Genomic DNA, 56,596 nt, shown 5'->3' on the forward strand with positions numbered 1-56,596 from the left:
CTGCGCGTTCCAGGCCGGCAGCTTCCAACCGCAGCTGGCCTACAGCCTCGCCAACGGCGTGGCACCCCCGCAGGACCAGCCGTCGACCCCGGCGTCGAGCTCGAGCAGCCCGCCGTCGAGCAGCAGTTCGTCGCCCAACACCCCGCCCGGTGCCTGCGCGGCGACCTACCGGATCGACAGCCAGTGGAACACCGGCTTCGGCGCGACCGTGACCGTGCGGGCCGGCACCTCGGCCATCAACGGCTGGACCGTGCGGTGGACGTTCGCCAACGGCCAGACGATCAGCCAGATCTGGAACGGCACCGACACGCCGAACGGCGCCTCGCACTCGGTACGCAACGTGTCGCACAACGGCTCGTTGGGCGCCGGCGCGTCCACGTCGTTCGGTTTCAACGGGACGTGGAGCGGCACCAACTCGGTGCCGACGCTGACCTGCACCACCCCGTGACGACCGCCTGACACCAGCGGGCGGGTGCCGACGCGGCGCCCGCCCGCTGCCGCATCGGCGGAATCCTTCGCGAAGCGTCAGCAGGACGCCTTCGCGAAGCGGCGGAACGCCTCCAGCGTCATCGGCACCTCGCGGTCGTACGACTCGGGCCTGGACCACACCTCGCCGGCGGGCAGCGAGCGGAGGTCGCCCATCGTGAACGTCACTCCGGAGTCGCGGCCCTCACTGGGCCCGCTGTAGTCGACGGAGACCCGGTAGCTGCGCTCGTCACTCGGCGCCGGTGGACCCGGACGGCTGGGGGCCGCTCTCGTACAGGTCGAGCCCGGTCAGCCGGTCCCTACCCGAGCACAGGTGGACGACGACCGTCGGCCTGCCGTCGCGGAGAAGGACGGCGCTGTTGACCCGCTTGGGCGGCGAGCATCCGACCAGGGCGGCGGCGCAGACCCGGAGCAGAACCGGCACGGCGCCCCGCACGGACCGGCGGCGGAGGACGAACACGGGGCCACGGTAGACGGTGCCGGCCGCGTGCGACTGTCACCGATCGGCCAGACACGTCGCACTGGGTCGTGCCGGTGGGCCGCATCGACCAGTTGGACACAGCTGGCGCCCATTCCAGTCCCCCGTCGGGATGGTCGCCACGGGGTTGACGGCGCGTTTATCTGGTGACCAGCATGGTTTCGGCGTCGGTGAAGGTGTACGGCTCCCAGGCGCCATTCTCGTTCGCGGCGACCGGTTCGATCTGAACCGTGAGGTCGCCGAGGTCGGCGGCTGGGACGGTAGACGACTCGAACATGGTGACGCTGCCCCCAGGAGCGATGCGGGTGGCCTCTTCACTGGTCTGCAGCTGTTCGTCGGGGTTCTTGGTGGAGTAGCCGGCCTCGGCTTCGCCCCGGACGCGGTTCGGCCCGGACAACACAGTGAGGTACCGGCTGTAAGGCTCAAGGGGAACCGCTTCGCTGCTGGTGTTTCGGAACGTCCACGTGACTCGGACGATCGCCCGGTCGGCGGGCAAGTCGGAGGCGAGTCGTCTTGGCATCTGTTCGACCTTGTCGAGGGTCAGCGTGATGCCGTCCGGGAAGGTGACGGAGCGACCCTCGGCGCTGGCGGCCGAGCCCTCAGTCGCTACGGGTGAGGCCGAGGTAGCGTCTTCGCCTGACGGGTCTCCGGAGGACCCAGCGTCCTCCCCCGGCGTCAGCGTGAACTCCACTCCCTGGTCGGCGCAGGCGGACTGCAGGCCGGTGACGTGGGTCGCCATCGGTCCGAGAAACGCCAACGCGCCCATTTCCTCGCCCTCGGGAAGTTGCTGGATCTGCCAGATGACGTCGACCAGTTTGGTGCCGTGATCGCGGATGTCGTCGTGACGCGAGTCTGCGAACTGCTTGCGGATGGCGCGGTACTCAGTCTCCGTGATCTCTTTGCCCTCGGTTCCGTCTTGCGGTCCAACCTGACCATCCCTGATCGCCTTGCAGGCGGCAACACCCGGGTCCTCGCGGACGAACCGGTAGTAGGCCAACGCGCCACTCGCGAGCAGGACCGCAGCAACGATCAGTGCAGCAGCAAGGACGAGTGAACGGCGCTGTCTCCACCCGGGGCGGACGGACGGGCGGTCAAGATCGTTGGGAGCGCCAGGGTCGGGGGCGCCGGGAGTGAACCCCTGTGACTGCCGTTCCTCAACTGGATCCGGGACCGGGGATGAAGGTGTATCGGTCACGACATGCTCCGTGGAAAGTCCGAGGACGCGGGCAGATTGGTGACACCGCGTTGCGCGTCGCACATCATCCCGCACACGTCAGCGACGTTGCTTGACGTTGACCGAAACATTGACCAATCGGCCACGACGTACAGCGGCATGGTTGCGCTGTATCGACCGGCGGGGGCTCAACCGACCCGGCCGGGCGAGATCGCAGCCCGATCGCTGCACACCTCGTAAGCGACAGTGCCGATCTGGGTCACCGCGCGGCACCCCGTGCACACCCAGGTCCCCCGGCACCAACGCGACGGCGGCAGATCCCACCGGGCCACCGGCGACTCGCAGGCGTCACGATGCATGCCGGGATCCTGCCACCGGGCATGCGGGAACGCCGGATCAACGAGCACCCTCAGCGGCGGGTCCGGATGCTGTTTGGTCATGCGATCGGCGGAATCGTCAACCAGGTGCAACCGGTCTGTGTGGTCTGGCGGCAGGAGCACGGGACCCACAGCAGCCGGCTCGCGATTGACACCCGCTCCCCGACGCGCACCGCGCCGCACGTAATGTCGGTCGCGGCCCGACCAAGCAGGAGACACCATGACCGACCTGGCCACCTGGCTACGCGCCCAACTCGCCGACGACCAGGAACCCGGCCCCATCGCAGCCGCGCACCGCGCGATTCTGGACCTGCACCGCGACGACGGGCTCGGCTGGTGCACCTCCTGCGGCGCAATGACCCTCGACGACCACGACCGCGCCCCGGTAGAAACCCCGTGCGACACGCTACGCGCGCTGGCCTCGGCCTACGCCGACCGGCACGGCTACAACCCGGGGTGGGCGCTGTAGCCATTCGCCAGGCCCGGACGAAATCCAAGGTTGACTCCATCTGCCCCATTACCCTCGACCGCGCGACGTGATCCCCAGGCTCTCCAATGCCGACTCCGTCGCACTCCACGACCAGCCGCGTGACAATCCAACGCGCGACCGGATCGGCTACGCTGCCGACATGGTCAGCGGCCCTCACGACGTTCGGCATGTCGCCGTCGCCTCCGGTCGTTGCATACCTCGCCTCGCCGAATGCTCGACGCACGCGCGCCGATGATCTAGACATCGCGCTTTCAGAAACCCGCGCCGTCGAGCCCAGGGGCAGTAGCTCAACGGTCAGAGCAACGTCCTTATAAGACGTCGGTCGCAGGTTCAAGTCCCGTCTGCCCCACCCATCGACACGTCCAGCACGGTCCGTGCAACACGATCAGCTCGGCGATCGCAGCCCGGCCAGACCAGCGCGCCGGCTCTCATCGACTCCGTATTGAGTCGGCGGGATCTCACCCCGCAGGACGGCCGCCACCGCGTGGGGGAACGGCATACCTCTCCATGAGCGCTGGTAGCCCTCGTCTCCGTGCCTTTCGAAGACGGCCTCGGCCATGTTGGTGGCCGCCCGGACCACGGCTTGCACCGACACGCGCTGTGTCGTCGTCGACGACCCACGTCAACCGGGCCCAGCCGGGACCGATCAGTTTCCACTTCATGTCGAACTGTGCGACGTTCACTCCGCTGAAGGTAAACGCCGACCACCGGCTCAACCGGTCCCGGACGATCGACGACCCGCCTGTCCGGAGAATCGTCTGCCTGGTCGCCGGGTCCGGGTACAGTTCGATCATGGGCACGGTCACTGACGCGTGGGCAGACATCGAGCGTTGGCTGGCCAGACACGCGCCCCGCAGCGCCGCTCTCCTCGCCGGGCCGGCCGACGCCGCCGCGATCGCCGCTGCCGAAGCCCGGCTGGGACTGGCGTTTCCGCCCGAACTCGTCGAGTCGCTGTCACGCCACAACGGCCTGACGCAATGGGACAACCTGTTCCCCGGCCACCCGCCACTGTCGGTCGACGGGATCGTCGAGCACTACGAGATGTGCCTCGAGATCGACGAGGACGAGGGCGACTACCACGACACCCTCGACGAGGGCGAGGAGCCGTGGTGGCACGAGCTCTGGCTCCCGTTCTCCCAGATCGACGGTGACTCGCAGATCTTCGACCTGCGCCCCGGCCCGGGCCACGGCCGCCTCGGCACCGCCGTCCACGACAACAGCGGCGATTTCACCCACGCGTGGCCGAGCCTCGGCGCCTACCTGGCCGACACGGCTGGCGCCCTCCTACGCGGTGGCGGCGCCGACGGCAACTCCAACGATGGCCGCCGCTACTGGGTCCCGTACCTCACACCGGAGAGCACCCTGTGGTGGTCGAGCGCCGGCGAGACCCACCTCAACGGCAAACCGTTGCGGCCCGCCCCGGTCGAGGTGTCGACCTGCTGCTTCCGGTCGGTGTGAGCGGATACAGGTCAGGGCAGTTCGGTGTCCGCGTGGGCGGCGAGGTCGTGGCTGGCGGTCTCCGCCGCAGATGAATGACACTCCGAGTGCCGACAATCTCCACATGTCCGACCATGGCTGTATGGCGCGGCGGCCGGCATACGTGAGTCAGCAGACAATGACGTCAGAGCAGGGACTTCTGGCATTGGCGGGACGGCGAGAGGCCCTGCCATTGCGCGAAGCGGTGACGCTCTTCAGGGATCTTGTGTCAGCTGACATGGACTGGGCGGATTCCCGCAAGTCGTACTTCAGGCGCCGGGCGACATGGTCGAAGACCCTGTCGCTCACGCTGACTGCCCTGTCGACTGTGGTTCTGGGCATCCAGCAGATCCCATTCAACGCGACCATAGCCTTGCCGATGGTCGCGGCTGTCACTCTCCTCGGCTCCTTGGAGTTGTTCCACAACTGGCGGTCGAGGTGGATTCTGATGGAGGAAACACGCTATCGCCTGAATCGCCTACGCGACGAGATCGACTACCACCTGGTTGCGACAGCCGCCGACGAGACCACACGCGAGAACTTCGATCAGTTCTTCGCCGACCAACAGCAGATCTGGGCCGATGTCAGCAGGCAATGGGTGGAGTTCCGCCGGATCGGGGATTCGTTCCAGCCCGGCATCCCGGCGTCGCCGCCGACCGCTCGTTGAACGTCGGCGCGCGGTCGCGCCCGGCGGAGCGGCCGTCGCGGCATGGCCCTGTGCGCCGTCTCGTTCACCGCGGCGCACAGGGCCATGTCACGGGCTATCGGGTGACGGGAATGCTCACCGTGTAGGTCCTCGGCAGGTACCGGTCGGTGCCGTCGAAGGTGAACGTCCAGGTGTTCTCGCCGGTCGCCCGCGGGCGGTTGCGGAACCCGAACGAGCCGTCGGCCGCGGTGGTGACGTCGGGCAGGGTCACGGTGCCGCGGCGGTCGGTGCGGGTCACGTGGACGGTCTGGCCGCCCACCGGTTCGCCCTTCTCGGTCTTGAGGGTGCCGGCGAAGACGACGGGCTTGCCGACCTCACCGCCCGAGGTGGGTGAGGTGAATTCGAAGTCGGTGGCGACCGGGGACGTGTCCGGGGGCGCGTCGATGGTGGTCAGGTTCATCGCCGAGTTGCTCAGGCTCTTGGTGGCCAGGTAGAGCCGGTTCGCCGCGCCGATCGCGAGTCCGCGGTGGGCGGGTTCGAGACCGAACTGGCGGTAGACCACCCAGTCCGGGGTGTACCTGCCCGGAGAGAAGAACGCCAGTCCACGGTCGTCGGAGTACGTGGCGATCCGACCGTCGGGCTCGACGGTCAGCGAGATCGTGGACCCGGGCGCGCCGTAGCTCCCAACCTCGGTGAGGTCGGCCGTGGAGTAGGCGGCGAGCTTGGTGGTGAACTGGTACGGCCCGGGCGTCGCCGCGATCACGGTGGAGCCGTCGGCGGTCACCGCGAACTCCGACACGCTCTTGATCAGCTCCTCGACCGCGGTGCGCCGCACCGCGGTCGCGCCGGTGACGTCGTAGCTGATCAAGCGGTTCGGGTAGACGCCCTCGACCATCGCGAACAGCAGCGGGTCGTCGGCCGAGCCGCTTTCGAGCCGTGGCGCGAAGGTGAGGTAGTCACCCTGGCCGAGGACGGGCGGCGCCGCCGGGTCGGCCAGGTCGAACGAGCCGAGGTGACCGGAGGACGAGCCGCGGCAGCCGTAGCTGAACCAGAGCTTGCCGCCGGCCAGGGCGACGTCGTACGGGCAGGTACCGGTGCCGAGTTCGAGCCGGCCGCGTTCGGTGCCCGTGGCCGTGTCGATGACGCTGATCGCGTCCGCCCGGGACAGCGCCGCGTAGATGGTGCCGCCGTCGGAGCTGAGGGTGAGCCCGGTCGCCCCCGCCTGACCGGGAATCGTGCCGACGATGACTCCGTCGAGGTCGGCGATCTGGATGGTGTCGTGGTCGGCACCGCCGGAGAGGAAGATCCGGTCGCTCTTCACCATGTCGGAGAAGCCGGTGTCGAGCACGGTGACGGAGTTGACGACGACGAGCTCCTGCTCGGCGGCGACCGCCGGCTGGGGTCCGGCGGCCACGAGGGCCAGTCCGGCTACGCCCGCGACGAGAATTGTGGACAGACGACGCATACTACTCCTTTGCCTGATGACAAACGTCCACAAGTGTGAATGCTGGAAACGTTCCCCGCTGCCCCGTCGACGCAAGGAATGGGTGAACATGAATGTTGACCACGAGCAGGCCCGGGGGTCGTTCCTCGACGGGCTCGACACGTTCACGACGTGCGTGCAGACCCTGAGCGACCTCGATCTGATGGCGGCCAGCCGATGCACGGGCTGGACCGCCGGCGACGTGGTCGTCCACGTCCACCTCGGGCTGCAGGAGATGCTGCTCGGTCTGGTCACCCTCACCGACGAGAATCCCGACACCGACGCCGCCTCGTACTGGCAGGCCCCGCTACCCACGACCGACGACGATGCCGACGAACTGGACGGCATGTGGTTCGTCCGGCTGCTGGGTGCGTCCTACCGGCGACCGTCCAACGCGGTGCGGCACATGCTGCCGGCCGTGGCCGGTATCCGCGCCGCCGCGGCTCGGTTGGCGCCCGGCGCCGTGCGGTTCCAGGGCCACGTCCTGTCCACCGGTGACTTCCTCGCCACGTGGGCCGTCGAACTGGCCGTCCACCACCTCGACCTCGGGCGCGAGTTGACGCTGGCGCCTCCCGGCTGAGTCGCCACAGCGGTCACGACTCGGTGTCGACTCGTTCAGCCTGGCGGTTACGACCATCCGCCGATGACCGGTACCGCCGTGCCGTCGGCGGTTTCGCCGTACACCGCGGCGCCGGGTGGTTCGCCGAGCTTGCCGTTGGCGTCCATCGGTATCCGCAACTCCGCCGGACTGAACGCGGCGACCCGCGCGGCCACCGTCCGTTGCTCGGTGCCGATCCGTACGTGGAGCCGGGCGATCTCTGGCCCACCGATCACGACCAGGGCGTACGGCCCGTCTCCGTTCGGCCCACTGGTCCAGCCGGCGGCGAGGATCGGCGCGGGCAGCCGGCCACCGGTGTCGAACGAGCGCGTCGACGACGGCCGGCGGCCCTGGGCCAGCAGTGCGCCACCGGTACCGGCGCCGATCGCGACCGCCGGTGTGCGTCCCGGATCGAGAACCACCGCGGTGAGCCGGCCGACGTGGGGCAGGTCGCCGCGCCAGAGCAGGTCGGCGGGCGCCCGGTCCGCGGCTATCTGCGAATACGGTGCCCGGGCGTAGCGGTCGCGTTCGGCCGTCGCGGCGAGCAGAGCCCGGGCGACCCGCCGGGCCCCGTCGTCGTCGGCCAGTTCCGCCCGCAGGGCGTCGGTGACGACCAGCTCGAACGCGGCGTCCCTGCGTAGCAGCCACACCGACCCGGTGACCACGACGAGCGCCTCGCCGCGCACCGCGAGCACGCCGTCGGTCACCCGTTCCTCCCGGACCCCGGTGCCGACGACCCGGACGGTGGCGTCGCGGAGCACGTCGGTGAGCAGCCATCCGTCGTCGTCGAGCCGGAGCGGCTGGTTGCTCCAGCTGTTCGCGACACCCCGCTTGATCGGTTCCGGCTCACCGACGACGGCGCCGCGCCCGGCCGCCGCTTCCTGGTAGCGCACCACGTATCCGGCCGAGTACAGCAGCACGAGCGGGCCGCCGGCCCGGTCGCCCGCCCACAGCGCGGCGAACCGCCAGCGTGGCTCGTCGGCGTCGCGATGAGGGCTTTCCGCGGGTGCCGGAAAGGAACGGTCTTCCTGAGCCTTGTGCAGCCAGGCCCGCGCCGCCCGCTCGAGCAGCGCCCTGTCGCCCAGGGCCGCACCGGCGCCCCGGAACGGCGGATCACCGGCGAACCGCGGCTCCGGCCCGGAGATCACGGCGCCCTCGCTGACCGTGACCGAGAACGCGGCCGGGTCGTCCCCGTCCCGGATGACCAGGACGACGATCACCCCGACGGCCAGCACCGCGGCCGCCGCCGTCACGGCCCACCACCGTGGCCCGATCCTGCGCCACCAACTCTCCGTCATGGCGGCGATCGTATCGACGCGCGTCCAAATGATCCGGAGCCGTCACCACCACCACGCTGCCGTGTCCGCCCGGCGAAAGCCGGACGGCCGGCGGGTCCGCGATCGTCAACGCCGGCCGCGCAGGGCGGCCTCCAGCCGCTGGACATGGTCGTCGGTGATCCGGCCGTTGTCGTCGAGCGCCTCCCGCACGACGCCCTGGAACACCTGGCTGAAGGCCACGTAGTTCGTGGTCATGGGACGGGGACGGGCCGCCTCGATCGACTCGAGGAGCGTCTGCGCGTACGGATAGCGCTCCTGCACCCGCGCGTCGAGGTAGACGATCCGCCGGGTGGCGGCGAGCCCGCCGCGTTCGAAGAGGATCTGCTGGCTGCGTTCGCTGGTGAGGTACTCGATGAGTGCGCGGGCGGCACGCGGCCGGGCCGACCGGCTCGACACCGCGAGGTTCTGGCCACCCAGCACACTCGGCCCGCCCGGCAGCGGCGTGACCGCGAACGGGACCCGCGGCGCCGGCGCCCCCTCCGGCGTCAGCAGGCGGTACGCGACCGGCCAGTTGCGCATGAACGCCGCCCGGCCCTCGGCGAAGGCATCGGTGCTGCCGCGTTCGTCGAATCCGCGCGACCCGGGAAGGATCAACGGCAGGTTGCCCGGCTCGGCCAGTCCGGCGGCGAGCCACCGCAGTCCGGCGGCGGCCTCCTCCGACTTGATGACGATCCGGTTGTCCCGGCTCACCACGTCACCACCGGCGGCCCAGATGGCTTCGAGCGCGTTGACCGTCAGCCCCTCGTAGGCCCGCAACTGGCTGACGTACCCGGCCTCGACGCCGCGGCGCTCCGCCACCGGCCGCTGCCGGACCTGGTCGATGGCGGCGCGGACACCGGTCAGGCTGCCCGGCGGCTCCAGCCCCAGGTCGGTGCGGTGGTAGAGCAGGGCCGCGTCGGTGTTGAACGGCAACGCCCACAACTTGCCGTTCCACTCACACGTCAGCAACGGCTTCTCCAGGAAGCCGGAGCGGTCGACCGGGCCGCCCGGGAAGGGGACGATGTACCTGGCCGCGGCGAACTCGGCGGTCCACGTCACGTCCAGGTTGTAGATGTCGACGCGGTTGGCGGTGGCCTGGGCGTACTCGACCATGGCGGCGTGGGCGTCGTCGGCCCGCGCGGGCAGCGACACGATGCGCGCCTGCTGCCGGTGGGTCGCGTTCCACTGGGCGACCAGGATCTCGCGTTGCTTGTCGTCGCTCTCGTCGAGGCCGCTCAGAATGATCAGCGGATCGTCGGTCGGCGGCTCGAGGCCGTCCGGACGGTCGGGCAGGAGAGCCGGCACGAGGACGGCGACCAGAGCGCCGACGACCACACCGGTCAGGACGCCGGACCGGAAGCGGTGGCGTCGTGCCCACTCCCAGACGGCGGTCGCGAATCGGCGCACCATCGACGATCCCTTCCCTTCCACGGCGGTGCTCTCAGCCTCGCCACAACTCCCGAAGGACACCCAGCAGCACGTCACCGACGGCGCCCGGCAGCGCCTCCACGCAGCGGCCACCGGTGCTCGCCGGAAGCGCCCGGAGGCTGCGGGCCGAGCAGCTCGCCTCACCGATGGCGACGACCCAGATCTGGGCCCGCTGGCCGCTGACCGCCTCGGTGTACCGCTCGGCCGTCAACCGGCTCGCGTTGTCGTCCTCGCCGTCGGTCACGATCACCACGGCGGTGATCCGTTTGTCGTCGGTCGGGCCGACCTCCGTCGCGCCGGTGACGGCCGCGGCGAACAGCGGCGTGCGACCGCCGACGGCGACGGCGTTCAGCGCGGCCGCGGCGGCCGCGTCCCGGCGTTGACCGCCGACAAGGGTGTCCCGCGGCCCGATGTCGACCAGTCGGCGTACCCCGCTGGGGTCGTCGCCCTGGAACACCGAGACCCCGACCTCGTCGTCCGGGCCCATGAAGCGCGTCCCGTCGACGGCGGCCCGCGTCGCGGCGTCCCATCGGCGGAGCCCCGCGCTGCGGGTTCCCATCGACCCGGAGCCGTCGAGCATGAGCAGGACCCGGCCCGCGCGCATCGCGTTGCGGTACGCGGTGAGGATGCGCCCCCGGACGGCATCGTCCGGCTCCACCCGGCTGAACGGCGCACCCGGCAGCGCGCCGTGATCGGTGGTCAGCGCGCCGCCACCGGCGAAACCGGGTGGCCGCAGGCCGATCTCGGCCAGCGCCCGCCGCCCCTCGGCCGCGGCCAACCAGGCGCCGAACCGCTGGGCCGCGGCCAGCTGCGCCGGTGACCGGGCCGGCCAGTCCAGGCGCACGAACGGGTGGTCGAGCACGGCGGTGCTCGCCGGGTACGACAGGCGCAGACGGGTGTCGAAGCGTGGCCGCGTCGCGCCGCACGCCGGACCGATCGGGTCGCCCCGGTTGAAACGGACGGCCACCTGCTCCGGCAGCAGCAGGGCGACAGTGGAGCGTGTCTCGTCGTAGTGGCACAGCAGCGTGGGAACGTCGGCTCCGGCCGGGAACCGGGCCTCGGTGCGGGCCCGGTCGAGTTTCTCCTCCACCGCCGGTCCGGCGCCGGGATCCGCCGCGTAGATCGGGCTCCGGGCCAGTTCTCCGGTGACCGACGCGGTCGGTTCCGGCACCACCACCCGGCGGCCGACGTCGTCGGCGCCGCGGAGCAGGTCGGTCAGCGTCGCGCCGGTGAGCGGCAGGTGCTCCGTGGCACCCGTCGTGTCCAGGCCGCGTTCCGGCGTGGCCACCACGATCGGGGACGTGGCCAGGTGGCGTATCTCCGCGACCGGAGCGGTGCCGCGGACAGTCTCCACGTGCACCGACGAGTCGGGGAGCCACACGTCGGGACTCGGCCCGACCGCCGCCCGCGCCTCGTCGGTCCACCGGGCGCGCAGCAGTGCGGCCGCCTGCTGCTCCGGTGCGGCGGTGACGTGCACCCGCGCGACCGGGCAGCCGTAGTCGCGCTCGGCGGCCCGCTCGTACGCGTCACGCAGCCGCAGCACCGGGTCGTAGCTGTCCGGGGTGGTCAGTACCGAGATCTGCGCCGGCGGCGGACAGCCGGTGAGCGTCACCCGGGCGGCACCGGCGGCCTGCAGCGCGCCGCCGGCGAACACCAGCGCGAGGACCAGCGGCAGCGCCAGGCTCAGCGACCGGCGCCAGAAGTGCGGGTACCGGCCGGGAGCCACGAGCCGCCGGGTCATGCGGCGCGCGACGGGCCACCGCCCGACACCCCGGCGGTCCCACGGCACGGTCGCGGTCACCCACCGGGCGATCCGGGTGGCGGCCCGCGTACGGATCCCCCGGTCGAGCCGGACGGCGAGAGCGGCGGCCACGACGACGAGCAGCGCCCAGCGCCACGGTGCCGACGGCAGCCACCCGCGGAGACCGGCGGGGGTCCAGGCCAGCGCGCCGTCGGCGATCGCGGCGACGACCGGTCCGGCCGCCACGGCACCGGCCAGTGCCGCCACCCAGCCGCCCCGGGAGCGACGGGCGGCGGCGTGCACCAGCTTCGTCGGAACCACCGGGCCGCCGGTGTGCGCCGCGTTCGGCGCGAGCACCAGTTCGTCGACGCGGCCCTTGCGGACGAACTCCGGGAGCGGGAAGTTGCCGCCGCCGAGCCGCCGGCGCAGGTACTCGACGGCCGAGTCGAGGGTGATCGGGTCGGGGCCGCCGGGGTCGCCCTCGTTCAGCAGGGTGATCAGCTCTCCGCTGAAGGCGGTGTGACGCGCACCCGACGGCGCGAACGCGAAGTCGTCGCGACCGGCGGCCGCGAGCACCGCCCAGCCGGCGATGTCGACCGACGGCTTCTGGTCGGCCGGAGCAAGCACGTCGACCGCGCGGCCCGAGTAGCAGCAGTCGAGGATCGCGAGGCGCACGGGCGCGCGGCTGTTCTGCAGGTACCGCCGGATCTGGGCGAACGGCTGGGAGGTGTGCTCCCACTCGACCTCGGTCTCCCGGGTGGCCAGGTACAGCTCGCCGCGGTCGTTCACCACGCCGTGTCCGACGTAGTAGAACACCAGGGGACCGGCGGCGGCGCGTACCGCTTTGGCGACCGCGCTCGCGAACTCCGACGGGTTGGCCGGCTCGACCACGGTGACGTTCTCCGGATCGACACCGCACCGCGTCACCAGCGCCCACCGCAGGTCTTCCAGTGTGGTGCCCACGGCCGGCACCGTGCGCAGGCCGGAGGTGCGCGGGTGGTCGCCGGTCCCGATCAGCAGGACGGTCGCGTCGCCCAGATCGCCCGGCCCGGCCGACACGTTCACTGCGTCTCCGTGGGCTCCATCGGCTCTGTGCGCTCTGCTGATTCCAACCCGCGGACGATCCGGTCGACCTCACCACGAAGCTCGTCGGCGCCGAGGCGGCGGACACGCTGGGCGGTGAGTTCGACACTGGTGCCGTCGGCCCGGCTGATCGTCAGGCTGATGTCGGTGTGCCGACTGCGGATCCAGGAGATCAACGCCGGCACCACGGCCGCCGCCAGCGGGGCGGCCACCACCAGTGCGTCGGTGAGCGGGCCCAGCGCGTCGGCCGGTGCCGCGGCCGCCCGCAGGTCGACCCGGCCGCGCAACTCGTCGTGCCCGGCCAGCCAACCGCGGATGGACCTGAGGTCGTCGCCCGACCTGGACGTGGGATCGACGATCGTCACCAACAATTCGTCAGTCACCGCCGACACGTTAGCATGACGCACCGCATCCACGCGTTTACATGTTTCGACGATCGACGCGCCTTCACCGGCCGGCGCATGCTTACGGCTTCCGGGCCACCCCGCCGAGCATGGTGTAGTAGCTGACGTACTTCTCGACCGGGGGCTCGGTGTCGGGTCGCCATTCCTCCACCGGTACCAGCCCGGGTTCGAGCATCTCGAAGTCGCCGAAGTACGCCTCGAGCTCGCTGCGACTGCGCCAGCGACCGGTACCCAGGGTCTCGTTGAACACCCGCTCGGCTTCGTGCACCTTCTCCGAGATCAGCGGGTGTTCCTCGCCCGGGTCCCAGAAGTGGATGATCGCGAGGTAGCTGCCCGACGGCAGCGCCGCCCGCAGGGTGGCGGCGATCCCGCCCGGATCCGCGTCGTCGTGCAGGTGGTGCAGGACCGACAGCAGCAGCAGGCCGATCGGCTCGGCGAAGTTCAGGCGGTCGCGCACCACCGGATGTTCCAGGATCGCCTCGGGCGATCGGAGGTCCGCCTCGATGACCGTGGTGTTCGGGCTGTTCGCGAGCAGCGCCCGGCCGTGCACCAGCACCATCGGGTCGTTGTCCACGTAGACGACCCGGCACGCCGGATCCACGTCCTGCGCGACCTGGTGCACGTTGGTGTCGGTGGGCAGGCCCGAGCCGATGTCGAGGAACTGGCGGACGCCGGCGTCGGCGGCCATGTGGTGTACCGCCCGGCGGAGGAACGAGCGACAGGCCCGGCCCGCCTCCCGAGCGTCCGGAATGATGGTCAGCGCCTGTTCCGCGGCCATCCGATCGACCGCGAAGTGGTCCTTGCCGCCGATGAAATAGTCGTAAACCCGGGCAACGTTAGGCTTCGTGATGTCGATGCCTCGGCGCGCCGCCACGTCCTCGGACACTCCGCAACCCTCCCTGATGGATTCGGCGCATCGACGGACGCAGTCCGTCGCCGCCCCGTGAACTTACCGGTAAACCGGAGGTGTTCGTCGCCCGGTCTTCGGTCGGGACGCCACGGCCGACCGGGCAGCCGGACCCGGAGATCCCGCGACCCGAGGGCTGCCAACCACACACTCGGCGCTCCCACCACGGACTCGTTCCACCGGCTCGTGGCGGGCGACATCCGGCCAGGACGTCGCTGATCAGGTTCGTGTCAGGAGTCCGACACGGGAGGTCACGTTCATCCGCACGCACCGGGTGACGCTGCCGTCCAGGCACAGCACGGAGCTGCTGCCGTTTCTCAGCCATGCGCCGTCCGCTGACGCCGCGGCACGGGCTGCTGGATGTCCGGTCGCGCGCGAGGATGGTCAGATGCGGATCCATCACCTCAACTGCGGCACGATGCGTCCGATCGGCGGCCGGTTGATCAGTGGCGGCGGGCCGGCCCGGTTGGTTGCCCACTGCCTGCTGATAGAAGCCGACGGGGGGCTGGTCCTGGTCGACACCGGCTTCGGGCTCAGCGCTCTCGCCGATCCGGTTGCGGCCGTCGGTGGCATGTTCGTGCGGACCGCCCGGCCGGTGCTCGACGCGGCGGAGGCGGCCGTCACCCAGGTTCGGACGCTCGGGTACGACCCGGCCGACGTACGCCACGTTCTGGTGACCCATCTCGACCCCGACCACGCCGGTGGCCTGCCGGACTTCCCCGACGCCGAGGTTCATGTGCACGTCGCGGAGCATCGGGCGGCTCTGGCCCGGCGGGGCATGGCCGACCGCAACCGGTACCGCCCAAGCCTATGGGACCACGAGCTGCGCTGGTCGTTGCACGACGTCGACGGCGGGGAGGACTGGTTCGGCTTCCCCTCCGTGCGACCCCTGGACGAGTCGTGGCCGCCGATCCGCCTGGTGCGCCTGGCCGGACACACTGCCGGACACGTCGGGGTGGCGGTGCCGACGGACGCCGGGACATGGCTGCTGCACGCGGGTGACGCGTACTTCCACCGGGTCACGATCGACGGAACCGCCCGCCCCCCGCTGGGGATCCGGCTGGAAGAAGCGAGTACCCAGACCGACCGCGCGGCCAGGCTCACCACCGTGGCCAAGCTGCGGGCGGCCCGCCAGGCGGGTATCGAGGTGTTCTGCTCCCACGACCCCGTCGAGTACGAGCGGCAGGCGAGCACTCGCGTCGAGCCACCGCCGACGGATTGATCGCAGCGCGGCTGATCCGTGCACCTGCTCTGACAGGCACGTCTGCGTCAGGCTCCGGTGCGATGCAGGCGCTCCCCCAACGTGGTGGCCAGCGCCTTGCTGAGGATCTGGTAGGCGGGATCGCGGGCGAGCCACAACAACTTGTGCCGCCGTCCGTCGAGCGTCCGCAGTCGTAGACCATGCGTGGTGAGACCTCGAACCAGGCGTGCGTGCGCGATGTCCGAGAAAGCGATGACCTTGTTGGTCGGGTGCTCGGCCAGCAGTCCCTCCAGATCGAACGCGGCAACGTCAGCGCGTTCCAGTGGCTCGGCCACCGTCGGCCCCAGTCCGTGCGCCCGCGTCGCCTGGAGGCTGAGCCGACGGCGGATCAGCCCTGTCGACGTCAGCCACAGCTCTCCGTGAGTCCAGTCCAGCCACCCGGTCGTGCAACTGCGGGTCACACACTCAGCCACGTTCATGATCCACCAGAGTACGAGATCGTTCGCGGTCACCACTGCCGACGTCTCGAAGATCGCCTTCGCTCGCTCGGCGACCCTCGTCCGATCGCGGCCTGCGCCCACCACGTCCTCCGAGCCGTGAGCGTCGCGCGGCCACGCGCGGCGCCCCGAACCGAATGCGGCAGATGTGTGCGCCTGGTTCCGAGTCTCAGGAGATCCGGCAGTACAGCGCACCCCGGGTTCGTACCGCCTTGACGGCAAGGCTCGCCACCTCGACGACGATCTCGGCGGCGAGTTCGTCGTCGATCGTCTCGCCTTCGTCGGCCCGCAACTCGGCCCATCGCCTGGCAGCGGCGGGAAGCGTCTCGGCGTCGGCAGCGGCCAGCGCCGTCACGAGGTCCCCAGACGCGGCCACGACGAGCGGACGGTCGTTGCCACCGGCGATGATCTCGGAACCGTCGGCGGCGATGAGTTCGTCGAGGTCGCGGTTGGTCAGGACGCTCTCCCACTCGTCAAGCGTGGACAACACATCGAAGTTACCGAAGGTCACGGAGTCGGCTTCGGCGCCGGGCCTGGATTCGGCCGTACCGGCCGCCTCGGCGTGATCAGCGGCAACGAAGAACGTGATGATCGAACTCACGGTGCGAGTATCGCGCACGGCACGCGGTCCGCGCAGCAGTACCGACAACAGCAGTCCCGGCAGCTACTCAGCGGCGATCGGCCACCGCCTATCTGGCCCCGACACCGCAGTATCGGCATGGACCTCCCGCCGCCAGATCCTTGCCCACTGCTCGTGCGCCTTCGGCGTGTTCCACCGTGCGCGAGGGCCGTGCGGGTGGATCCCGCAGACCGGGCAGACACGGCCGCCACGATGTCGGCGAGTGCCGCAGGCCAGGCATTCGGTGTTCGCGTCGACGCCGGCGGCGTGTGCGTCGAGTACCCGGCGCACCACGACGGCCAGTGACTCGGTCGGATGCCGCTCAGGATCAGGGCAGTATGCGATCGCGCTCCAACCCCAGGAGTTCCACGGCGCTGCGGTCAGCGGCGCTCGCAGCCCAGCGGCCTTCTCCCGACGACGGCGTTGCGCGTATGCCCCGGCCAGAACGCATTCCCGCAACGCGTACAGCCGCCGCCGCAACGGCAGTCCAACCGCCAGATCAGCACGAGCGCGCCCCGTGGCTACGCATCCTTGCGCGCGATCCCAGGTTGGCCGGGCCTCGCGACGAGGCGACTGCTACGTCACCGGCGCACGATGAGGTAGACGCCCGATACGACGAGCACCAGCACCGAGACCGCGCCGAGAACTATCCCCGCCGCGTAGTCCAGTTCGGGAATGCGGGGCACGTACTCCGGATGGTTCTTTCGGTACCGATCGCGTTGCCGTGCCGTGCGGCCACGCCATCTACGCCCTTTTCGGATGAAGTAGGCCGACACTGACAGCCCGAAAAGACCGAAAAGCAGGCCACCTATCGGGTTGTCCTCGATCGTGATATCCGTCGCCTCGACCCTGTCGTTCAGACGGTCGAGTACGGTCACGCCCTGACGATACCGTCTCGAGACCTGCGCTGAAAGCGCACGCCGACCGCTGACGTGTTGCTCTGCGGTCATCGCGAGGTGGTCGATCTGATTCTGATCAACGGACTGCCGGGCTCCGGCAAGATGGCTGACGTCGTTCCCGCCGTGCCCGGGTCGGCTCTGGGAATGGCCGCCAGCGACATGATGTGGAACCTGGCAGCGGCCATGTCCGGAACCGTCATCCTGGAAACATGGTGGTTCAGACCAAGAGACCTGCCTTTCGTCGAAGCCGGCCTGCGACGGTGCGACCCGACGAGCGTCATCGAGGCCTGGTGCGACGTGCCGCCCCACGTCGCGAAGAGTCGGTACGGAGCCCGGCACCGGCACCGCATCCACGACGATCAAGGCAAACTCGCCGACGCCTGGCCGCGGTGGGAGACCGAGGCAGAGCCACTCGGCGTCGGCCCTGTCGTGCGGGTGGACACCAGCACTCCGGTGAACCTCGCCGACGTCTCGAAACAGATCGCGAACGCCAGGAGGTAGGCCGAGAGAACGCAGCACCCCCGATCGGCGGCAGATCAGGGCGCCAGGATCAATGATCCATCGCGCTTCAGTGACCGTCGCGGTGTACCACTCCGCGTCGCCGACCGTCCAAGGCCGAAGCACCACGTCGCCGCGCCCATCCAACCGCTCCACCCGCGCAGTACTCCATCCCGTAGGCTCGCGCCGCTCACCCGCCGACTCGCCACCTCCGCACGGCCGCGGTGCATGGGGCAGATCCGCTCAGCGCGGCAGAACAGTACGCGCAGGAATCCTCGCTCACCCGGGTCCCTCTCCCACCGGCACGGTCTGCCCTGCTGGTGGCGCGCCGGGATGCAGCTCACCGATCACCGATCGGTGAGCTGTCATCCGTCGTAATTCGTCGTCTTCGGCGTGTTGGACTCCGGAGCGAGACCGAGTGCAAACGACATGACCTCGCCGGACGGTTGTTCGCACCAGGCACTCCCGCGTCGATCCGCAGCCCGGACGGTTGGCCGCCGTCCTGCGCCGTGGCCGCCAGCGTCTCGTGTGTGCTGAAGTGGCAGGCGCTGGCGTCGAACCAGCCCACGACGAACCGTCGCTTCTCTTCCAGGGTTTGGATCGCCCAGTACAGATTCCCCTCCAACCCGTCGAGGGTGCGGGCAGCATGCGGCGGGTAACTCATCCTGCTCGCCAACGCCATGGTCGACTGCCGGCTGACCGGCCTCACCTGCCAGCACTTCGGGTCAGGATCTTCTCCGTATCCGGCGTTCTGCGCGTACAGGTTCTCGGTGGCGTCACGTGCGAGGCAAAGAAGACAGCGCTCATACGTCACCTGTCCGACGTGGTCTACAAGCAGATGCTCCGCGACACCCGACGCGCCGCCGGCGGGAGCGACCCTGCAATCCAGAGCGGACGGTTCGATCCCAACAGCCGCCACTTCGGACAAGTCACAACCCGGACCCGCCACCACGAAGCCCGGAACAACCCGGCCAAGGCCCCTTGAACCAGACGGCCTGACCAGGCGGTAAAGATCACCCGACAACCTCGATCAGGACGGCTCAAGCGGAAGCGGGAACGCCTTCGAGGACGATGACGGGGAATACCCGGTTGGTGTTCTGCTCGTAGGGGGAGGTGCCGTCGGAGACGGTGCGGTAGAGCCGGTCGCGTTCCTCGCCTACCACGACGACGGCCCGGGCGCGGTAGGAGTTGCCGCCGAGTTCGACCGTCACCGCTGGGTTGGCTCGCAGGTTGTGGAACCAGGCGGGATGCCTGGGCGCACCGGCCTTGGACGCGACGACGAACACGCGGCCTGTGTCGTCGGCCCGGAAGCCGAGTGGCACGGTCGCTTGCCGTCCCGTCCGCGCCCCGGTCGTGGTCAGCAGCAGGATCGGGAACGGCGGGTCGCTGACCACGCCGTGATTGGCACGGAACTCGTTGATGACGCCTTCGTTGTAGGTCCGGAACTGCTCGTCAGATGGCACCGTAGGCATGGCGTCTCCTCAATTCTCGAGGGCGGCTGGCTCCTGCTCAAGGCTTTGGTGTGAAGGCCTCCGTCAGTTTCGGGTCGCCGAAGAGGGTGATCGCAACGATCCCTTCCTGTGCGACGGTCAGTACCGCCACGCCGAAGGGCTTGCCGCGGAACCACACCGCCGCGGCCGGCTGGCCGTTCGCCTCGGTCGCGACCATCCGCCACTCCCCCGGGGTGCCCATTGACGGCGTCGCGAAGGCCAGGCACGCCTCACGACCGTCATACGAGGTCGGGGAGCCGACCGGCACGATGGCCGCATCCGCGCGTAGCACGTCACGGAAGGCGTCGGCGTCGGACGCCTCCCACGCGGCGATGTACCCGGCGAGCAGCGCGTTGGCCCGGGGCGAGGCCGCGTCCAGCACCTCGTCGCGGGCCGGTGCCGCCTCGGCGAGCCGGGCCCGCGCCCGCTGCAGGGTGCTCTTCACAGCAGGTACCGACATGCCCAGCACCTCGCCGGTCTCGGCCGCGGAGAACGCCAGCACCTCCCGCAACAGCAGGACCGCCCGCTGCTGGGGAGTGAGGTGCTGCAAACCGGCCACGAAGGCGAGCCGCACGCTCTCACGCGCGATCACCAGGTCGGCCGGGTCCGTCGGGAACGGCTGCAGCGGCGCATCGAGGTCGTCCGGTCCGAGACCGGACAGCAACGCGCGCCGCCCGCGGCCCTCCAGCGCGGTCAGACAGGCGTTCGTGGCGATCCGGTAGAGCCAGGTGCGCAGCGACGAACGCCCCTCGAACGTCGACCACCCGCGCAGCGCCCGCACGTACGTGTCCTGCACCACGTCCTCGGCCTCATGAAAGGCGCCGAGCATCCGGTACGCGTGGGCGAGCAGCCCCCGGCGTTCCGCCTCGAACACCTCGGTCAGAGCCCCAGCTTCGGGCGTACCCATGCGGCCAACCTCCCGATCGCCTCGTCGGCAACCGGTGAGCGCCCGGCGGCCATCTGGAACGTGTGAAGCTGCCCGTCGAAGACGTCGAGCCGGGCGTCAGTCAGTTTCGCGAGGCGCTCGCTGTCACCCCGACCGGTCTCATCGCCCCCGCACTGCACGTACACCGGCGGCAGCGCGGACAGGTCGGCGTAGAAGGCGTTGACCTCCGGCGCCACACCGCTCATTCCCTCGGGCAGGTAACGCTCGATGAGACCCTGCACCATCGGCCGGGTGAAGAACAGGTCGGTGCCGGCGCTCTCCTCGTACGAGGTCGCGGTCTGCTCCGGGTCCATGTCGATCCACGGCGACAGCAACAGCAGCGCGGCCGCGCCCGGCTCACGGAGGGCAACCTGCACCGCCAGGCCGCCGCCGGAGGAGTCACCCGCCAGCGCCACCGCGGCGGTGCGCGCCGCCGCCCACCGGAACGCGGTAACCGCGTCCTCGATCTGTGCCGGGTAGCGGAACTCGGGAGCGAGCCGGTAGGTGGCCAGCAGCACCCGCACACCGGCCGCCTTCGCGAGGTGCCCGTACATCTTGCGATGGGTATACACCGACCCCCCGACGAAACCGCCACCGTGCAGCGCGACGATCGCCCGCTCGCGGTCGGCCCCGTGCGGGACGAGCCACATCGCCGGCACGCCACCCGCCGACACCTCCGCGTAATCCAGGCCACGCGGCTCGGCTGTCACGTCGCCCCACTGGTCATCCGCACCCATGTCCCCGACGGCCCACCGGCCGTACATCTCCCTTATCGCGTCCATGCCGGTACAGACCGCGGACGCACCCGAAAGGAATCGCGAGGGCACGTGTCAGGTGGTCCTGCCGTATCCAGGACGAGACGGGGTTCTGCCCGATGTCCACGCCCATCCGTCACATCGAGTGATGCGCACAGCCAGATGCGTCGGCCGGTGCCCGCGACAACCGTGACGAGCCGGCCCCCGTGCAGCGGGCGGACCGACCCGTCGTCGCACACCGTGGCAGGGTGCCTGACCCGCCGGACGCCCACCGCTGGCGCCGACCACTGGCTCCGCGTCAGGTCCTACATCTCCACCGTCATGAAGACCGGCATCAACGTCCTCCAAGCCCTCCACGACGCCCTCACCGGCAACCCGTGGCTCCCCGCCACACCCTCCACCTGAACAGTTACCCCACGACCCACGACTTAACTTGATCTCTGAATATTCGCGGCAAGTGATCTGCTGCGGTTGCCGTGGAACGCGAGTTGGTGTCCGGGTGGAGATTATGCGGAGCAAGGTTGATAGACTGCTGTGGACGGCGTCGACCGGACGCCGAGCTTTGGAACGTCCGCCCCAGCCGGGGGTTCCAATGGCGAAGGGGAAGTTGCCCTCACGGTCGTCGAACGTCACAGGCCATCTCTGCACACTGCGCCGCTGGGGGGCGATGGTGTGTCACGAGGAGGCTTGCTCATGACGAAGGACGGCAGTTTCAAGAAGGTCGTTCGCCACCACGCGCAGGACACCGGGCAGCGCTACACCGAAGCGCTGACCGATTTGAAGGGTCTCGGCGCGCGGATGCATCACGAGCCCGTTGGAGAGCAGCTGCTCGCCCATCTACGGGCTCGCTACGACATCGATCCGATCGCGGCGACGAAGCTGAACGTGCACAAGACCTACGTCTTTCGGATCGACCGCAGGGACGGCGAGCCGTGGGTCGCGCGAGCGTTCCCGCCCGCTCGCCCCAAGGCAGGTGTCGAAGGTGACGCGGCGATCCTGCGGTTTCTGCAGCGACAGGACTATCCCGCGGAGCGCCTGGCGGTCGACGACGCCGTATCCGACTTCGGCGGCAGCTCAGTCCTCGTGACCCGGTTCGTCGAAGGCGGCCAGCTTCCCCATAGCACGGAGAAGTTCGCGATGATGGGTGACCTGCTCGGACGACTGCACGCCCTGCCGCAGGACGAGTCCACCAACCGACCGGGCGGAGCGAGCGGAGAGGACCCAAGCCGTGAGGGCGCACCGCGTCAGGACCTGCTCGCCGCGCTCGCGTTCCTCGACGCCGTCGACACCAAAGTGCCTGACGCTGAACGCGAACGGTTCGAGCGGCTCAGGGACAAGGTGCGCTCGGCCGATGACGGCGACGGTCTTCCTGAGGGTCTGCTTCACGGAAACCTGCTCCACGTCCCCGATCACGCCATCCTCAGCGAGGGAGCGCCGGTCGCGATCAACTGGAAGGCATCGGGTCGTGGACCACGCCTCGCCGACCTCGCCTACCTGATCTGGGGCACCGGCTCATGGAACCCCAGGCGGCCGGACCATGAGCGCATCGACGCTGCCGTGGGCGCCTACCGCCGACACATCGAGCCGACCGACGACGAACTCGACCGCCTCGAAGCACTCATGTACCTCCGAACGCTCTACCTCACCTGCTTCGGCTACCGACGCGCGATCCTCAACGGCTCCCCGTTCGACGAGTGGTGGTTCATCCGACCACCCGACTACTTCCGCTCCACCGCAGCCGCAACCCGAGCCGCGTTTCGCCGGTAGGCCGTCGACGGTCCAACAGGAGACCGTCACGGAATCATGCGGTTTGTTGATCTTGATTCGCCCTGCTGAGCCTGGCGTGACGGAGTTTGAGCCCCGGACCCGGCGAACAACGACTGGGCCCAAAGCTCCGCCGCAGCCTCCAGGCTTGATCGCGTGCGCGCTCATCGGCTCCGGAAGCCAAGATCGCGCGGGCTGGCCGTAGAGGGTTCTGCCGTGATCAGGCAGTCGGATCGCTGGAGGTGCTGTTCGATCCTGGCACCGGCCGGCTGCACGTTGCCAATGCCGGGAATCCGAGGCCGTTGGTGGTTTCGTCGGATCGCGACGTGCACCGACCCGGTGAGGTGCCGGCCACATTGCTGGCACCCGCCGGCCCAGCGCTCGGCGTCCTTCCCGAGGCCACGTTCCGGGAGCAGGAACTGTGTCTGAAGCCGGGTGAGGCGTTCTGCGCCTACACCGATGCCCTGGTCGAGCGGCACCACGACCTCATGTCGTTCGACCGTGCCCAGCTGCCGCGCGTGGCCGACGGAGCCATCCGCCGGATCGCCCGGGAATACCCGGACCGGCCGGCGGTGGCCGCCTTCTGGCCGACCACATCGTGGCCGACATGCTGGGAGGCCTCGCCCCCGACGACGACATCTGCCTGGCCGTTCTCCAGGTCACCGGTCGAGATCGTCGAGGTCTGGGTTCCCGGCATCGAGCAGGAAGCAGCCCGGGATCTGGTCCGGGCCGCGATGATGTGCGTGGTGATCTGATGCGCTGCCGACACCGGCTGTCGTAACTGCTGCTGCGCCACGGCGTCGTCTACTCCCGGTGGACGTCCGTGGAAGGAACAGCACGGTACTCGTCGCTGAATACGTGTCGTGGCCGGTGACATGGACTGGTGCGCCGTCGCGGTGATGTCTGTCGTGAGATCCGTTCCGGCGGCGCCGGCCGAAGAGGCATCATGGTCGATATGGCGTTGTCGGAGGACGAGCGGCGTACTGCCGCCGAGGCTGGGATCGTGCTCTTCGATAACCGGCTGATCCTGGACGCGCAGCCGCCGATCGACGACGCGACGCTGGCAGCGGTCGCTGAGCGGTGCGCGGGTCCGTTGCCGCAGCCGCTCGTCGCCCTGTGGCGCACCACGTTCGGCGGTCGGCTCGACTACGACGTGCAGGTCGACTGGGGCGGCCACGAGGAGTCGCTGTCAGTACGTGAGCTGTTCCATCCGGACAGCGGCGGTTACCACGATCTGTGGGGATGGATCGGGCACGAGGAAGAGCTGCTCCGCGAGGCGCGCCCGGACCGGTCGGGTGGGCTCGATGCGTTGCCGTTCGGCGGCTTCGAGTATCTCGATCGCGTCTACGTCCGGACCGCGCCGGGTCCGGAGTACGGCGCCGTCGTCGCCTGGCGGCAGGGTTTGCCACCGGGCTGGGAGCTGAACTCCGGGGATCGGGCCGGACACGTGGCCGGGAACCTCCACGACCTGTTCGACCGGCTGGTCCTGGAGCAGGATCCGTGGAGCGACGACGCCACATCGGGGTCAGACCTGGTCGAGGCGATAGAAGGACTTGCCGACAGTGGCGACCCGGCGGCCCGGTCCGCCTCGGAGCAACTGCGCCGGCTGGTCCGTGCAACCGTGCTCGACTGGCGCGCCGCGCTCGAGCAGGGCGGGCTCGGCTCACAGCGGCGGTTACGACACCTCGCCCTGGACCATGCCGCGTCGACCGATGACGAGGAGTTGCTCGCCCGCATCGTGGAGCAGGGCGGCGACCCGGCAGAGGCCATCCGTAACGGCCTGACTCCACTGGACGTGGCATTGGTCTCGCGGTCGTGGAACGTGGTGCGCCGGCTGCTCGACCACCAAGTACCGGTGCGGCAGGCCCTGCTGTTCGGCGGTTCCACGATCGACCTCGACCTGGCTCGTGAACTGGTCCACCGGGGTGCCGAGCGCAACGAGTCGGCACTGCTCAGCGCCGCTGACAATGACGACGAGGCGGTCCTGGACCTCGTGGCGGAGTCGGTGCCACGCTCGGCCGGGCTGGTCCAGCTCGGCCAGCGGCTGTGGCAGACGGCCGCTCAGGCCGCCCACGCCGGACAGCGCGCATCGGCCCGCGGTGACACCGAAGCCGCTGGTCGCAACGAACGCCGCGCCGCAGTCCTGAACGAACTCGCCGCCCGGTACGCGCCGGACGGCCCACCCAGCTTCAAGTTCAGCGGCCACCGATAGCACCCCCGACGACGCACCTGGTGGTCGTTGCGCACCGTTTCCTGTCACATGAACAGTTTCCCGCCGACCGCTGCACCGCCGGCCCTCCACCAGGCCCAATCGGCATGTTGACGAGTCTGATCGACCAGCGGTCAGCGGCAGCTCCGCGCAGCGCGCGCAGCGCGGCCAGATCCGGACGGGAGGTGGCGTGGTCGGCGGGGGTTGGAAGGGAGATACTCACGCGTGCCTACCGACACCTGCTCCACCTGCGGCCGGAAACTTGATCTGCATGACCGTCATGTCCGGTTCACGTTGCCGGACCCGGTGTTGGATACCGACGAGCGGGAGGCAGCAGCCGGCACATGGATGAGCCACGGCAATGCCCGTGATTCCGTGATGATGTACGTGCCCGCTTTCGGTGCATTTGTTCGGGCGTTGCTGCCGATCAGGCTGGTGGAGGGTCACACGCTGACATACGGGGTGTGGCTGGGCGTTGACCCACGCAGGCTGCAGTCGATCATCGACGTGTGGTGGGCGCCCGAGTATCGCGATCTTCGGCTGCGTGGGCGGCTCGCCAACGCCATCCGACCATGGGGTCTGCTCGGAACGTCCGTGGATACGGTCGTGCGCGATCCCGACGAGACGCCCTACTGTAGCCACTCCGACGACCGCGACCTCGATCGCGTTCTTCGCAGCGAGTGGCCCCACGACGTGCTGCCAGACATTTGAGCGAGGCGACGTTCACACGAAGGCCGCGCGGGGCAATGCCGGTCGCGACGGCCGGGGCTCTGTCAGTCGTCGACCCGCTGACCGAACCACTTCACGGTGTGTCGTGTGACTGCTGAACGCTCCCCGCTCCGACCTTCTCGGCCGGCCTGTCGGCAGGCTTTTCGATCGGGACGAAGAAGCCGCGTACGGTCGGCGCCAGCGCGCCGACGCGGTTCATCTTCTTCGGCACCGGTGACCCGCGGTATTCCAGGTCCTCTCCGAGCGGCTGCTGGACCTCGACGAAGCCGCCGTCGGGCAGCCGCCGGATGATGCCGGTCTCCACGCCGTGTACGAGCGCCTCGCGGTCGTGCTGCTGGAGCGCCAGACAGAGTCGGTAGGTCATCCAGTACGCGATCGGCGGGGCAAGCAGGAGCCCGATCCGGCCGGCCCACGTCATCGCATTGAGGCTGACGTGGAACCGCTCGGCGATCACGTCGTTGGCCGTCGACAGCGTCAGGACGAGGTAGAACGCCACCGCCATCGCGCCCAGCGCGGTGCGCTGCGGCGCGTCGCGCGGGCGTTGCAGCAGGTGGTGGTCTGCGCTGGAGACTCCGTCGCGGGCGAACCGGGCCTCCAGCCACGGGTACAGCACTGCCGCCGTCACCAGCACGCCGGGCAGCAGCACCGCGGGGAAGAACACGGTGGGCACCGTGTAGCCGAAGGCCCGGGCCTCCCACGGCGGGAACAGCCGCAGCGCACCGTCGAGCCACCACATGTACCAGTCGGGCTGGCTGGCCGACGACACCACCGCGGCCTGGTACGGACCGAACACCCATACCGGGTTGATCTGGAACAGCCCGGAGAGCACCGCGATCACGGCGAATACGATCATGAAGAAGCCACCGGCTTTCGCCGCGAACGTCGGCGCCATCCGCACGCCGACCACGTTGCGCTCCGTGCGGCCCGGGCCCGGCCACTGGGTGTGCTTCTGCTTCACCAGCAGCCCCAGGTGGGCGGTGATGAGGGCGAGCAGCACGCCCGGCAGCAGCAGCACGTGCAGAAGGTAGAAGCGGCCGATGACCATGGTGCCGGGGAACTCGCCGTCGAATAGCGCCGACGATAGCCAACTGCCGACCACCGGGATCGACAGCAGCACGGCGCTGGCGATGCGTAGCCCGGTGCCGCTGAGCCCGTCGTCGGGCAGGGAGTAGCCGATCAGCCCTTCGACGCAGGCGAGCAGGAGCAGCACGACCCCGATCGCCCAGTTCAGCTCCCGCGGCCGGCGGAACGCGCCGGTGAAGAACACCCGCAGCATGTGGACGAGGATCGCCGCCCCGAACAGCAGCGCCGCCCAGTGGTGCATCTGCCGCATGAACAGCCCACCGCGGACCTCGAACGAGATATCCAGTGTGGACTCGTAGGCACGCGACATCTCCAGCCCACGCAGCGGCGTGTAGGCGCCGTCGTAGGTCACCTCGGCCATCGAGGGGTCGAAGAACAACGCCAGGTAGACGCCGCTGAGCAGCAGCACGATGAACGAGTACAGCGCGATCTCGCCGAGCAGGAACGACCAGTGGTCCGGAAAGACCTTGTTGAGCAGACGACGCAGTGGCGTCGCGGCCGCGAGCCGGTCATCTACCCCGCTCGCGACTCTACGGGTGTAGAGACGCATGCGAAAATTCTACACTCCGTAGAATGACAAATTCTACACTCCGTAGAACGCGGTTACGGGACGGCGGCGTCGAACATCGGCCGGACCCGGCGGCGCTGCCCCTCGTCGCTGGTCGCACCCTTGAGCTCGGCGATCAGCAGGCCGTCGACCAGCGCCATCAGCAGCGCGGTGTCCCGGTCGGGGTGGCTGGAGCCCAGCTCGGTGACGACCCACCGGCATAGGTCGACGATCTGCCCCTGCGCCTGGCCCATCAGGCGGCGCAGGTCGGGCCGGCGGATCGCGTCCATCTGCAGTTCGAGTCGGGCGACCAACTGCGCCCGACCCGGCCCGGTGAGGAACCGGATCGGCCGCGCCACCGCCTCCTCGGTAGCCGCCCGGTCGCCCACGACCGGACGCCAAGATCCGCAGTGGTCGTATCTAGTCGATGCCCGCCTGTCACGTACGGTCATACAAGCCTGGTGTATCCACCTGCCGAGCGGCTGAGTACCCGACCGCGAACAGGCCCTGCGCGCACTCGGCGGCAGATCCGCACGGCCGCGCTCGGGTCGCGCAGAACAGTGCACCTGATCATGGGCCTGGTGTCGGAATATTCGGGACGTGATGATGTGGAGATGGATGTCTTTGCATCGTCCGGAGCTCCGGTTGAGGCGGTCGGGGGTGGGTCCTTGTCTGACGACGTCCGGGAGGAGCTCGTCGCCGCCGGTCTGCCGGTGGTGCCACCGGAGCGGGAGGGCCGGTCTGTGGGCGGCGCGTCCGTCATCGACGCCAGCGACAACGCCGGTGTGTGGATCGACTGGATCGTCAGCGGCGCCCTGTCCGACGCGTCCGTGCGGGCCATGGAGGTCGGGGCGTGGCAGCCAGACGGGAGCTCGATGCACCCGGCCATCAGACAGAGCGGAACGGTCAAGTTCACGATGCGCGGCGCGATGGCCGCCATTCTGACTGAAGCCGGTTTCGACGTGGACCTTGACGCCGACGACCTGCAACCCACAACGCTGCTCGTCCGATCGCGGCGCCCGGGGCCGACCTGGCGCAGCCCTGCCGGGCCGCTGGCCGGGGCGAGCGGCTACAGCCCCGGCATCCGGGTGTGTCTGATCGACGGCGAGTTCGCCGGCGCGGTCACCACCGTCGTCTCGGCGCATTGGGAGGACCGGTGGCCCGACGGAGCACCGGATCGATACCGGGTGCAGCATCCGCACGGAACCAGCTCACTGGAAGTACCGGCGACCTCGGTCGCCCTGGCTGCGGATCCGCCCGAAGGCCTAGGCGATCCGACCGTCGTGAAGACGTAGGCCGACACCGGGACCGACACCGCGGTACGAGTCCGGAAACCTGTCCTCAGACCAGACACCGAACGCTTGACCTTCCGCGCCGGCATGACCACGAAGCAATACCACGCCAGCTCACCGGTATCGCGAGCGAAGTGTCGGAGGCCTCTTCCGCGCCAGGAAGGATCCGCCGGCATCGCGATGTCAAGCCGGCGCCGACGAAGGTCTTGAATGTGTGCTGGCCGAGGAGCACAATGCGCGGGACGAGGCGCCGCTGTGGTTCTGTTCGGTGGCCTCGCGTGGGATCCCATCGCTTCAACGCAACCGGGCGAACGCGCCGGTTGTGAACAACGGACGCAGGGAGGCCCATCACCATGTCAGCGAACGGCGCCAGTGCCCTGAAACTCGAAGTGGTCACCATCCCCGTCGCCGATCTCGACCGCGCGAAGGCGTTCTACGAAGGACTCGGATGGCGGCTCGACGCCGACTTCCCTCTCGGCGGCAGGCGGGCGATCCAGTTCACGCCGCCCGGATCCGGTTGCTCGATCCATTTCAGCCCCGCGTCGGCGTCGAGCCCGGCCGGTTCCGCCCAGGGCCTGTTCCTGATCGTCGCAGATCTCGATGGCGCCCGCGCCGACCTGGTCAAGCGCGGTGTCGAGGTCAGTGACGTCTTCCACCTCACGCCCGAGGGGCGCGAACCGGGACCGGCACCCGACCGGGCCACCTACAACTCCTACGCCGGGTTCACCGATCCCGATGGCAACGGATGGCTGCTCCAGGAGATCTCCACGCGGCTGCCCGGCCGCATCGATCCAGGGACGACGTCCTACGCGTCGGTGAGCGAGCTGGCGGACGCGCTGCGGAGGGCGGCGGAGGCGCACGGGGAGCACGAGAAGCGCCACGGCGGCGAACGTGACGAGAACTGGCCCGACTGGTACGCCGAGTATCTGGTCAGCGAGCAGGCCGGTACCGAACCACCCGAGTAGGGACTCCGCGAATGAGCGCGTCGGTCGACCCGGACCGCAGCGACTGGGATGCGATCGTCATCGGCGGTGCAGCGGCCGAGCAAGGCGCTCCTGCGTCCGGTCGAGGTCCGCTCCAACGCGCGTGACCTCGCCGGTTCGAGGGTCGGAGCGGTCGACGTCGCGGCGGTCCCCGGCCGCCGCGACGTCGTCGTCCGGTGGGCGCTCGGCGCTGGCATCGACGTCGTCCTCGGCCAGGGACGGCTCGACGGTGCGCGCGCCGTGGTGGTCACCGGGGCCAGCGGCGGCGAACGCCGGCTGACCGCGCGGCACGCCGTCGTGCTCGACACGGGCAGCACACCGCTGGTGCCACCCGTGCCCGGGCTGGCCGGGGCGCGGCCGTGGACCTCCCGGGACGTCACCTACCTGCACGAGATCCCCGCTCGCGTGCTGTTGATCGGCGGGGGGTGTCGTCGCCTGAGCGACGGCGAAACGGTGGTCGCCGACGAGGTCGTGGTGGCGACGGGGAGTATCCCGAACTCGGCCGGTCTCGGCCTGGAATCCGTCGGCTTGGCGCTCGGCCCGGGCGAACCGGGCCGTACAGCGTCCACACCGACGTCGTCGACGACGGCCGGGTTCCGCAGGTCGTCTTCACCGATCCCGAGGTCGGTGCCGTCGGACTGGCAGCCCACTCTCTGTCAGTCCGCACCCAAGGTGCGCTGGCTCCGGATGACCTCGTCCGCGATCGGAGAGGGTGGCAGCCCGCTCAAACCGGGTCGAATTCGGGGGTCGCTTCGCGTGACGGAGCGGCCCCAAGCCCCGTCACGGTGGTCGCGGTAGGCGGAGCGGGCGCAGTCCCACGTACCCGCTCGTCGAATTGGAAGGCAGCCGTGCTTCCGCTCGACACGGCAGGGCGGATCGTGATCTTGGGTCGGCGCCGTGTCCGGGTGTGGGTCGAGAGACCCGCTCGGCCTGTCGGTCAGGGCACCCGTCGATACGTAGATATCCACCCGCGATTCCATCTATACGCCGTACAGCTACTATACGGCGTATCTTCGATGGAGGGATATGCAATGTTCGGTATCGACGGACCCGCGCTGCTGTGCATGCCGGTGCTGTGGCTCGCCGTCACGCTGAGGCCGATGCGCTGGCTGTGCCTCGCCGCGCTGTTGGTCGACGCCGCGTTCGTCATCGCGGTGCTCGGTGATCTGGGCTGGTACCTCGACAGCGACAAGCGGTGGCTGCATCTCGTACTGACCGTGCCACCGGCTGCGGCGGTCGCCGTGCGGATACCGCCCCGTGCAGTTCGTCTGCCGGCCCTGGCAGCGACTCTGGGCGCTGTGCTCAACGTCTATTTCGCTGTCGTTCCACACGAGAGGCTGACCGCCGGCGTCCTGGTCTCGGCGATCCTGCCGGCCGTTGCGGTGCTCCTGACCGTCGCCGGCCTGCAGCACCTCGACCGGCCACGACGGCGGTTCCTCCGCGCTGTGGTCAGTGCCGGTTCCGCCGCAGTGGTGCTTCCGGCCCTCGGCGTCGCCGCGGCGGTGACCAGCACCGTCACCGGCGCCTCGGCCGCCGGTCTGGCCGAGGCCAGGGAACGGTCGGGTCGGGTGCCGGTGCGCACCGGCACCGTCTCCTTCGAGGGCGACGACCTCTACTACGAGGTACGCGGCTCAGGGCCGCCACTACTCATGATCGCGGGCGGACAGGGCGACGCCGGTTTCTACACCCTGCCCGCGGCCCTGCTCGCCGACGAGTACCAGGTGATCACCTACGACCGGCGGGGCAACTCACGCAGCACCCGCAACGTCACCGGCTTCGACGTGGCTCAACAGGCCCGCGACGCGGTGGCGGTGCTCAACGCCGCCGGCCACACCTCGGCCGCCGTCTTCGGCAACAGCGGCGGCGCCATCATCGCCCTGGAACTGGCGGCCCGGCACCCCGAAGCGGTCACCGCCGTCGTGGCGCATGAACCGCCACTGTTCACCGTTGAGCCCGACCACCGCTCGCTCGCGTTCTTCGCCGCCGTCGACCGCACGTCGGGGGTGTTCGGCCCTGGCGCCGGCGCGATGATGTTCTCGCTCTCCGTTGGGCTGCCGTTCCGCGCCTATGCCGCCGTTCCGGCCGACTTCTCGGCCCGTACCGCGGCGAACCAGAGGTTCTTCGTCGAGAAGGAGATGCGCAGGTTCGTCGAGTACCGACCCGACCTCGACGCGCTACGGGCCGCCGACGTGCCTCTCGTGTTCGCGGTCGGCGCGACAACACTGGCGACCAACCGCTACTACGGTCGGCCGGCCCGGATCCTCGCCGAACGGCTCGACGCGCCGTACGCCGTCTACCCGGGCCACCACCTGTCCTATTTCGACCTGCCGATCACCTGGACCGCCGCGTTGCGGGAGAGCCTGCATTCGACCAGCCGATAACCTCGACCGCATGACACGGCGGACCGGAACCAGAAGGCCCCTGCAAATGGACGCCGACGGCCGTCCGGTACGCCCGGCGCTGACCCGCGACCACATCATCCGCACCGCGCTGGCGCTCCTCGACCGCGAGGGCGTCGACGGACTCTCGATGCGCAAGCTCGGCACCGAACTGAGCGTGAACCCGATGGCCTTCTATCACCATCTGCCGAACAAGGCGGCCCTCTTCGACGGCGTGGTGGAAGCGGTCTACGACGAGTACGCCACCGCGGTCGACGCGTGCTCCGGGGACACCACCGGATGGCGCAACCGGCTGGAAGGTATGACGCGCCTGTTCCGCGACACGCTGCGCCGGCACCCGCACGTGCTGCTCGTCGTGGCGACCCGGCCGTCGTACGCACCGTCATTGATGGCCTTCAGTGACCGCACGATCGGGGAACTCATCGAACCAGGTCGCACCGAACGCGATGTACTCGCCATGATCAACGCGCTGCGTGCGTTCACGATCGGCCATTTGCTCGCCGAGATCGCCCAGCCGATCGGTGGCCCCACATCACCCGACCCTCCGCTCGACGAACGTCACCCCCATCTCAGCCGCGCCGTCGCCAGCGGCTACGACCCCGACTCCGACTACGAATGGACCCTCCAATCGATGCTCGACGGCTTCGAACGTCGTCCGCGGCCGCCGACCTGAGGGCGCCTTACAGACGAGAAGGTCACGCGCAGCGGAATCGATCGGACCACCGGCGGTGCCCGAGGCGTACATATCGTCGACACCTGAAATTTTCGGCGCCGTTCCGGTATGTCCCGCCCACGTCAGGGCCGCTTGCCACCCTCACCGCCGTTGCGCGGATCAGACTGCCCTCAGGCTTCAACCGGGCCGCTGCGACAGCCCGGCGGGAAGGTTCGCACCCTCCTCGATCAATCAGCGCCACGTGGTGCACAGCTCCGATGCGAAATAGGCGCTCGCCGCCTTCAGAATCTCGTTCGCCCGTCGCAACTCAGCAACCTCTTTGCGCAGCCGCCGGTTCTCCTCGACCATCTCCGTCGTGGGCTGGTCGGCCCGCTCGCCCCGGTCGGCCTGGTCCTGACGGATCCAGTTCCGCAACGCCTCATGGTGCACGTTGAGCTGCTCGGCCAGCTTGCGAATCGTCGGCTTCGGGTCGGACTCCCGGTACAGCCACACCGCACGGGCCTTCAAGTCATCCGGGTACTTCTTCGGTGGTGCCACAGATCGTCCCTTCCCATGGCCATCAGACATGATCAGAAGACTCCGTGAAACCGGGGGGACCTCATCCCGGTCGGCGACGTGGTCGTGCTGCGCTACCTGCCCAAACAGGAGAGCAGCTAGATCAAGCGAATCGCTGGTGACGCGCTGCCGCCTGTCGGCGACCACGCCGATTTCTGATCTCCCGCGGTGATGTCCCGGTCCCGCCGGTGCTTCGCCGGGTGCGGTCGTGCGGAGGTAGTCGGCGTAGGTCAGTGTGCGAGCGCCCACGCCCCCATCAGGTAACTCGTGGTTCCTTGGTGCGTTGCCGTGCGAGCCGGCCCGTTCGGCCATGACGAAGTCCGCACCGGCCTCGCTCAAGGCGTCGGCCCACCGGGTCGCGTTGGTGAAGAAAGGTTCCTCGGTGCCGGCGACAAGGTGGGTACGTGAAACCAGTGGGGCAGCGTGGCGGGCGGCTCGTACCCGGCTCCGGGCGAGGAGGGCAGGACCGCATCGTAGATGTTGGATGGCGCAGCCCATGCCCAACGCGAGTTCCACACCGGCCGAGACTCCGGTAGCCCTCCCCCACTACTCGAATGTCGCCACGTCCGTCGCGGTCCCGCGCGTTCACCTACTGCAAGTGCAGGGCCCACAGTGTCGGTGAAGTCAGGACAAGCCCGTCATCTCTACGTTGACGGGCACGTCGACGTTCGAGAACCGCCAATCGAGCGGGACACGCCGAGCGACGCAACGATCTCTGCTTGCACCCGCAACGCCTCACGGAGCGACCCGCGAGCGATCTGTTCCGCCAGAGCGCCAGCGACCTGCAGGAGGCGAGCGCGTCCGTCTAGGTCAGTCCGATGTCTAAACTCCGCTTCCCTGCTGTCCGGACGGCTGGTCGGTGGTGGAGCAGAAGCACCGTATGTTCGGTGCATGAGCACGTCCGGCTACCGGCTCGGCATCGACTTCGGCACCTCTACCACGGTCGCGATCCTGGCGTCGCCGGACGGGCGGCTTCGGCCGCTGCTCTTTGACGCGACCCCGTTGATGCCTTCGGCCGTGTTCTGCGGGGGCGGCGACGACCTCAGCGTGGGGGCTGACGCGCTGCGGGCGGCAATGTCGGGCCCTGCTGGTTTCGAGCCCAATCCCAAACAGCGGGTCGACGAGGGCACGGTGCTGCTCGGCGAGCGGGAACACAGAGTCGTCGAACTCATTGCGGCCGTGCTGCGGCCGTGTGCGCGTGAGGCGTTCGCTGTGGCCAAGACGCCGCTGACGGAGGTGGTCGTCACCCACCCGGCCGCGTGGGGGCCGGCGCGGTGTGCGGTGCTGCGAGAAGCCGCCTCCCGGGCAGGGCTGGCCGGCGCCCGTATGATGCCTGAGCCGGTGGCGGCCGCCGCGTACTTTGCGTCGCTCGTCCAGCCGCCCTCGCGTCCCAGCGGATGCCTGTTGGTCTACGACCTCGGAGCAGGAACGTTCGACGTGAGCGTGCTGCGGTGGACTGCCGACGGGTTTCGGATCGTCGCGGTCGACGGACTGGACGATGTCGGCGGCCTCTACCTCGACGCGGTGATCGTCGAGCATGCCGCGGCGCAGACCGCCGACGCGAGAGACGAATGGCGGCGGCTACGGCAACCTGAGACCTATCCCGACCGACAGGCCCGCCAGGCGCTGTGGCAGGGGGCCCGCGCGGCGAAGGAGTTGCTGAGCCGCAACGCCCAAGCCGAGTTGTACGTGCCCATCGTCGGCCGGAGCCTGCATGTGACCCGGGAGGAGTTCGAGGCCGCCATACGTGGGCCGCTCAGCACCACCGTTGCGCTCACCACGGAGCTACGCCGGCGGGTCGTGGCGGCCGAAGAGCAGGCCGAGCTCATGCTGATCGGCGGTGCCTCCCGCACGCCGCTTGCCGCCACCCTGCTGCTCCGGGCACTGCAGATAGCTCCGACAGTTGTCGACCAGCCCGAACTTGTCGTCGCTGAGGGTGCGCTCCTGGCACCGGCCGACATCCCGCCGCCTGTGGCGGCCGTTCACACTCTCCCGCCTCCCGTAGGGACCGCGTGGCCTCCGCCAGAGCCCCGGTTTCGCGGCGTCGCTGCGGTGCCGCCGCCGACTCCGCCGGCACCCACCCAGGTCGACCGCCCGACCGCAGACGAGCCCAGCCAGTTGACCGCGTTGCCAACGGAGCAAGCGACCACCGTGCTATTGACGATGCCGACCGCGAAGGCGGCCAGGCTGATCAGCCGGTTGCCGACTGCAGTGGTCGAGCGGATCGTCGCGGCGACGGATCCCGCCCGCCTGGGCCGGTTGCTTGCCCTGCTCCGTCCCTTCCGCGCCGCCGGGATCATCAGCAGGATGGATGACGGACAAGCGCTGGTCGCGCTGCGCTCGCTTCCACCCGAACGCACCACCGAGGTGCTGGACCGGATGCCAGGCCCCCGCGCAGTCCAGCTGGGCCGCAAGCCGGTCGCACGGCAGCCGATCGCACAACAGCCGGTCCCGCGGCCGCGCAAACCGCTCGCCGTCGGACCGTCGACCGCCCCGGGCCGGGCGTTGACAGCCGCCCCTGGAGGGTCAGCGCCGCTCGCCGACGTCACTGCTGTTTCCGGCTACGACCGAACCGAGGCACGGGGCAGCGGTGACAGCTGGGTCAGGTGCGAACGCTGCGACATCGTCATGAAAGGCAGGAGCCTCAGCCGGCACATAGACAAACACGACGCCACTTCACCCCGTCCCGCCACACTGACCGGGCCCATCGTGCCGCCGTCACCTTCATCGGCGCCGGCCCCAACCGCGCCCGCGATGAGCCTCCGACGCGACGAGCTCCGACAGCGGGTCCGAGCCGGCACGCCCGACGAGTTCACGACCTGCCCGGCCTGCCGTGCGAAGGTCAAGTACAAGAATCTGCTGCGGCACGTCGACCGGGAGCACCACGCGACGACAGCGCGATAACCGGCTGGATGCGCTGGGGTCGCACCGACCCGAGGCCATGCACTCGGATTCTGCCGAGGCCGGTCGATACCGCCCGCCGAACCACGCCCACGACACTGTCGTCTGACCGGGAAAGCTCGGCCGGGCTTGTGAGACCTCGTGTACCAACATCCGGCGCCGTATCCGAGAGGCACCCCCGACCGCGGCTCACGGCATCTGCATCTCGTTCGCGATCTTCTCGGTCGATGCCGGTGGCGCGATGTCCGCGTCGCGGCGACAAGCGGCGTGAGCTAACCGGTCGAGTACGCAGCGCGCCTGCTTTGTCGGAGATCAGCCAGATGTTTACGGGGTGATGCGGGGCTGAGGCGCTGCGTCTGGTGGTTCAGCGGTTGGCGGTGCGGGTCAGCAGGTGACCGCGGAGTCGGTGCAGTTGGGGCATGAGGCCGTACATGACGATGGGCACCGCGATGGTGGCGAGCACGAGCGTGCGCAGTACGGGTGTGAGGGTGGCGAGCCAGTCGCCGAGTGCCAGGTTGAGGATTGTCAGGGTCGGGAAGACGGCGAGCCAGATCATGACGGCGAGTTGGTGCCTGCTGGGAGGTCCGGCCGCCGCTGCCTGGGGGTTGGTGTCAGAGCTGGGCGTGGTCATGGTGTCTCCGATCGAAGAGTTGTGTGTGGGTCACGATTCTTGTTCGTAGCCGGCGACGGCGATGCGGACGTCGTCGTCGACGAGGTCGGCGTTGAGGGCGATGGCGGCTGCGGATCCGGCGCCGGCGGCGGTGATGACCTGGGCGCGGGGGTCGACGACGTTGCCGGCGGCCCAGACGCCGGGGACGCTGGTGCGGCCGGTCGGGTCGGTGGTGGCCCACCCGTCCTGGTCGGTGTCGCAGCCGATGGCGGCGAGCAGGTGACCGGTGGGAACGAACGTCGGCGGTACGAACAGTGCGTCGCGCGGTACGACACATCCGTCGCTCATGAGTACGCCGCGCAGCTGGTCGTCGTCGACGACGAGTTGTTCGACGGTTCCTTCGACGATGCCGACGGCGCGGACGGTGAGCTGGGTGCGTTCGGCGTCGGTGAGGGTGGCGGGCGGGGTGAAGTAGACGAGGTCATGGGTCCACTGGCGCACGATGTGGGCGTATCGGACGGCGCCGGGGGTGCCGCCGAGGACGCCGAGTTGCCGGTCGCGGACCTCGTGGCCGTGGCAGTATGGGCAGTGCAGCACGTCGCGGGCCCACCGCTGCCGCAGCCCTGGAATGTCGGGCAGTTCGTCGCGCAGGCCGGTGGTGACCAGCACACGGCGAGCCGATAGGCATTGGCCGCCGGCGAGCGTCACATCGAAGCCGGTCCGGCTGTCCCCGGCCAGCCCGTCGACGATCTCGCCGCCGTAGTGCTGGACCTCTTTGCGGCCCACCGCCAGCAGCTCACCGGGTGGCAGGCCGTCGCGGGACAGGTAGCCGTGCATGTGGGCGGCGGTGGCGTTACGTGGAGCGCCGGCATCCACCACGAGGACCTTGCGGCGGGCCCGGGACAGGACCAGGGCCGCGGACAGACCGGCGGCGCCTCCGCCGATGATGATCACGTCGTACTGACTCATGCCCACAGCGTCGTACCGTCGCCGTGGGTGACCAATGGATGTTGCCGTTACCGGGAAAAGAGAGTGGGATCAACCCGTGCATGCAACTGGGCCGGACGGTGCGGACGCTCCGGGCGTCGCGGCGGCGCTCGAGCACGTCGGGATGCGGCTCAAGCGCGTGCGCCGGCTGCGGCGGATGACCCTGACCGCGGTCGCGCAGTCCACCGGAATCTCCAAGAGCACCCTGTCGCGGTTGGAGAACGGTCAGCGGCGGCCGACCCTGGAGCTGCTCCTCGCTCTGTCGCAGGTGTACCGGGTGCCGTTGGACGACCTCGTCGGTGCGCCGGAGGTCGGCGATCCACGCATCCGGCTCAAACCGGGCCAAGTCAAAGGCCGCACCGTCATTCCGCTGACCCGCCAGCCGGACGGCATGCAGGCCTGGAAGATCGTCATCCCGACCACCAAGGTGACGCCGGAGCCGCGCGCCCACGACGGCTACGAGTGGATCTACGTGCTGTCGGGCCGGATGCGTCTCGTCCTAGGCGACCAGGACTGGGTACTGGGTGCGGGCGAGGTCGCCGAGTTCGACACCCGGGTACCGCACTGGTTCGGCAGCACCGGCCAGGAACCCGCTGAAATTCTGAGCATCTTCGGACGCCCCGGCGAACGGATGAGCGTGCGGACGAAACCCCCGCAGGGGTAACCGTGGCGTCGGAGACCGCCGGAGCCTTGGCGGCGGGATCGGATCGTTGCAGGCTGCGGCCGTCTATCCTCCGGTGATGGAGCCGAGGCTGGTTCTAACGACCAAGCTGTTCGCGCCGGCCCGGCGTACGCGCCTGGTCGGGCGCCCCCGTGTGCACGAGCGGCTCGACGCCACATTGGAGACGGGCCACCGGTTGACGCTCGTGTCGGCTCCGGCGGGCTTCGGTAAGACCACCGCGCTCGGTGACTGGCTCACCGGCCTGAGCCAGCGGCATGGACACGTGGGATTCGGCTGGCTGTCCCTCGATGAGGGTGACAACGATCCGACGCGCTTCCTGACGCACCTGGTCGCCGCCCTTCAAAGCTCCGGGATCGACCTGGAGGCGGCAGTTGTCGAGTCGTTGTCCACCCCGTCCACCACCCCGTCCACGAGCCCGTCGGCCGATGCGCTGAGCCTGCTGGTCAATGAGCTCGCTCGGGTCGCCGAGCACCAGCCGGCCAGACAGTGGATCGTAGTTCTCGACGACTACCACGCGATCGGGTCGTCCGACGTCCATGAGGCGGTGACGTTCCTGCTCGATCACCTTCCGGACCGGCTGCATCTGGTCGTGGCGACCCGCGCCGATCCGGCGCTGCCACTGGCCCGATTACGTAGTCGCGGGCAACTGTGTGAACTACGTGCCGACGATCTGCGGTTCACCTCCGTCGAGGCGCACGAGTTTCTGACCCGGGTGATGGGCTTGGAGCTCACCGCCGATGACATCGACGCGCTGGAGGACCGCACCGAGGGCTGGATCGCCGGGCTGCAGCTGGCCGCGCTCTCGCTACGTGCCGTCACGGACCGGGACGAGATCGCCGAATTCATTGGGGCTTTCACCGGAAGCAACCGGTTCGTCATCGACTACCTGGCCGACGAGGTTCTCGCCCGTCAGACCGAGCACGTTCGCGGTTTCCTGCTTCACACCGCCGTTCTGGACCGGCTCACCGGCGCGCTGTGCGATACCGTCACCGACGGCGTCGACAGCACCCGGACGTTGTACGACCTCGAACGGGCGAACCTGTTCGTCGTGCCGCTGGACAGTGAGCGCCGCTGGTACCGATACCACCATCTGTTCGCCGACGTGCTCCGCGCCCGGCTGCTGGCCGAACATCCTGAACAGGTGCCGCAGCTGCACCGGCGGGCCAGCGGGTGGTTCGCCGCCGGCGGCATGGTCGACGACGCGGTCCGGCACGCCGTCGCGGGCGGGGACTTCGACCACGCCGCCTCTCTGGTGGAACAGGCCGTGCCGGACATGCGGCGCACCCGGCAGGACGGCGTACTGCTGACCTGGATGCGGTTGCTCCCGGCGCCGGTGATCCGCCGAAGCCCTGTCCTCAGCCTCGTGTCCAGTTGGGCGGGGCTGATTGCCGGCGACCTGGACGCGGCCGAACGGCGGCTCGACGACGCCGAAGCGGCCCTCGCCGCCGGCGCCCGGGATCCGGAACTCGCGGCGACGTGGGTAGACAACGAGGATCTGCGCATGGCACCGGCGATGGTCGCCGTATACCGGGCATCGCTGTCACAGGCCCGCGGCGATGTCGCCGGCATCGTGCGCCACGCCCGCCACGCCCTGGACCTGGCCGGACCGGACGACCACTTCGTGCGTGGCGCCGCCGGCGGGTTTCTCGGCCTGGCGGCCTGGGCGGCGGGCGACGTCGAGGCGGCACTGTCCACGTTCGCTGACGCGGTACGTAGCCTGCGTGCCGCCGGTAACGCCGTCGATACGCTGGACAGCACCGTGGTTCTCGCCGACATGTCGGTTGCTGCCGGCCGACCGGGCCGCGCCCGCTGGCTCTACGAGCAGGCGCTGCGAACCGCCACCACCGGCGGCGCACCGTACCCGCGGGCGACGGCGGACCTGCATGTCGGTCTGGCCGATCTCGACCGGGAACGTGACGACCTCACCAACGCCCGGGCGCACCTTGAATCGGCCCGGGCGCTCGGGCAGCGCGGGTCGATCACCGAGAACCAGCACCGCTGGTACGTCGTCATGGCGCAGGTCTGCGCGGCCGGTGGCGACCAGGACGCGGCCATGCGGCTGCTCGACCAGGCAGAGACGCTGTACCGGCATGGTTTCTACCCCGATGTCCGCCCCATCGCCGCGTTGCGAGCGCGCATCCGGATCGCCGGTAGGGACCTGTCCCCGGCGCGGGGCTGGGCCGAGGACCGGGGCATCAGCGTCGACGACGAACCGGACTACCTGCGCGAGTACGAACACCTGACCCTGGCCCGACTGCTGCTCACCGACGGCGGATCGCGTCCCCTGCTCAGGTTTCTCGACCGGCTGCACACCGCGGCCGTCCGGACCGGCCGCCACGGCAGCGTGCGCGAGATCCGGATGTTGCAGGCCCTCGCCCATCACGCCGACGGTGACCCGAAGCGGGCGCTCACCACCCTCGGCCGCAGCCTCCTGGAGACCCCCGAACCGGACGGCGTGGTTCGGCTGTACCTCGACGAAGGCGCCCCGATGACAACCCTGCTACGGCAGGCCGTCGCCGCTGCCGACGAAGCGCTTCGGTCGCAGGCGCAACGGATTCTGAAACGTGCGGCAACGCCTGAACCGCAGGATGCCCCGCCCGAACGGTTGAGCCACCGCGAACTGCAGGTGCTCCGGCTCCTTGCCACCGACCTCACCGGCCCGGAGATCGCCCGCGAGCTGTACGTCACACTGAACACGCTGCGCACCCACACCAAGCGGATCTTCACCAAGCTCGACGTGACCACCCGTGCCGCCGCGGTCCGCCGCGCCCACGACCAGGGCCTCCTGTAGCACCGCCTGTTAGCACCGCTGGGGTCACATCGCCGTTCACATCATGTGGTGACGCGGGCTCACCCCGTCGCTTCCTAGGTTTCAGGCATCTCCGGCGGCAACCCGCCCCGGACGGACCGGACAGGAAGCGCACATGACCATCACACCGACCACGCTGTACCGGGCGGCCGCCGTCGCCGCCGCCCTCGCCGGACTGATCTTCATCGGTGTCCAGATCAACCACCCGCACTCTGACGTCACCAACGTCGAGACAACCGAGTGGGCGGTACGCAACTCACTCAAGGTGCTGATGGCCGCGCTCGCGCTCGCTGGTATCACCGGCATGTATCTGCGCCAGGTCACCCGGATCGGCGTGCTCGGCCTCCTCGGCTACCTCGCCCTGAGTGCCGGTTACCTCCTCGTGGCCAGCACCGCGTTCGTCTCCGCCTACGTCCTGCCCTCGTTGGCCGGCAGCAACCCGGGCTACGTCGACGACGTCCTGGCCGCGGCGACCAACGGAAGCGCCACGGGCGACATCGGCCTTCTGCAAACCGTCCTCCAGGTCCAGGGCTTCACCTATCTCGCCGGCGGCCTCGTCTTCGGCATCGCCCTCTATCGGGCCCGCGTCCTCGCCCGTTGGGCAGCCGTGCTCCTCGCCGCCGGAGGCGTCGTCACCGTCGCGCTCGCGGTCATGCCCGACGCCTTCTACCGCCTCCTCGCCTACCCCAACGGCATCGCCATGATCGGCCTCGGCTACGCGCTGTGGCGCTCCGTCCCGGCCGACACCGCGGCCGTGCGGATCCAGGTCGACGCCCCCTCCACGTTCACGGCAGCGGGTGCCGAATGACCCGTCCCAGCGCCCCCCACACCCGGCCGGCAGCGCAGCGCCGGCCGGGCGGCGGCCCGGGCGGCTCGAGCTGGCGCGCCCCGCTGGCACTCATCGCCCTGAGTCTCATTCCACTGACCGCCGGGTCACTGCGGCTACTCGAGATCACGGGCGGCCCGCAGCTGCTGCCCACCAACCCGCGCGTCGACGCCTCCCCCGCACCTGTCGTCATACACATCCTCGCCGCAACCGTGTACGCACTCCTCGGCGCGCTCCAGTTCCCCGGCCGTTTTCGTCGCCGCCACCCCGGCTGGCACCGCACCTCCGGCCGCGTCCTGACCGGAGCCGGCCTGCTCGTTGCCAGCTCCGGGCTATGGATGACGCTGTTCTACCCGGGCGCACCGGGTGGAGACCTCCTGTGGGGCATCCGGCTGCTGGTCGGCTCAGCAATGGCCGCCAGCATCGTCGCCGGGTTCACCGCCATCCGCCGTCGCGACATCACCGCCCACCGCGCCTGGATGACCCGCGCCTACGCCCTCGCCCTCGGCGCCGGCACCCAGGTCGTCACTCAGGGCACCGGCGAGGCACTCTTCGGCGCCGGCGACCTGAGCACCGCCATCTCCGTCGGCTCCGGCTGGGTCATCAACGCAGTCGTCGCCGAATGGGTCATCCGACGCCCACGTTCCCACCGAACCGGCTCTGCGGGCAGCACCACATCGGTCGAATCACCATGAACCGCCATCCCCGACCACCCGCCCCGATCACCTACGAACTGCGCATCCACGGACACCTCGACCCGCACTGGTCGACCTGGTTCGCCGGATTCACCCTCACCCCCGAAGACGACGGCACCACCACCCTGGAAGGAACAGTCATCGACCAGGCCGAACTACACGGCCTACTCACCAAGATCCGGGACCTCGGCACGACACTCGTCTCAGTCACCAGTACCGACGCACCCAACCACGAACACGGCTCGACGACCGACCCGCCAGCGCGATGACCGGTCACTGCACTGGCGGCGCGTGGATACGGCCGGGCACCGGGAATCCCAGGGATGCTGCCGGCCCGAGCGCTGAGGCGTGGGTTGCCCAGTCAACGCGACCGGGTCGACGCGTGATGCCCGGCCGCGATGCGGCGTCCGTCTCAGCATGGACCCGCCCCGGGGGTCTGCGACAGCAGCCAGGGCGGGTCACCGGCCGCGAACCGACCTAGGGAGCGGCTGCTAGCGCCACCTACGCTCATGGCAGGGCTGCCGAAGGGAGGGGACCGCCGATGGGTGAAGCGTTGGTGCGGACCAAACTCACTGCGCCGCGCCGTCGGCCCGAGCTGGTGGAACGAGCACGGCTGACCGAGCGGCTGGCACATGCCCGGGAGGCTGCGCTGGTGCTGGTGTCCGCACCAGCGGGCTTCGGGAAGACGACCCTGCTCGCCTCCGTTCTCGGCGACGCACCCGACGTAGCGTGGGTGTCATTGGATGCACGCGACGCTGACGCCACCCGGTTCTGGCTTCATGTCCTACATGCCCTCGAGGTCACGAGTGCCGGGTGTGCGAGCACCGCGCTGGCGCTGCTCGACACAGGTCCAGGCTCGCTTGAGGACGTCGTCACGAGCCTGGTCAACGAGGTAAGTGTCCGTTCCGAGGACCTCACGCTGGTGCTGGACGACTACCACCTGGCCGAGAGCCGCGAGGTCACCGACAGCCTCTCACTTCTGCTTGAGCACCGCCCACCGCAGCTGCACCTGGTTGTGAGCACCCGAGCCGACCCGGTCTTGCCGCTGTCCCGCCTCCGAGCGCGCGGCGACCTGGTCGAGCTTCGTGCCGCCGACCTGCGGTTGACCCTCGGAGAGGTCAGGACCTACCTCAACGGCATCCACGACCTCGGGCTGTCGGCCGAGCACGTGCAGGCGTTGGAGTCGCGAACCGAGGGGTGGGCCGCGGCGCTGCAACTGGCCGCCCTCTCCCTGCGGGGCCGCACCGACGTCGCGGAGTTCATCTCCTCCTTCGCCGGCGACCACCGCTACATCGTCGACTACCTGATCGACGAGGTGCTGGACCAGCAGCCACCTCTCCTGCGGCGGTTCCTGCTGGACACCTCCGTACTGGAGGCGTTGTGCGGCCCGTTGTGCGACGCGGTCACCGGCCCGGTTGACGGCATGCCGGGAGCCGCAGTGTTGGAGGCGCTGGAGCGGCGCAACCTGTTGGTGGTCCCGTTGGACGACCACCGCCGCTGGTACCGCTACCACCACCTGTTCTCCGATGTCCTCCACATGCGGCTGATGGCCGAACGCCCCGGCGACGTCCGCGTGCTGCACGGCCGCGCCAGCGACTGGTACGAGGCGGCCGGCGACGTCGAGGCAGCCGTGCGGCATGCCTTCGCGGCCGGTGACACCGACCGGGCTGCGGACCTCATCGAGATCGCCACTCCCGAGCTGCGACGCCGACGAGCCGAAGGACTGCTGCGAACCTGGGTGCCGCTGGTGCCCGCCGAGGTCCTGGCCCGACGGCCGGTGCTGGCCAGCAACCTCGTGGGCGCGCTGATGGCAAGCAACACCTTCGACGGCGTCGCCGAACGGCTGGACTCCCTCAGCGACAGCCTGGCCACGTCGAGGGAGTCGCTCATCATCCGGGACCGGCACGAATGGCAACGGGTGCCGGCGGTCATGGCGACCCATCGGGCCGCGCTGGCGCTGATCGCCGGGGATGTGGACTCCACACTCGTTCTGGCCGACGAGGCTGTGGCGCGTGCCGCTGAGGGTGATGAGTTGACGTACGCGTCCGCCTCGGCACTCAAGGGCCTGGCGTCCTGGTCGACCGGCGATCTCTCCTCGGCACGCGAGGCGTACCTCGCAGCAACCGAGGGACTCGCCGCCCAGGGGCACGTCTCGGACGCGCTGGGATGCACGGTAACCGTCGTGGAGCTGGAACTGCAGCTCGGGGACCTCGATGCGGCCCACACGGCGGCCCAGCGTGCGCTCGACCTCGCCGCCGGCGGGGACGGAGCCGTGCGGGGAACGGCGGACATGTGGGTGGCGTTGGCGCGCGTGGCCTGGGAGCGCGGGAACTCCGACGACGCGGCCCGGTACCTGAGCGTGGCCGGCGACCTCGGTGAGGCTGCCGGTCTCCCGCAGCAGCCGTACCGGTGGCGGGTCGCGATGGCTGCCGTGCGTGAGGCCCAAGGCGACGCGGCGGCCGCCGATGTGCTGCTGGATGAGGCCGAGCGTCTGTTCAACAGCGACTTCTCACCCAACGTTCGGCCGGTGTCGGCCGTCCGGGCTCGGCTTCATCTGCGCATCGGCGACCTCGCCGCCGCCCGGCGGTGGGCTGCAGCCGCGCCGGTTGCCGCTGGCGACGACCTGACGTATCTGCACGAGTACGAGCACCTCACTCTCGCGCGGCTGCTGCTGGCCGAGCACGCGGCCACTCCAGACCCGGCGCGGGTGGAGCAGGCACTCGCGGTGCTGCAGCACCTTCACGACGCGGCAGCCGACGCAGGCCGTACCGCTGCAGTCCTCGAGACCTCCCTACTGCTGGCGCTCGCCTACGACACCGTCGGCCGGCCCAGTGAGGCCCTTCGACGGCTCCAGGATGCGGTGGACCTGACCAGCCACCGCGGCTGGGTGCGGCCGCTGCTCGACGCGGGACCTCGGATAGTCGACCTGCTGACGCTCCTGCCCGACCGGCCGCTCGAACACGTCCTGGCGGCAGCTGCCACCGGCTCCCCGTCCGCCGACGCGCCACGAAGCTCGACGACATCCGGCGAAGCGGCACCGCTGGTGGCGCCGTTGAGCAGCCGCGAGCTCGACGTGCTGCGCCTACTCGGCTCCGACCTTGACGGGCCGGCCATTGCCCGCCACCTCAACGTGTCGCTGCCGACAGTGCGGACCCACACTCAGCACATCTACGCCAAGCTCGGCGTGAACAACCGGCGCGCGGCTGTGCGACGCGCACACCAGTTGCACCTCTGAGACCCTCCTCCCCCGCGGCGGCCGGAGTCGGAAAGTTCATCACCGGACTCATCACCTGTGATGACGCCTGCTCATCACCACCGTTCCTACCGTCCCGGGCATGAGCAGCCACGCCCCGCACGAGCAGCACGGCGACTGGTACGAGATCCGCATCCAGGGCCGGCTCGGAACCCGCTGGTCGACCTGGCTCGACGGCTTCGACGTGCACCACCCCGACGACGGCACCACCGTCCTCCGCGGACCCGTCACCGACCAGGCCGCGCTGCACGGACTCCTTCACAAGGTGCGCGACCTCGGGGTTCCGCTCCTCTCAGTCACACGTACCGACACCCACCAGGATCGCTGACCCAATCGGCGCCCCCACCGCAACCCAACCCGAGGACCTCCCCTACCCAGCGTCAGGAGACCAGAATGACCACGATCGAAAGCAGCCCCGTCCCACACGGCCAGACGTCCACGAACCCGACGCGACGTGCCGCCACCATCGTCGGCTGGCTGTTCGTCGTCACCTACGTGACCTCGATCGCCGCCAAGATCGGGTTCTATCCGCCGCTGTTCGACGGGAACTACGTCACCGGCCCCGGCCAGGACTCCCGGGTCCTGTGGGGCGCCTTCTTCGAGGCCGTCCTCATTGTCGCCAACATCGGCACCGCGACCGCCATGTACACCGTCATCAAGCAGCGGCACCCGAACCTGGCCATCAGCTTCGTCACGGCACGCGTCATGGAAAGCGTCTTCATCGGCGTCGGCATCCTCGCCGTCCTGACGCTGGTCACCCTCCGCCAGGACTACGCCGCCGCCGGCGAGCAGTCCGCGGCCGGGCTGGCCGCCGTCGGCGACGCGTTCGTGGCCTTGCAGCAGTGGACGTTCAACCTCGGACCGGCGTTCGTCGTCGGTGTCGGCAACGGCTGCATCCTGGGCTGGATCATGTACCGCAGTGGCCTCGTGCCGCGCCGCCTCGCCATCCTCGGCCTCATCGGCGGGCCGCTCATCATCGCCTCCGGCTCAGCTGCCGTCCTCGGACTCATCGAGCCCGGCGGCGCAGCCCAGAACCTCTCCGCCACCCCGGAGTTCTTCTGGGAACTCATCCTGGGCATCTACCTCATCGTGAAGGGCTTCCAGACCCCGCCGTCCGCATCCAGCGAGCAGGACGCGGTGAAGGACGCCTCGCGATGATCTCCATCGACCACCTCACCAAGACCTACGGCACCTTCACCGCCGTGGACGACGTCACCTTCACCGCCCGGCCGGGACGCATCACCGGCTTCCTCGGTCCCAACGGCGCCGGCAAGTCCACCACCCTGCGGATCCTCGTCGGCCTCACCCCACCCGACCACGGCACCGCCCACGTCCTGGGCCACCGGTTCCGGGACCTGCCCAACCCTGGCATCGACGTCGGTGTCCTCCTCGACGCATCCGCCCAGCACGCCGGGCGCACCGGCCGGGAAGTGCTCACCATCGCACAGCGCACCATGGGCCTGCCCGCCCGCCGCGTCCCGCAGCTGCTGGAAACCGTCGGCCTCACCGAGGACGAAGCCGGTCGGCGGCTGCGCGACTACTCCCTCGGAATGCGGCAACGGCTCGGCCTCGCGCACGCCCTCCTCGGCGACCCCGACGTCCTCGTCCTTGACGAGCCGGCCAACGGCCTCGACCCGGCCGGCATCCGGTGGATGCGAGACCTCCTGCGCGACTTCGCCGACCGCGGTTGCACCGTCCTGCTGTCCTCACACCTCCTCCACGAGATCGAAGTGCTCGCCGACGACCTGGTCGTCATCGGCGACGGACGCATCGTCGCCGCCGGCGCCAAAACCGACCTCCTGGCCGGTGCCGGCACCCAGGTCGCCACCCGGCACCCCGCCGCCCTCGCCGCCGCCCTCGATTCAGCCGGGCTCACGCACCACCGGACAGACCCCACCCCCGGCGGTAGTGGCCTCACCCCGACGGTGTTGCACGTCGAAGCGGACGCCGAAGCGGTGGGCCACGTCGCCTGGACCGCCGGGGTTGCCCTCACCGAGCTTCGGGCCGCCGACGGGGCCGGGCTGGAAGAGATGTTCCTCGCCCTGACCGCCGACACCCAACGCGACGCGCACCCGACCCTCCACCACCTCAGTCGGCAAGGAGCAGTCACATGACCAGCCACGCCATCCCCGGCACCACAGCCACCACCACCGTCTCCTCCGTACCCCACCGCGAGCCCAGGACGAGAAGCCGCCACACCCCGCGGGTCCCGCTGACACGTCTCGTCGGGGTGGAACTCCGCAAGAGCTTCGACACCCGCTCGGGCCGGCGGCTGCTGGCCAGCCTCGGACTCGCCGCGGTGCTCACGACCGGCGCCATCATCGCGTGGGCTCCCACCGCGCAGCTGACCTACAGCGAGTTCACCCTCGCCATCGGAGTGCCCATCAGCATCATCCTGCCCATCATCGCGACCCTGTCGGTGACCTCGGAATGGACCCAACGCTCGGGATTGGCGACCTTCACCCTGGTCCCGCACCGCGGCCGCGTGATGCTCGCGAAAGCCATCGCCGCGGTCTCGGTCACGGCCCCCGCGACCGTCGCCGCGTTCGGCGTGGGCGCCGCCGGCAACCTCGTCGGTGCCGCGATGACCGACAGTGCACCCGTGTGGGACCAGACGATCGTCGACGCCGGCTACTTCGCGCTGGGGCAGACGCTGCTCCTGCTCGTCGGGTTCATGCTGGGAGCCCTCATCCGCAACAGCTCGGCCGCCATCGTCGCCTACATGATCTACGCCTTCGTCGCCCCCGGGCTGCTGGGGCTGCTGGCATTCAACCAGGACTGGTTCGCCGACGCCCGGCCCTGGCTCGACGCGAAGTACAACCAGGACGCGCTACTGCGCGGCGACCTCGTCGGTGACGGCTGGTCCCATCTCACCGTGACCACCCTGGTGTGGCTGGTCCTGCCGAGCGTGGTCGCCGTGATGAACGTGCTCCGCTCCGAGGTGAAGTGATGAGACCCCACCCCCTGGAGAACCCCCACCCGGGCGCCCGGACGCACGCCGTGCCGAGGACCAACCGGGCCATCACACAGACCCGGTACGGCGGACCCGAGGTGCTGCGGATGGTCGACCAGCCGCCCCCCGCCCCGGGCCCCGGAGAAGTCCTGATCCGGGTGCACGCCGCCTCGGTGAACGCCAGGGACTGGCACGTCATGCGCGGCGAACCACGGCTGGCACGGCTCATCGACCGCACCGTTCTCGCCCTCCGCGGCCCACGGATCCCGGTGCGGGGCACCGACCTGGCCGGGGTCGTCGCGGCCGTCGGTGCCGGCGTCGCCGGCTGGGCACCCGGTGATGCCGTGTACGGCGAAGGCGTCGGCACGTTCGCCGACTACGCCGTGGCGGCCGCCGCCCAACTGGCGGCGTTGCCGAAGGGAATGCCGTTCGAGGACGCTGCCGCCCTGCCACTGGCAGCCACCACGGCACTGCTGTGCCTGGACGAAACGGGGCTGGGCGCGGGAGGCGCGGTGCTCATCAACGGTGCCTCAGGCGGCGTCGGCACAATGGCCGTCCAAGCTGCCAAAGCCATGGGGTTCAACGTCTCAGCGGTGGTCAGCACCCGGAACATGGCGATGGTCGAGTCGTTGGGCGCCGACACGGTCATCGACTACACGACCACGGACTTCACCCGGACCGGCCGCACCTGGGATGCCGTCGTGGACCTGGTAGGGAACCACCGTCTGCGTGACCTGCGGCGAACGGTCCGGCCCGGGGGCCGGCTGGTGCTGTCGGGCGGCGGCAACCCCGGCGAAGGACGGATCCTCGGGCCGCTGAAGCTGCTGGTCGGCGCGACGGCGCTGGCCCGTTTCCAACCGTTCCAGGTCTGTGTCCCCCAAGCCGTGCCGAGCACCGAGATGCTGGAGCGGATCGCCCGCATGGTCGCCGACGGTCGGCTCCGGCCCGTGGTGGACAAGACATTCGCACTGCCGGACGTACCCGCCGCGGTCCGCTATATGGAGGCCGAACAAACCCACGGAAAGGTCATCATCACGACCAGCTGAGGCAGGCGCCCAAGCCCGGGCTGGCACCACCGGTCCGTGCGCTGCCGAGCGAACTGGGTACACAAGTACCACCAAGGGGGGACCGCACCCCACCACGAGCACGGCTCGACGACCGACCCGCCAGCGCAATAACGGTCACGGCGTTGGCGGCGCGGTGGCCTGACCGGCCGTCGCGGCGAGCGGACCGCGGATGGCGTCCATGATGCCGAGATGAGTGGCTGCGGTGGAGCGTGATGTGCCAGTCAGATCGGCCTAGTCGACAACGACGGCGTCAGGCTATTGGTCGACGAACTCGGCGGCCAGGCTGCTCGTGCGGGATCCTGCGACGCTGGCTGACCGCAACCGGAGTACCGGTCAGAGCCTCCGCTGCATCCGCGGTGGCTCAACTCCAAGGTCTATGCGTTGCGACTTCGCCCGGGGCCAGACAACGGCGGCCTGCGGTTGACCGGATGGCGCATCATCTGGGCTTGCTGGGTTGTTGGATTGTGCACGTGGACGAGCAGATGTCGACCGATCGTGACGTGATGTGGGCGCACACGGTGTGCGATGCCCGGATTCGTGCTGTTCTAGCGTTCCGGCGTGGCAACCGTACTCGTTGTGGACGACGACGCCCCCAGCCGTGAGTTCATGTGCACGCTGCTGAGCTACCGGGGTCACGAGATCCGCGAGGCGTCCAACGGTGACAGTGCTCTGTCGTTGATAGCTCGGCAGCCTCCGGATGCGGTCATCACCGACGTCCGCATGCCGGGCGTTGACGGCATTCAGCTCGCCCGCTCGTTGCGCAGCGAACCGGCGACCAGGCACATTCCCATCGTGTTCAGCACCGCCCACTACGGTCCGGGTGAGATCCAACCGCTGGCGGAGGCCTGCGACGTTCAGAACGTGATCTTCAAGCCCGCACACCCCACGACGGTGCTCGCGACCATCGACGCGTTGCTGAACCCGGGGCCGGTGGGCCTGCCGGTCGCTGACCATCTCGCCGAAACCCAGCGGCTGACCCGGTCCGGCAGCTGGCAGCTCGACCCCGACACCCACACGATCGTGGTGTCACCGGCTCTGCGTGACCTGCTCTGCCTGCGGTCGTCCCGGTTGGCACCGGACGAGCTGGTGCGTCGGGTGCACCCGGACGACCTGGCCGGCCTCACGAGTGCGGCCGAGGATGCCTGGAACGACGGCTCGCCCGGCTGCGCGCAGGTGCGGATTGCGGGCTCCGATGGCACGGTCCGAGAGCTGATCGTGTCGTTCCGGTCTGAAGCCGACGGGCCGCGGAGGTTGTGGGGGGTCGTCCAGGATGTCACGGCGATCCGCGAGAACGTACGCGCCGGCCTGCGGGCGCAGACCGACTGGCACGCCGTGCGGCGCACGATCGACTCTTTCCACCGTGCCGTGTTGCCACAGAGGCTGCCCGCCATCGCGGGCGCGGACCTGGCGACGGTGTACCTACCGGTCCCCGACCGGTTCGACATCGGGGCCGCGTGGTACGACGTGCAACCCGTGCCCGGCGGTCGGATTCTGCTGTCGGTCGGCAAGGTGGCCGGTCACGAACTACACCCGGTCGCTGTCACGGGTCAGGTTCTGGCCGCGCTGCGTGCCTTCGCCCATGACGATCCCGCTCCCGCCGGTCTCCTGGCACGGCTCAACCGCTTTCTCACCGCCACCCGTCATGACGACACGTTCGTCACCACCGTCGTGGCGCTGTTCGATCCTGGCACCGGCCGGCTGCACGTTGCCAATGCCGGGAACCCGAGGCCGTTGGTGGTCTCGGCGGACCGCGACGTGCACCGAACCGACGACGTGCCGGCCACACTGCTGGCACCCGCCGGCCCAGCGCTCGGCGTCCTTCCCGAGGCCACGTTCCTGGAGCAGGAACTGTGTCTGAAGCCGGGTGAGGCGTTCTGCGCCTACACCGATGCCCTGGTCGAGCGGCACCACGACCTCATGTCGTTCGACCGTGCCCAGCTGCCGCGCGTGGCCGACGGAGCCATCCGCCGGATCGCCCGGGAATACCCGGACCGGCCGGCGGTGGCCGCCTTCTGGCCGACCACATCGTGGCCGACATGCTGGGAGGCCTCGCCCCCGACGACGACATCTGCCTGGCCGTTCTCCAGGTCACCGGTCGATCGTGAGCACCGCGCGGCTCACGACCCACCGGTGCCAAGCACCTGGTCGACGAGACTGAGCAGGTCAGCGACATCGAAGGGTTTGGTCACGAAGAACCGCGCTCCGCCGGCGAGAATCCGAAGATGGACGTCGACGTCGATAGCGGCGCTGATGGCAACCACGGGAATGGTCCGCGTCGCCGGGTTGGTGCGCAGCGCGGCGAGAACCTGCTCCCCGCTGAGGTCGGGTAGTTCGAGGTCCAGCAGCACGAGGTCCGGCCGCCACTCTTCGGCCCGGTCCAGGCCGCTGCGCCCGTCCGGGGCGGAACCGAACACCACACCGGGCCGTGCGCGCAGTATCCGCTCGATCAGCAATGTATTGAGGGGGTTGTCCTCGATGTAGAGCACGGTGCCCGCGGCGTGACTCATACGTTGATGGTGTCGACGTCGACGGCGGCGTCCAGCACGGAGCGGATCTTCTGCGTCAGGGCGGCCGCCGTGTACGGCTTGTCGAGGAAGGCGACGGACGCTTTCTCCTCGGTGTGCGTGAGCGCTCCCCGGGTGTAGGCGGAGGTGAAGATGACCGGCAGTCCCGGCCGCATGTGGGTGAGCCGGTCGGCGAGTTGTTGACCGTTCATCCCCGGCATAACGACGTCGGTCACCAGCAGGTCGATGTCGGCGTGTGCGCTCGCCACGGCCAGCGCGTGCTCCCCGTCGACACCGACCAGCACCCGGTAGCCGGCGGTGGTCAGGATCCGTTCGGTGAGCTGGCGAACGGCCGGGTCGTCCTCGACGAGCAGAACCGTCTCGGTTCCCGCGGTCAGCGGCTGCGGTTCCAGTCCGTGCGGAAGATCGGTCGGAGCCTCGTCGGTCGCGGGCAGGTAGATTTCGAAGGTGGTACCCGCACCCGGACGGGAGTCGACGCGCACCACCCCACCCGCCCGGGTCACGATGCCGTACACAGTGGACAGTCCAAGGCCAGTGCCCTTGCCCTGCTCCTTGGTCGTGAAGAACGGTTCGAACGCCCGGGCGGCGACGTCCGCCGTCATACCGCAGCCGGTATCGGTGACCGTGATGAGTACGTGGTCGCCGGGTTGGGCGGTCAGCTCGTCGGCACGTCGGCCGTCGAGCACCACCCGGTCGGTGTGGAGGGTGAGAGTCCCACCGTTCGGCATCGCGTCCCGGGCGTTGATCGCCAGGTTGACCAGCACCTGTTCGAGCTGACCCGGATCGACCCGCGCAACGCTCGGCGCCGGGCCGGCCGATACGAGCAGCCCGATGTCCTCGCGGATGAGCCGTCGCAGCAGGACCTCGACACTGCCGACCAGACCGGCGACATCGACGACGCGCTGCCGGGCGGTCTGCGCCCGGGAGAACGTCAGGAGCTGTCGGGTCAGCCCGCTCGCCCGGGCAGCCGCGTCGCGGATCATCGTCAGGTCGTCCTTGGCCGCCGCATCGGCCTGGGCGATCAGCAGGGCGGCGTAGCCGTCGATGACGGTCAGCAGATTGTTGAAGTCGTGGGCCAGCCCGCCAGCGAGCTGGCCCACGGCGTCGAGCTTCTGTACCTGGCGCAGCTGCGCTTCGATGCTCTTCTGTTCGGTCACGTCGGTGACCATCGCGAGTGCGCCGGCCGGTTCCCCGGCATCACCCGCCCGCGCCGTCAGGGCGATCCGGACCCATACCACCCGCCCGTCGCGGGTGTGCAGGCCGACCTCGAACGGGGTCGCTCCGCTCCCGGTAACCTCGGCCAGCGCCGCGACCGTGGCGGGTCGGTCGGTCGCCGCGACCAGGTCCAGCACCGACGTGCCGGGAAGTTCCGCGGGCGCGCGTCCCACCATCCCGGCGAACCGGTCGTTGGCGTACCCGATCCGCCCGTCGCCGTCCAGCAGCACGACGCCCTCGCTCGTCGTCTCCACGATCTCGCGATACCGCTGCTCGCTGGCGCGCAACGTCGCCTCGGCGGCCTGGCGCAGCCGCAGATCCTCGAACAGGGCCGCCCCGCGAACCAGCGCCGGAAACCGGCTGCGCAACGTCCAGTACCAGACCGCCAGCGCGGCGGTCACCGAGTCCCATGCCGCGGCGTGGAAGTCCATCCCGAACGCCATCCGCATCGCCGTTCCCGCATGCATGTCCCAGCCGATGTAAGGAAGCATGAGGTGCACGACGTGTGAACCGTGGTGCACGGCGCAACTGAAGAAGATCGAGGCGGTGGCCAACCCGAGCGGATTGTTCCGCCACTGCCGCGACTGCCACAACCCACGCGCGATCGCGTACGAGATTGCCAGGTACGCCGCCAGAACGACCGCATTGGCCAACGCGGTGAGCTGCCACCAATGATCTACATGATCCATCGCCGGGCCCTCAGCGCACTGCCGGACGAGACAGCTGGTTGATACGCGACAACAGCGTCTCGGCGCTGGACTGGACGAGCCGGAGGTGATTCTCCTGCTCGGCGTTGAGCGGACCGGGCAGACCCATCAGCAGCATGCCGGTGAACCCGATGATGGCGTTGAGCGAGGTGCGCAACTCGTGACCGACCCGGCTGGCCTGGTCTGTCTCCACCGCCCACGAGATGGTGGTGACGCCGGTGACCGCTCCGGCCCTGTCGACGGTCGGTGCGGCCCGTACCGACACTGTGACCGTGGTCCCGTCGCGACGAGTCCGTTCACAGAGGTAGGCCTCCGGCCGAGATCCCGCGGCGATGCGGCGTGCCGCGGCCACCTCGTCCGGACGGTGCCACGGCGCATGGATCCGGTCGGTGCGCTGCCCGATCATCTCGGCCGCCGGGTAGCCATACAACCGCTCGGCCCCGTGGTTCCAGACCGTCACGACGCCGTCGAGGTCTTCCGCCACGATCGCGTCATGCGCGCCGCGGACTACAGCGGCAAGCAGCGCTTCGCTTTCCGCTACCGAGCACGAATCCCGACCTGTGGAGTGGACCACACGAACCTCGTTCTGCACTCGCGCACCGATCCGGCGCGCCCCGACGACGAGACGGCACGACGGACTCTAGTCAGCCGACGAAGCGGTGTCTGTCCCCGAAAGGTGGACACGCGCCACCACGCCCACCGACTCGGAGAGGGGCGTCCTGGACGGTCCAGATGCTGCCTCGTGCCTCGACGTCAGTGGTGCGAAATGTTGCTAGCGTCGGCGAAAGCCCAGACGCCAACCTGCTTCGGCAGGGTTGACCTCGAGACATCGCCCGAGAGCAGCAGACCCGCAGCCACATGCAGGCGCCCGTCAACGCCCGGATCCCGGCAAATCCGTCACGATTTCCAGCAACAACCGCAAGCATCAGCTCTGCCACAAATATGACGGTCATGCCGGGCACGGGTACCGCTGCGCTGCGGCATCAAGACCGCCCGGCCGCGTGCGCTTTCGCGACGGCTTCGGCGCGGCTGGGCGCTCCGATCTTGGTCATGATTGTGGAGACGTTGTTCCGGATCGTCTTCAGGCTCAGCACGAAGTAGTCGGCGATGTACGTGTTGCCGTGTCCCTTGGCCATCAGCGCCAGATCTCGCGTTCGCGGCGGGTCAGCTGGGGGATGGTGCTGTGGTCGCTGGACCGTCCGCCGGTGGCGACGTGTGTGGTGATCCGGTCGACCACGGTCGGGGAGAAGTGTCCGGCTCCGGTGGCGACCGTGCGTACGGCGCGCACGATGTCGTCGGGATCGGCGGTCTTGACGACGTATCCGCGTACGCCCGCCCGTAGTGCCGCGTGGATCGAGGCGTCGTCGTAGGAGGTCAGCATCAGGATGTGGCTGGCCCGCGACTCGGCCCGAAGTCGTGGGATCAGGGCGATGCCGGTGCCGTCCGGCAGGCCGATGTCGAGGACCACGACGTCGGGCCGGTGCTCGGCCACGAGCGCGCCGGCCTCCTGCTCGGTGGCGGCGCACGCGACGACGGCGATGTCACCGGTGAGCCCGAGCGTGGCCGTCAGACCGACCCGGAACATCGGATGGTCCTCGACCAGCACGACCCGGACCGGTGTGTCCATCACGTCTCCCCCAGCGGAAGGTCGGCCACGACGGTGGTGCCGCCACCGGGCCCGCTCGCGACGGTCACCGTGCCACCGATGTCGGCGGTGCGGCTGCGCATGGACTCCAGGCCGACGCCTGTCCCGATATCGGTCGGCAGGCCGGCGCCGTCGTCTTCGATGCGCAGGTGCAGCGCCCCGTCTCCGCGCGGCCAACCACATCCCGGCCGCCACGACCGGAAAGGATGCGGCGAAGAAGGTTCCCGGGCGCAAGCGTGGCCTTGCAGTGGACACCCTCGGTCTGATCATCGCCGTGGTCGTCATGGCCGCTTCGGCCACCGACAACCAGATCGGTGTCGCCCTGGTCGACCGCGTCGTCGAGCACACCCCGACCGTGACCAAGGCGTGGGTCGACGCGGGGTTCAAAGATGACGTCCAGATCCACGGCGCGGTCAACGGCATCGACGTCGAACAGGTCAAACGTTCCGACACCAGGCCGGGGTTCGTGCCGGTGGCCAAGCGGTGGATCGTCGAGCAGGTCCACGGCACCCTCAT

The 56,596-nt window shown here is 69.6% G+C and carries 55 protein-coding genes, 1 tRNA gene and 2 pseudogenes (1 of these 58 cut by a window edge); 31 read left to right on the top strand and 27 right to left on the bottom strand.

Features of this window, described 5'->3' with window-relative positions; translation table 11 throughout:
• Positions 1 to 448 (top strand): cellulose binding domain-containing protein (locus Voc01_RS50675; RefSeq protein ID WP_203934998.1); only part of this gene is annotated, 448 nt, incomplete at its 5' end.
• A gap of 77 nt (positions 449 to 525) precedes the next feature.
• Here the strand turns inward: Voc01_RS50675 and Voc01_RS54385 are convergent.
• The 3 genes from Voc01_RS54385 to Voc01_RS50685 form a co-directional block, all read right to left on the bottom strand.
• The gene (locus Voc01_RS54385) at positions 526 to 654 is read right to left on the bottom strand and encodes a hypothetical protein (RefSeq protein ID WP_275423840.1); all 129 of its coding nucleotides are present in this window, start codon (positions 652 to 654) and stop codon (positions 526 to 528) included.
• A 61-nt stretch (positions 655 to 715) separates the two neighbouring features.
• Positions 716 to 946: a hypothetical protein gene (locus Voc01_RS50680; protein WP_203934999.1), complete on the bottom strand. Its 231-nt coding sequence runs from the start codon at positions 944 to 946 to the stop codon at positions 716 to 718.
• 157 nt (positions 947 to 1,103) lie between these two features.
• On the bottom strand, positions 1,104 to 1,961 hold the full coding sequence (locus tag Voc01_RS50685; RefSeq protein ID WP_203935000.1) for a hypothetical protein: 858 nt from the start codon (positions 1,959 to 1,961) through the stop codon (positions 1,104 to 1,106).
• A 774-nt stretch (positions 1,962 to 2,735) separates the two neighbouring features.
• Between Voc01_RS50685 and Voc01_RS50690 the strand changes: the two genes are divergently transcribed.
• From Voc01_RS50690 to Voc01_RS50705, 4 genes are all read left to right on the top strand, one after another.
• The gene (locus Voc01_RS50690; RefSeq protein ID WP_203935001.1) at positions 2,736 to 2,984 is read left to right on the top strand and encodes a DUF6221 family protein; all 249 of its coding nucleotides are present in this window, start codon (positions 2,736 to 2,738) and stop codon (positions 2,982 to 2,984) included.
• A 297-nt stretch (positions 2,985 to 3,281) separates the two neighbouring features.
• Positions 3,282 to 3,354, top strand: a tRNA-Ile gene (locus tag Voc01_RS50695).
• 443 nt (positions 3,355 to 3,797) lie between these two features.
• A complete protein-coding gene (locus Voc01_RS50700) occupies positions 3,798 to 4,463 on the top strand; it encodes an SMI1/KNR4 family protein (protein WP_203935002.1) in 666 nt (221 codons plus the stop codon).
• Between the two features lie 103 nt (positions 4,464 to 4,566).
• The gene (locus tag Voc01_RS50705; protein WP_203935003.1) at positions 4,567 to 5,148 is read left to right on the top strand and encodes a DUF4231 domain-containing protein; all 582 of its coding nucleotides are present in this window, start codon (positions 4,567 to 4,569) and stop codon (positions 5,146 to 5,148) included.
• A gap of 94 nt (positions 5,149 to 5,242) precedes the next feature.
• Here Voc01_RS50705 and Voc01_RS50710 read toward each other — a convergent pair whose 3' ends face one another.
• Positions 5,243 to 6,592 carry a hypothetical protein gene (locus Voc01_RS50710; protein ID WP_203935004.1) on the bottom strand — a complete coding sequence of 450 codons (1,350 nt, stop codon included), beginning with the start codon at positions 6,590 to 6,592 and terminating at the stop codon, positions 5,243 to 5,245.
• An 88-nt stretch (positions 6,593 to 6,680) separates the two neighbouring features.
• Between Voc01_RS50710 and Voc01_RS50715 the strand changes: the two genes are divergently transcribed.
• On the top strand, positions 6,681 to 7,190 hold the full coding sequence (locus tag Voc01_RS50715; protein WP_203935005.1) for a maleylpyruvate isomerase N-terminal domain-containing protein: 510 nt from the start codon (positions 6,681 to 6,683) through the stop codon (positions 7,188 to 7,190).
• A gap of 47 nt (positions 7,191 to 7,237) precedes the next feature.
• On the opposite strand, the gene Voc01_RS50720 is transcribed toward Voc01_RS50715, so the two are convergent.
• From Voc01_RS50720 to Voc01_RS50740, 5 genes are all read right to left on the bottom strand, one after another.
• Positions 7,238 to 8,506, bottom strand: a complete 1,269-nt coding sequence (locus Voc01_RS50720) for a hypothetical protein (protein ID WP_203935006.1) — start codon at positions 8,504 to 8,506, stop codon at positions 7,238 to 7,240.
• Positions 8,507 to 8,611: 105 nt separating this feature from the next.
• Complete coding sequence (locus tag Voc01_RS50725; RefSeq protein ID WP_203935007.1) at positions 8,612 to 9,934, bottom strand: extracellular solute-binding protein; 1,323 nt, start codon at positions 9,932 to 9,934, stop codon at positions 8,612 to 8,614.
• A gap of 31 nt (positions 9,935 to 9,965) precedes the next feature.
• On the bottom strand, positions 9,966 to 12,758 hold the full coding sequence (locus Voc01_RS50730) for a caspase, EACC1-associated type (RefSeq protein WP_203935008.1): 2,793 nt from the start codon (positions 12,756 to 12,758) through the stop codon (positions 9,966 to 9,968).
• On the bottom strand, positions 12,755 to 13,159 hold the full coding sequence (locus tag Voc01_RS50735) for an effector-associated constant component EACC1 (protein ID WP_203935009.1): 405 nt from the start codon (positions 13,157 to 13,159) through the stop codon (positions 12,755 to 12,757). Before Voc01_RS50735 ends, Voc01_RS50730 begins: the two co-directional genes overlap by 4 nt.
• Positions 13,160 to 13,241: 82 nt before the next feature.
• The gene (locus tag Voc01_RS50740) at positions 13,242 to 14,066 is read right to left on the bottom strand and encodes an SAM-dependent methyltransferase (RefSeq protein ID WP_203935010.1); all 825 of its coding nucleotides are present in this window, start codon (positions 14,064 to 14,066) and stop codon (positions 13,242 to 13,244) included.
• A gap of 409 nt (positions 14,067 to 14,475) precedes the next feature.
• On the opposite strand from Voc01_RS50740, the gene Voc01_RS50745 reads away from it, so the two are divergent.
• Positions 14,476 to 15,309, top strand: coding sequence for an MBL fold metallo-hydrolase (locus Voc01_RS50745; RefSeq protein ID WP_203935011.1), 834 nt, complete (start codon positions 14,476 to 14,478; stop codon positions 15,307 to 15,309).
• Between the two features lie 47 nt (positions 15,310 to 15,356).
• Here the strand turns inward: Voc01_RS50745 and Voc01_RS50750 are convergent, their stop codons facing one another.
• The 3 genes from Voc01_RS50750 to Voc01_RS50760 form a co-directional block, all read right to left on the bottom strand.
• Complete coding sequence (locus Voc01_RS50750; RefSeq protein ID WP_203935012.1) at positions 15,357 to 15,869, bottom strand: hypothetical protein; 513 nt, start codon at positions 15,867 to 15,869, stop codon at positions 15,357 to 15,359.
• Positions 15,870 to 15,954: 85 nt separating this feature from the next.
• A complete protein-coding gene (locus Voc01_RS50755; RefSeq protein ID WP_203935013.1) occupies positions 15,955 to 16,434 on the bottom strand; it encodes a hypothetical protein in 480 nt (159 codons plus the stop codon).
• A gap of 551 nt (positions 16,435 to 16,985) precedes the next feature.
• Complete coding sequence (locus Voc01_RS50760) at positions 16,986 to 17,282, bottom strand: hypothetical protein (protein ID WP_203935014.1); 297 nt, start codon at positions 17,280 to 17,282, stop codon at positions 16,986 to 16,988.
• 78 nt (positions 17,283 to 17,360) lie between these two features.
• On the opposite strand from Voc01_RS50760, the gene Voc01_RS50765 reads away from it, so the two are divergent.
• Entirely contained in the window at positions 17,361 to 17,804 is a 444-nt protein-coding gene (locus Voc01_RS50765) for a P-loop nucleotide/nucleoside kinase family protein (RefSeq protein WP_203935015.1), read from the top strand.
• 337 nt (positions 17,805 to 18,141) lie between these two features.
• On the opposite strand, the gene Voc01_RS50770 is transcribed toward Voc01_RS50765, so the two are convergent.
• The 4 genes from Voc01_RS50770 to Voc01_RS50785 form a co-directional block, all read right to left on the bottom strand.
• Positions 18,142 to 18,729 (bottom strand): hypothetical protein, encoded by a 588-nt coding sequence (locus tag Voc01_RS50770; protein ID WP_203935016.1) that lies wholly within the window; start codon positions 18,727 to 18,729, stop codon positions 18,142 to 18,144.
• 112 nt (positions 18,730 to 18,841) lie between these two features.
• Positions 18,842 to 19,273, bottom strand: a complete 432-nt coding sequence (locus Voc01_RS50775; protein WP_203935017.1) for a nitroreductase/quinone reductase family protein — start codon at positions 19,271 to 19,273, stop codon at positions 18,842 to 18,844.
• Between the two features lie 37 nt (positions 19,274 to 19,310).
• The gene (locus Voc01_RS50780; protein ID WP_203935018.1) at positions 19,311 to 20,198 is read right to left on the bottom strand and encodes an RNA polymerase subunit sigma-70; all 888 of its coding nucleotides are present in this window, start codon (positions 20,196 to 20,198) and stop codon (positions 19,311 to 19,313) included.
• Positions 20,171 to 20,953 carry an alpha/beta hydrolase fold domain-containing protein gene (locus Voc01_RS50785; protein WP_203935019.1) on the bottom strand — a complete coding sequence of 261 codons (783 nt, stop codon included), beginning with the start codon at positions 20,951 to 20,953 and terminating at the stop codon, positions 20,171 to 20,173. Before Voc01_RS50785 ends, Voc01_RS50780 begins: the two co-directional genes overlap by 28 nt.
• A 711-nt stretch (positions 20,954 to 21,664) precedes the next feature.
• Here Voc01_RS50785 and Voc01_RS50790 point away from each other — a divergent pair.
• From Voc01_RS50790 to Voc01_RS50805, 4 genes are all read left to right on the top strand, one after another.
• Positions 21,665 to 22,738 (top strand): phosphotransferase enzyme family protein, encoded by a 1,074-nt coding sequence (locus Voc01_RS50790; protein WP_203935020.1) that lies wholly within the window; start codon positions 21,665 to 21,667, stop codon positions 22,736 to 22,738.
• A gap of 239 nt (positions 22,739 to 22,977) precedes the next feature.
• A complete protein-coding gene (locus tag Voc01_RS50795; protein WP_203935021.1) occupies positions 22,978 to 23,490 on the top strand; it encodes a PP2C family protein-serine/threonine phosphatase in 513 nt (170 codons plus the stop codon).
• A 200-nt stretch (positions 23,491 to 23,690) separates the two neighbouring features.
• Positions 23,691 to 24,947, top strand: coding sequence for an ankyrin repeat domain-containing protein (locus Voc01_RS50800; protein WP_203935022.1), 1,257 nt, complete (start codon positions 23,691 to 23,693; stop codon positions 24,945 to 24,947).
• Positions 24,948 to 25,169: 222 nt separating this feature from the next.
• Positions 25,170 to 25,655 (top strand): DUF2199 domain-containing protein, encoded by a 486-nt coding sequence (locus tag Voc01_RS50805; protein ID WP_203935023.1) that lies wholly within the window; start codon positions 25,170 to 25,172, stop codon positions 25,653 to 25,655.
• A gap of 91 nt (positions 25,656 to 25,746) precedes the next feature.
• Here Voc01_RS50805 and qcrB read toward each other — a convergent pair whose 3' ends face one another.
• A complete protein-coding gene (gene qcrB / locus Voc01_RS50810) occupies positions 25,747 to 27,306 on the bottom strand; it encodes a cytochrome bc1 complex cytochrome b subunit (RefSeq protein WP_203935024.1) in 1,560 nt (519 codons plus the stop codon).
• Between the two features lie 53 nt (positions 27,307 to 27,359).
• Positions 27,360 to 27,692, bottom strand: coding sequence for a hypothetical protein (locus Voc01_RS50815; protein ID WP_203935025.1), 333 nt, complete (start codon positions 27,690 to 27,692; stop codon positions 27,360 to 27,362).
• A 171-nt stretch (positions 27,693 to 27,863) separates the two neighbouring features.
• Between Voc01_RS50815 and Voc01_RS50820 the strand changes: the two genes are divergently transcribed.
• The 5 genes from Voc01_RS50820 (at position 27,864) to Voc01_RS50840 (ending at position 32,650) form a co-directional block, all read left to right on the top strand.
• The gene (locus Voc01_RS50820) at positions 27,864 to 28,598 is read left to right on the top strand and encodes a hypothetical protein (protein WP_203935026.1); all 735 of its coding nucleotides are present in this window, start codon (positions 27,864 to 27,866) and stop codon (positions 28,596 to 28,598) included.
• 350 nt (positions 28,599 to 28,948) lie between these two features.
• Positions 28,949 to 29,560 carry a VOC family protein gene (locus Voc01_RS50825; protein ID WP_203935027.1) on the top strand — a complete coding sequence of 204 codons (612 nt, stop codon included), beginning with the start codon at positions 28,949 to 28,951 and terminating at the stop codon, positions 29,558 to 29,560.
• Between the two features lie 66 nt (positions 29,561 to 29,626).
• Positions 29,627 to 30,376: an FAD-dependent oxidoreductase gene (locus Voc01_RS50830; protein WP_203935028.1), complete on the top strand. Its 750-nt coding sequence runs from the start codon at positions 29,627 to 29,629 to the stop codon at positions 30,374 to 30,376.
• A 233-nt stretch (positions 30,377 to 30,609) separates the two neighbouring features.
• The gene (locus Voc01_RS50835) at positions 30,610 to 31,959 is read left to right on the top strand and encodes an alpha/beta hydrolase (protein WP_203935029.1); all 1,350 of its coding nucleotides are present in this window, start codon (positions 30,610 to 30,612) and stop codon (positions 31,957 to 31,959) included.
• 10 nt (positions 31,960 to 31,969) lie between these two features.
• Positions 31,970 to 32,650 (top strand): TetR/AcrR family transcriptional regulator, encoded by a 681-nt coding sequence (locus Voc01_RS50840; RefSeq protein ID WP_203935030.1) that lies wholly within the window; start codon positions 31,970 to 31,972, stop codon positions 32,648 to 32,650.
• A gap of 231 nt (positions 32,651 to 32,881) precedes the next feature.
• On the opposite strand, the gene Voc01_RS50845 is transcribed toward Voc01_RS50840, so the two are convergent.
• Positions 32,882 to 33,187, bottom strand: a complete 306-nt coding sequence (locus tag Voc01_RS50845) for a transposase (protein WP_203935031.1) — start codon at positions 33,185 to 33,187, stop codon at positions 32,882 to 32,884.
• Positions 33,188 to 34,096: 909 nt separating this feature from the next.
• Between Voc01_RS50845 and Voc01_RS50850 the strand changes: the two genes are divergently transcribed.
• On the top strand, positions 34,097 to 36,109 hold the full coding sequence (locus Voc01_RS50850) for an Hsp70 family protein (RefSeq protein ID WP_203935032.1): 2,013 nt from the start codon (positions 34,097 to 34,099) through the stop codon (positions 36,107 to 36,109).
• A gap of 361 nt (positions 36,110 to 36,470) precedes the next feature.
• Here Voc01_RS50850 and Voc01_RS50855 read toward each other — a convergent pair whose 3' ends face one another.
• Both Voc01_RS50855 and Voc01_RS50860 read right to left on the bottom strand, forming a co-directional pair.
• The gene (locus Voc01_RS50855; RefSeq protein WP_203935033.1) at positions 36,471 to 36,737 is read right to left on the bottom strand and encodes a putative antibiotic biosynthesis monooxygenase; all 267 of its coding nucleotides are present in this window, start codon (positions 36,735 to 36,737) and stop codon (positions 36,471 to 36,473) included.
• A 30-nt stretch (positions 36,738 to 36,767) separates the two neighbouring features.
• Complete coding sequence (locus tag Voc01_RS50860) at positions 36,768 to 37,685, bottom strand: NAD(P)/FAD-dependent oxidoreductase (protein ID WP_203935034.1); 918 nt, start codon at positions 37,683 to 37,685, stop codon at positions 36,768 to 36,770.
• 142 nt (positions 37,686 to 37,827) lie between these two features.
• Here Voc01_RS50860 and Voc01_RS50865 point away from each other — a divergent pair, with 142 nt between their 5' ends.
• From Voc01_RS50865 to Voc01_RS50920, 12 genes and pseudogenes are all read left to right on the top strand, one after another.
• A complete protein-coding gene (locus Voc01_RS50865) occupies positions 37,828 to 38,367 on the top strand; it encodes a helix-turn-helix domain-containing protein (protein WP_239161085.1) in 540 nt (179 codons plus the stop codon).
• A gap of 76 nt (positions 38,368 to 38,443) precedes the next feature.
• Positions 38,444 to 41,176, top strand: a complete 2,733-nt coding sequence (locus tag Voc01_RS50870; RefSeq protein ID WP_203935036.1) for a winged helix-turn-helix domain-containing protein — start codon at positions 38,444 to 38,446, stop codon at positions 41,174 to 41,176.
• 133 nt (positions 41,177 to 41,309) lie between these two features.
• On the top strand, positions 41,310 to 42,002 hold the full coding sequence (locus Voc01_RS50875) for a hypothetical protein (RefSeq protein WP_203935037.1): 693 nt from the start codon (positions 41,310 to 41,312) through the stop codon (positions 42,000 to 42,002).
• Entirely contained in the window at positions 41,999 to 42,715 is a 717-nt protein-coding gene (locus Voc01_RS50880) for a DUF2306 domain-containing protein (protein WP_203935038.1), read from the top strand. Before Voc01_RS50875 ends, Voc01_RS50880 begins: the two co-directional genes overlap by 4 nt.
• A complete protein-coding gene (locus tag Voc01_RS50885; RefSeq protein WP_239161083.1) occupies positions 42,712 to 42,984 on the top strand; it encodes a DUF8691 family protein in 273 nt (90 codons plus the stop codon). The genes Voc01_RS50880 and Voc01_RS50885 overlap by 4 nt, the downstream gene beginning before the upstream one ends.
• A gap of 272 nt (positions 42,985 to 43,256) precedes the next feature.
• Positions 43,257 to 45,950, top strand: a complete 2,694-nt coding sequence (locus Voc01_RS50890; RefSeq protein ID WP_203935039.1) for a winged helix-turn-helix domain-containing protein — start codon at positions 43,257 to 43,259, stop codon at positions 45,948 to 45,950.
• A gap of 100 nt (positions 45,951 to 46,050) precedes the next feature.
• Entirely contained in the window at positions 46,051 to 46,296 is a 246-nt protein-coding gene (locus Voc01_RS50895; RefSeq protein ID WP_203935040.1) for a DUF8691 family protein, read from the top strand.
• Positions 46,297 to 46,361: 65 nt separating this feature from the next.
• The gene (locus Voc01_RS50900; protein WP_203935041.1) at positions 46,362 to 47,126 is read left to right on the top strand and encodes a DUF4386 domain-containing protein; all 765 of its coding nucleotides are present in this window, start codon (positions 46,362 to 46,364) and stop codon (positions 47,124 to 47,126) included.
• The gene (locus Voc01_RS50905) at positions 47,123 to 48,082 is read left to right on the top strand and encodes an ABC transporter ATP-binding protein (protein WP_203935042.1); all 960 of its coding nucleotides are present in this window, start codon (positions 47,123 to 47,125) and stop codon (positions 48,080 to 48,082) included. Before Voc01_RS50900 ends, Voc01_RS50905 begins: the two co-directional genes overlap by 4 nt.
• Positions 48,079 to 48,918 carry an ABC transporter permease gene (locus Voc01_RS50910; RefSeq protein WP_203935043.1) on the top strand — a complete coding sequence of 280 codons (840 nt, stop codon included), beginning with the start codon at positions 48,079 to 48,081 and terminating at the stop codon, positions 48,916 to 48,918. Before Voc01_RS50905 ends, Voc01_RS50910 begins: the two co-directional genes overlap by 4 nt.
• Positions 48,918 to 49,967 (top strand): NAD(P)-dependent alcohol dehydrogenase, encoded by a 1,050-nt coding sequence (locus tag Voc01_RS50915; protein ID WP_203935044.1) that lies wholly within the window; start codon positions 48,918 to 48,920, stop codon positions 49,965 to 49,967. The genes Voc01_RS50910 and Voc01_RS50915 overlap by 1 nt, the downstream gene beginning before the upstream one ends.
• 597 nt (positions 49,968 to 50,564) lie before the next feature.
• Positions 50,565 to 51,905 (top strand): annotated as a pseudogene (locus Voc01_RS50920) (SpoIIE family protein phosphatase); the annotation flags it as partial.
• Positions 51,906 to 52,105: 200 nt separating this feature from the next.
• Here the strand turns inward: Voc01_RS50920 and Voc01_RS54950 are convergent.
• From Voc01_RS54950 to Voc01_RS54955, 6 genes are all read right to left on the bottom strand, one after another.
• On the bottom strand, positions 52,106 to 52,495 hold the full coding sequence (locus Voc01_RS54950; protein ID WP_373873982.1) for a response regulator: 390 nt from the start codon (positions 52,493 to 52,495) through the stop codon (positions 52,106 to 52,108).
• Positions 52,492 to 54,417: an ATP-binding protein gene (locus tag Voc01_RS50925; RefSeq protein ID WP_203935046.1), complete on the bottom strand. Its 1,926-nt coding sequence runs from the start codon at positions 54,415 to 54,417 to the stop codon at positions 52,492 to 52,494. The genes Voc01_RS54950 and Voc01_RS50925 overlap by 4 nt, the downstream gene beginning before the upstream one ends.
• Positions 54,418 to 54,427: 10 nt before the next feature.
• The gene (locus Voc01_RS50930) at positions 54,428 to 55,027 is read right to left on the bottom strand and encodes a PAS domain-containing protein (RefSeq protein ID WP_203935047.1); all 600 of its coding nucleotides are present in this window, start codon (positions 55,025 to 55,027) and stop codon (positions 54,428 to 54,430) included.
• Between the two features lie 391 nt (positions 55,028 to 55,418).
• Positions 55,419 to 55,571, bottom strand: coding sequence for a LuxR C-terminal-related transcriptional regulator (locus Voc01_RS50935; RefSeq protein WP_203935048.1), 153 nt, complete (start codon positions 55,569 to 55,571; stop codon positions 55,419 to 55,421).
• Entirely contained in the window at positions 55,571 to 56,062 is a 492-nt protein-coding gene (locus tag Voc01_RS50940) for a response regulator (RefSeq protein WP_203935049.1), read from the bottom strand. The genes Voc01_RS50935 and Voc01_RS50940 overlap by 1 nt, the downstream gene beginning before the upstream one ends.
• The gene (locus tag Voc01_RS54955; protein WP_373873983.1) at positions 56,062 to 56,328 is read right to left on the bottom strand and encodes a sensor histidine kinase; all 267 of its coding nucleotides are present in this window, start codon (positions 56,326 to 56,328) and stop codon (positions 56,062 to 56,064) included. Before Voc01_RS54955 ends, Voc01_RS50940 begins: the two co-directional genes overlap by 1 nt.
• Here Voc01_RS54955 and Voc01_RS50945 point away from each other — a divergent pair.
• Positions 56,244 to 56,596: pseudogene (locus Voc01_RS50945) on the top strand (transposase); its annotated part runs 148 nt beyond the window's last position; the annotation flags it as partial. The gene Voc01_RS54955 and the pseudogene Voc01_RS50945 sit on opposite strands and share 85 nt — an antisense overlap.

The organism is Virgisporangium ochraceum, from assembly GCF_016863655.1.
Lineage (GTDB): Bacteria > Actinomycetota > Actinomycetes > Mycobacteriales > Micromonosporaceae > Virgisporangium > Virgisporangium ochraceum.

What these genes read in the sequence shown, in the direction of transcription:
- Voc01_RS50690 (WP_203935001.1), top strand. Translation starts at nt 2,736, where the DNA reads ATGACCGACCTGGCCACCTGGCTACGCGCCCAACTCGCCGACGACCAG.
- Voc01_RS50700 (WP_203935002.1), top strand. Translation starts at nt 3,798, where the DNA reads ATGGGCACGGTCACTGACGCGTGGGCAGACATCGAGCGTTGGCTGGCC.
- Voc01_RS50705 (WP_203935003.1), top strand. Translation starts at nt 4,567, where the DNA reads ATGTCCGACCATGGCTGTATGGCGCGGCGGCCGGCATACGTGAGTCAG.
- Voc01_RS50710 (WP_203935004.1), bottom strand. Translation starts at nt 6,592, where the DNA reads ATGCGTCGTCTGTCCACAATTCTCGTCGCGGGCGTAGCCGGACTGGCC.
- Voc01_RS50715 (WP_203935005.1), top strand. Translation starts at nt 6,681, where the DNA reads ATGAATGTTGACCACGAGCAGGCCCGGGGGTCGTTCCTCGACGGGCTC.
- Voc01_RS50720 (WP_203935006.1), bottom strand. Translation starts at nt 8,506, where the DNA reads ATGACGGAGAGTTGGTGGCGCAGGATCGGGCCACGGTGGTGGGCCGTG.
- Voc01_RS50725 (WP_203935007.1), bottom strand. Translation starts at nt 9,934, where the DNA reads ATGGTGCGCCGATTCGCGACCGCCGTCTGGGAGTGGGCACGACGCCAC.
- Voc01_RS50745 (WP_203935011.1), top strand. Translation starts at nt 14,476, where the DNA reads ATGCGGATCCATCACCTCAACTGCGGCACGATGCGTCCGATCGGCGGC.
- Voc01_RS50775 (WP_203935017.1), bottom strand. Translation starts at nt 19,273, where the DNA reads ATGCCTACGGTGCCATCTGACGAGCAGTTCCGGACCTACAACGAAGGC.
- Voc01_RS50780 (WP_203935018.1), bottom strand. Translation starts at nt 20,198, where the DNA reads ATGGGTACGCCCGAAGCTGGGGCTCTGACCGAGGTGTTCGAGGCGGAA.
- Voc01_RS50785 (WP_203935019.1), bottom strand. Translation starts at nt 20,953, where the DNA reads ATGGGTGCGGATGACCAGTGGGGCGACGTGACAGCCGAGCCGCGTGGC.
- Voc01_RS50790 (WP_203935020.1), top strand. Translation starts at nt 21,665, where the DNA reads ATGACGAAGGACGGCAGTTTCAAGAAGGTCGTTCGCCACCACGCGCAG.
- Voc01_RS50800 (WP_203935022.1), top strand. Translation starts at nt 23,691, where the DNA reads ATGGCGTTGTCGGAGGACGAGCGGCGTACTGCCGCCGAGGCTGGGATC.
- qcrB (WP_203935024.1), bottom strand. Translation starts at nt 27,306, where the DNA reads ATGCGTCTCTACACCCGTAGAGTCGCGAGCGGGGTAGATGACCGGCTC.
- Voc01_RS50825 (WP_203935027.1), top strand. Translation starts at nt 28,949, where the DNA reads ATGTCAGCGAACGGCGCCAGTGCCCTGAAACTCGAAGTGGTCACCATC.
- Voc01_RS50835 (WP_203935029.1), top strand. Translation starts at nt 30,610, where the DNA reads ATGTTCGGTATCGACGGACCCGCGCTGCTGTGCATGCCGGTGCTGTGG.
- Voc01_RS50840 (WP_203935030.1), top strand. Translation starts at nt 31,970, where the DNA reads ATGACACGGCGGACCGGAACCAGAAGGCCCCTGCAAATGGACGCCGAC.
- Voc01_RS50850 (WP_203935032.1), top strand. Translation starts at nt 34,097, where the DNA reads ATGAGCACGTCCGGCTACCGGCTCGGCATCGACTTCGGCACCTCTACC.
- Voc01_RS50855 (WP_203935033.1), bottom strand. Translation starts at nt 36,737, where the DNA reads ATGACCACGCCCAGCTCTGACACCAACCCCCAGGCAGCGGCGGCCGGA.
- Voc01_RS50860 (WP_203935034.1), bottom strand. Translation starts at nt 37,685, where the DNA reads ATGAGTCAGTACGACGTGATCATCATCGGCGGAGGCGCCGCCGGTCTG.
- Voc01_RS50865 (WP_239161085.1), top strand. Translation starts at nt 37,828, where the DNA reads ATGCGGCTCAAGCGCGTGCGCCGGCTGCGGCGGATGACCCTGACCGCG.
- Voc01_RS50870 (WP_203935036.1), top strand. Translation starts at nt 38,444, where the DNA reads ATGGAGCCGAGGCTGGTTCTAACGACCAAGCTGTTCGCGCCGGCCCGG.
- Voc01_RS50875 (WP_203935037.1), top strand. Translation starts at nt 41,310, where the DNA reads ATGACCATCACACCGACCACGCTGTACCGGGCGGCCGCCGTCGCCGCC.
- Voc01_RS50880 (WP_203935038.1), top strand. Translation starts at nt 41,999, where the DNA reads ATGACCCGTCCCAGCGCCCCCCACACCCGGCCGGCAGCGCAGCGCCGG.
- Voc01_RS50885 (WP_239161083.1), top strand. Translation starts at nt 42,712, where the DNA reads ATGAACCGCCATCCCCGACCACCCGCCCCGATCACCTACGAACTGCGC.
- Voc01_RS50890 (WP_203935039.1), top strand. Translation starts at nt 43,257, where the DNA reads ATGGGTGAAGCGTTGGTGCGGACCAAACTCACTGCGCCGCGCCGTCGG.
- Voc01_RS50895 (WP_203935040.1), top strand. Translation starts at nt 46,051, where the DNA reads ATGAGCAGCCACGCCCCGCACGAGCAGCACGGCGACTGGTACGAGATC.
- Voc01_RS50900 (WP_203935041.1), top strand. Translation starts at nt 46,362, where the DNA reads ATGACCACGATCGAAAGCAGCCCCGTCCCACACGGCCAGACGTCCACG.
- Voc01_RS50905 (WP_203935042.1), top strand. Translation starts at nt 47,123, where the DNA reads ATGATCTCCATCGACCACCTCACCAAGACCTACGGCACCTTCACCGCC.
- Voc01_RS50910 (WP_203935043.1), top strand. Translation starts at nt 48,079, where the DNA reads ATGACCAGCCACGCCATCCCCGGCACCACAGCCACCACCACCGTCTCC.
- Voc01_RS50915 (WP_203935044.1), top strand. Translation starts at nt 48,918, where the DNA reads ATGAGACCCCACCCCCTGGAGAACCCCCACCCGGGCGCCCGGACGCAC.
- Voc01_RS54950 (WP_373873982.1), bottom strand. Translation starts at nt 52,495, where the DNA reads ATGAGTCACGCCGCGGGCACCGTGCTCTACATCGAGGACAACCCCCTC.
- Voc01_RS50925 (WP_203935046.1), bottom strand. Translation starts at nt 54,417, where the DNA reads ATGGATCATGTAGATCATTGGTGGCAGCTCACCGCGTTGGCCAATGCG.
- Voc01_RS50935 (WP_203935048.1), bottom strand. Translation starts at nt 55,571, where the DNA reads ATGGCCAAGGGACACGGCAACACGTACATCGCCGACTACTTCGTGCTG.
- Voc01_RS50940 (WP_203935049.1), bottom strand. Translation starts at nt 56,062, where the DNA reads ATGGACACACCGGTCCGGGTCGTGCTGGTCGAGGACCATCCGATGTTC.